Origin of the sequence: Methylobacterium sp. Leaf102, from assembly GCF_001422425.1 — a bacterium.
GTDB lineage: Bacteria > Pseudomonadota > Alphaproteobacteria > Rhizobiales > Beijerinckiaceae > Methylobacterium.
On sequence record NZ_LMMX01000001.1, the window covers coordinates 391,232 to 447,640 of the forward strand.

The window sequence follows — 56,409 nt, forward strand, 5'->3', positions numbered from 1 at the left end:
TGGGCATGCTGAGCTGCCTCAAGCGCGGCCTCGACTTCCTCGCCCGCGACTACGGCCACGATTATCCGACCCTGGCCGACCTGCCGCGCGAGGACCCGGCCGTCTACGCCATGCTGTCGAAGGCCGATTCCGTCGGCGTGTTCCAGGTCGAGAGCCGGGCGCAGATGTCGATGCTGCCGCGCCTGAAACCGGCCGAATTCTACGACCTCGTGGTGCAGGTCGCCATCGTCCGCCCCGGCCCGATCCAGGGCGACATGGTGCATCCGTATCTGCGCCGGCGGCAGAACCTGGAGCCGGTCGTCTACCCCTCGCCCCATCCGAGCCAAGGTCCGGCAAACGAACTCGAGAGCGTGCTCAAGCGAACCTACGGCGTCCCCCTGTTCCAGGAGCACGCCATGCAGATCGCCATCACGGCGGCGGGCTTCCTGCCGTCCGAGGCCGACGGCCTGCGCCGGGCCATGGCGACCTTCCGGCACAACGGCGAGATCGTGAACTTCCGCACCAAGTTCGTGGAGGGCATGGTGGCGCGCGGCTACCCGCGCGACTTCACCGAGCGCTGCTTCAAGCAGATCGAGGGGTTCTCCACCTACGGCTTTCCCGAGAGCCACGCGGCGAGCTTCGCGCTCCTCGTCTACGCCTCGGCCTGGATGAAGTGCCGGCACCCCGACGTCTTCCTCGCCGCGATCCTCAACGCCCAGCCCATGGGCTTCTACCAGCCGGCCCAACTCGTCCGCGACGCCCGCGCCCACGGGGTCGAGGTGCGCGGGGTCGACGTGAACGCGAGCGACTGGGACTGTACCCTGGAACCGGCTTCGGAGCTTCCACCCCCGGAGGTCCCCCGGCGGCTCGCCGTGCGGCTCGGCCTGCGCCAGATCAGCGGCGTGTCGGAGGCCGCCATGCGCCGTCTCGTGGCCCTTCGCGGCAACGGCTACGCCAGCATCGAGGGATTGCAGGCGGCCCTCGTCCTGCCGCGCAACGCCCTGGAACGCCTGGCCGAGGCCGATGTTTTTCGCTCCCTCGACCTCGACCGGCGCGCGGCCCTCTGGGCGGTGCGGACCCTGGAGGGCACCACCTCGAGAAAGGCAGCCGCCTGGACCGCGACGGACCGGCGCGCGCACCTGCTGGAAGCGCCGCTACCGCTGTTCGCCTTTCATGCCGATGACGGACTGTTTCGGGCCGAGCCCGCCTTGGCCCTGCCTGCCATGGCCGAATCCGAGCACGTGGCCGCAGATTACGTCACCACCGGGCTCTCGCTGAAGGGTCATCCGGTGGCGTTCTTCCGGGCGCGGCTCGCCCGGATCGGTGCGATTCCCGCCCGCGACCACCACGACGCGATGCGGGTGCCCAACAACGCCCGCGTCACCGTGGCGGGGCTCGTGCTCACCCGCCAGCGGCCCGGCACGGCTCATGGGACGGTTTTCCTCACCCTCGAGGACGAAACCGGCATCGCCAACGTCATCGTGTGGGCGAAGGTGTTCGAGGCTCATCGCGCCGTCGCCATGGGTGCACGCTTCCTCGCCGTGCGTGGCCGCATCCAGCGCCAGGGACTCGTGGTCCATCTCCTCGCCGAACGCTTCCGCGACCTCACCGCCGAACTCCGCAGCCTGCGCGAGGGCGGTTTCAAGCTTCCGCCCGAAACCACGGACTTCTCCGCGCCACCCGATCGGAGGGTGTACCGGAGTCGTGATTTTCACTGAACAAGTCTTATATCTAATTCTATATTCAAATATAAATCTGTACCGATGTTAAATTAAAAATTTCATTCTGAGTATAGATCTCGGATAGAACAGATGGATCTCTAAACTTGGAGCATCCTTCCGAATTAATCGGCTACAGCAGCCTGCCAGACGATCCGGTCCGGCGCCGAGGAGCCGTGATTCTCGCAAACCATACAAGGTGGCGCCGGGCATCTGACATGAACAAGGCGCCCCGCCAGCTCGCATGAAAGGGCGAGCGACGGGGTTGCCACATGGGAGAAAGAACCCGATCGTTAGTTCTTCGCGTCCGTTAGTTCTTCGCGTCGCCCTCCGGGCGATCCGACACCTTCCACTCCGCCATCGCCTCGCGAGCAGTCTTGTTCAGGATGACGATGTTCCCGTTCAGCGTACCGACCCAGGACGATGGAATCAGATGATGCTGTCCACCGGCGGCGGAATCGCTCTTCGTGAGCTTGATGTCCTTGCCGTCATACTTGTCCACGGTGCCGACATGCCCCTTGTCGGAGCCGACGACCTCCATGTGTTCGCGAACGACGCTGTTGGTTGTCTTGGTCGTTGAATCCTGAGCCTGCGCGAGCGGCGCGAGCGCGCAGGATGAGGCAACGATCAGGCAGGCCGTGGTGAGGGCGCGAAGCATGGAAAGATCCCGTTGGGAATGAGAGGTCGGGCGGTCAACGCAACCCTCGAAGTCGCCGTTCCTGTCCGTATCGCCGCATTCCCGGCCGCCCCCGTGAGGAAGGTACCTCGTCGTCACGTCTTCGTTCGGCTCCTGAGGAAGCCCTGGCGGCATGCCTTTCGAAACCTATCTGTGAAGGATCGAAGCCAATTCTGGCTCGAAACCAGGAGTCTCCCGTGCCAGATACCCCGGATGTCGATCGCACCGCACGTGATATGGCGGAGCGTGTTTTTGCAGCTTACGCCAAGCAGGCGAATGTGCGGATCCATCCTGGCGTCGAGCAGACCCTTCTCACGCGCTTGGCCGAAGCGCTTCGGCCCCTGATCGGCAGAGCGGCTGACCGCCTCGTCGACGCAGCCAATCGGGTGCTGGACGATATCGAGTTGACCGTACCGGACTTGCGTGGGCCCAGGATCGCATCGCTGAACCCGGTCGACAAAGCCGTCACAACGCGGGATGGTTCGGTACCCGTAATCTCGGGCGGTTGAAGAACTACGATGTCTCGTAGGCCGATCCATCCTGCGAACGGACCGGGGTATCGACGTAACGCCCCTGTTTCGGCACGGCGACCTGCGAAAAGTTGCTGGCGAGGGCATGAAGGGCATCCCGTAAGACCTGCCCCTCCAGGGGACGCCCGTGACCCGTGATGGCCCTTTGCGGTTCGAGGGCCGCCAGGATCTCGACCGAGCGCCGAGCAGCATCCCAATCGACCGTGAAGTACATGGGCGGACCGTGAAGCTCGGGCTCCTGGAACGCGACCGCGTAAGCCGATTCCTGGGCGGTCGTCACGAAGGCATCGGCCGCAATCAAGGTTGCGTCGGATTCGCGCCAGAGGGCAATCTGACCGACGGAGTGTCCCGGAACGTGAATCCAGCGCCAGCCCGGCATGGACGGCACGGAGCCATCCTCCGGCAAGCTGCGAAGCTGGGCGGAAACATTGACCGGCGTCCTTGGATAGAGGGGTGACAGACGGGACATGAGACCTCCACCGACGGTCGGATCGGGCGGAGGGTACGATGCGGAACCATCGAGATAGGGATGCTCGTGCGGATGAGCGAAAACCGGCACGTCCCAATCGCGTGCGAGATCCTCGACGACCCCGACATGATCGAAATGGCCATGGGTCAGCACGATCGCCGCCGGACGGGCGTTTGGGCCGAACCGCTCGGCCGCAACCTTCATGATGGCCGATTTGGAGCCACCGATCCCGGCGTCGATGAGGGTCCAGGCCCGATCACCCGCCCCGACGGGACCGTAGAAGATCACGTTCACGATCGCATGGCGTTGATAGGCGAGGTCCGACGTGATTTCGTGCGTGCCGTCGACTCCCAGTGGGGCATCGATCAGAGCATTCGCATCGACCTCGACCTGTTGCGCCATGAATACCTCCGCAGGTTTGGCACCGTCATCGGTACAGAAGCCAATCCGGTCGCTTGGGGGGAGGTTCCAAACCTGCTCGCCGCACAGGGACTGCAGTTGGATTGAAATCTACCGTAGCCGTTCTGAGGATTTCACGAAGGATGGAGGAAACCCGTAGGTTCTCGCCTTCCGACGTCCGGAGCTTGGTCGTGGATTGTCGAACGACTGTGCTGAGCCGCACGACACCGACATCCACGGAGGTAGCGGAACGAACGCGTTCTCGGCGCGAGCTTCAGACCCCGCCGATCGCGGGTCTCACCACGTGAGACAGAATGGAAAGACGGCGGAACGCGATCGAATGCATGTTCCGATGACGGAACTGCGCCATCGCGACGACGATGGGCCGTGAACAGAGTCGCCTGGATTTACGCTCGGGCACGAGCACGGACAACAATCCGACCGGATTTTCCCACCCCGGAAAACAGCGGCCCACTCAAATTATCGGGCATAATAAGTCTGATATTTATCGATTGATCGACCACACAACAGCGGCCAGTATCATCGATTGTATTGGTGGGTGCACAAGGGTTCGAACCTTGGACCCGCTGATTAAGAGTCAGCTGCTCTACCAACTGAGCTATGCACCCTCGCCTTGCGGCGGTCGCTGCGGCCCACCAAGTCCGCCGCGACGAGGTGGCTGATACCAAAGCCCCCCAGGGGTGTCCACCCCCTGGGGTCGATTTTCTAGATCCGGCCAAGGGGGCCTTACGAGGTCGTCATCGGAGACTGGGCGTGGAGGCGCACGGCCGAGGCCTCGAGCTTGTTCAGGGCCGAGAGGTAGGCGCGGGCCGAGGCCACCAAAGTGTCGGGATCGGCGCCCCGGGCCGTGACGCTGCGGTCGCCGCTCTTGAGACGCACGGAGACCTCCGCTTGGGCGTCGGTGCCCTCGGTGACGGCATCGACCTTGTAGAGTTCGAGGTCGGCCACGTGCGGCACCAGGGCCTGGATGGCGTTGAACACCGCGTCCACGGGGCCGTTGCCCTCGGCCTCCTCGGTGATCACCCGGTCGTCGATGGCGAGCTTCAGGGTGGCGCGCTGCGGCCCATGCGTGCCCGCGATCACCGAGAGGGAGACGAGGCGGATGCGGTCGTGGGCCGTGGCGAGATTCTCGTCGACCAGGGCCTCGATGTCCTCGTCGTAGACGTGCTTCTTGCGGTCGGCCAAGGCCTTGAAGCGCTCGAAGGCGTCCTGCAGGCGGTTGTCGCTCAGGGTGATGCCGAGTTCCTCCAGCTTCGAGCGGAAGGCGGCGCGGCCGGAGTGCTTCCCCATTACCAGGGAGGTCTTGGCCACGCCGACCGAGGCCGGCGTCATGATCTCGTAGGTCTCGGTGTGCTTGAGCATCCCGTCCTGATGGATGCCGCTCTCGTGGGCGAAGGCGTTCCGGCCGACGATGGCCTTGTTGTACTGAACGGGAAAGTTCGTCGCGTGGGAGACGAGCTTGGACGCCCGGGTCAGCATCGTGGTCTCGATGCCGGTCTCATAGGGCATCACGTCGCCGCGGGTGCGGATGGCCATCACGATCTCTTCCAGGGCCGCGTTGCCGGCGCGCTCACCGATGCCGTTGATCGTGCATTCCACCTGCCGGGCGCCGCCCTCGATGCCGGCCAGCGAGTTGGCAATGGCGAGGCCGAGGTCGTCGTGGCAATGCACCGAGAAGATCGCCTTATCGGAGTTCGGCACCCGCTCGCGCACGCTCCGGAACATGGTCCGGTACTCGTCGGGTGTCGCGTAGCCCACGGTGTCGGGCAGGTTGATGGTGGTGGCGCCCGAGCGGATCGCCGACTCGACGCAGCGGCACAGGTAGTCGATGGGCGTGCGGGTCGCGTCCATGGCCGACCATTCCACGTCCTCGACGAGGTCGCGGGCCTGGGCCACGGTCTTCAGGATGATCTCGACCACCTCGTCCTGGCTCTTGCGCATCTGGTGGGCGAGGTGGATCGGGGACGTCGAGACGAAGGTGTGGATGCGTCCGCGCCTGGCATGGCGGACGGCCTCGCCGGCGCGGGCGATGTCGGCGGGGATTGCCCGGGCGAGGCCCGCGATGGTGGCCCGCTTGGCCCGGCGGGCGATCTCGGCCACGGCCTCGAAATCACCATGCGAGGCGATGGGAAAGCCGGCCTCGATGATGTCGACGCCCATGGCATCGAGGAGGTCGGCCACGGCCAGCTTCTCGTCGAGGGTCATGGTCGCGCCGGGGCATTGCTCGCCGTCGCGCAGAGTCGTGTCGAAGATGAGAACGCGGTCTTTCTGCGTCGGTGTACTGGAACTGGCCATGGGATTGATCCTGTCACGGCGCGCGAAGCCCTGAGGACACGGCGCCTGGAAACGGCTCGCGCGTCGTGGCGGAGCCCGAATACGGGTAAGTACGCGTCCCCTGAGAGCCCAGGCGCATGCCCGGACGGCCCTCAGGGGCGGATAAGCAGCAGACCGAGGGTAAGAAGCGCGGGAACACGCGCACGGGACCGCATGGCCGCGTGCGCGGCGCCGGTGCGGCTGACCATGGAGCCGGCGCTGGCCAAGGCTCGTCTCTCCCGAGGGGCAACCGTGCTCGCTGGACGCGCCGGACGATTGCGAATGCGGTTTCCCTAGCCCTCGCCAAACGGATTGACAAGCAGCGGCGCATCGGAAGCGTCAGGCAGGGCGGAGATCGGTCTACGGAGCACCCCGAGCGAGTGGTCCGACAACAGTTCTCGGCCCCGAAGACGATCCCCGGTCATTGCCTTGTGGCGGCTCAAGCCTAGCTTTCAAACCGCGTGGAACCAATGAAACCGTTCCACGCGAGATGAACATCAAGAAAACCCGGATGGAAAACGCCGCCATGTCACGCCGCCTCACGATCACGCTCGCCCTGCCCGTCTGCGCGCTTCTCGCCGGCACTCTGCCGAGCTTCGCCCTCGACGTGACGAAGACCGTCGATGTCCAGACTGCTCCCGCCAAGGTGTGGTCGGTGATCGGCGACTTCTGCGGCATCGGCCAATGGCACCCCGCCATCGAGAAATGTGCCCTGTCCACGGACGGCGGCAAAACTCTGCGCACCCTCAGCCTGAAGGGCGGTGGCACCATCGTCGAGTCGCAGACCGCCCGCGACGACGCCAAGATGGCCTACACCTACGCCATCGTTTCGGGCCCCCTGCCCGTGAGCGATTACAGCTCGACCCTCTCCGTCGCCCCGAAGGCCAGCGGCGCCACGGTGACCTGGACGGGCAGCTTCAAGGCCAAGGGCGCTCCCGACGCCGTCGCCGTCGATGCCATCACGGGCATCTACGAGTCCGGACTGAAGGCCATCGCCGACAAGTCGAAGTAGCGGCTTCGCAGCGGCCCGAGGGCGTCGCCTTGCGGCATTCACAGGTGCGCCGTCGCGGAATCGTACCGCGACGGCGCGTGGGCCGCTCCTCCGATTGACCGGCCGTTTTCCCGGGGGCACAACCCAGGCGATTTCAAGCCGTGCCATTCAGGGCAAGCCGTGCCATTCGGGGGAAGCCGTCGTGATACTGCACCGCGCGAGTCGCGCATTCGCAACGCTCATCGCCGTCTCCCTCGTGGGTGCCTGCAAGCCCAGCGCTTCGGCGCCGCCCGTCGTGGCGGCGGCCCCCGCGGCCGTGCTCGCCCCTCCCCTCCCGCAGGGCAACGGGTGCGGGCCCGCCATCGCCCGCACCCAGGCCGTGGTCGACAGCGATGTCGCGACGGGCAACCTCAACGCGCCCGTGGGCGAGCGCTTCAGCGTCGACCTGCGCCGGGCGGCCGAGACGTGCCAGGGCGGCCAGGAGCGCGAAGCCCTCGGCCTGCTCGCGGCCGCCAAGGCACGCTACGGCTACCGGCAGGACGCGGCGAGATAGGCTCGCACGAAGCCAGGCATCCGGTCCGCGTCGAGGTCGGCGCGGGAGCGCACCGCGACGAAGCCCGCGAGTTCCGGCTCGGCCTCCGCCGCCCGGTGCGCTTCCATGCGGGCGATGAGGGCCGAGGCCTCCTCGGGGAAGTCCACCGGATGCAGGAACGCGTGCTGTCGCTCGCCGCTGACCAGCACCCAGTCTGCCGGCGCATCGGATGGGACGCGCAGGCCCGTCTCCTCCAAGAATTCCCGGGTCGCGCTCCCCGCGAGATCGACGTGGCGGCCCGCGCGCACGTCCGAGGGGTCGGGCGTCCCGCACGGAAAGTAGATCTGTCCGGCATTGGCGGAGTCGCGCCCCATGACGCCGAGCACGGCGGCGCCGTCGCGCGACCACGGCACGATGGCGGCGAACGCGTTGGTGACGGAGGGATCGGGTGATCCGCCGTCGCGAAAGGCCAGGAACTCCGAGAACGCCGCCTCGAACAGATCGATGGTGCATGCGCCGTCGGTGACGGTGCAGGCGCAGCCGAGGAGCACGGGCCCATCGAACAGGGCCGGCTTCGCCGCCTGTCGCTCGGCCCAGTGCGCCGCGATGGCGTCGGAATTGTCCCGGGCCCAGGCCCAGTCGTAGGGCACGAGGCGCGCATCGAGGCTTTCGAGGCGCGCGAAGGTGAAGCCGTCGGATTGGACGGGGCGTTCAGACATGGAGCGTTCCCTCCATGACGATCACCGCCGATCCACCGACTTCGATGGCCTGAAGCGCACCGGATTCGATGCCGAGCTGGACGTGGATCCGGCTCGGGCGGCCCATGGCGACGCCCTGATGCAGCACGAGATCATGGGTTCCGTCCCCCATGGCTTCGAACTGCATCATCACGCCGGCGAAGGCGGCCGCCGCCGAGCCCGTGGCCGGGTCCTCCGGCACGCCGAGGTGGGGGGCGAACATCCGGGCCTGGAACTGCCGGCCAGGCGCATCGGAGTCGGGCGTGTAGAGGTAGAGGGCCGCAGGGTCCCCGAGGGCGGCCGAGGCCGCCGGATCGAGCCGGGCACTGGCCAGATCCTCGGGCGACCCGACGGGCACGAACAGGAAGTCGGGGCCGAGCGAATGCCGGCTCGGGGCATGACGCCCGAAGCCGATGGCGGCGGGTGCGAGGCCGAGGGCCGCGGCCAGGGCGTCCGGCTCGGGGCCGTCGCCGACGAAGTCCGGCAGGACCGGCATGCGGAAGCGCCCCTGCCCGCGGCCTGTACCGGTTTCGACGAGGCACGACAGGGTGCCGATCCCCTCCTCCAGGCCGAAGGCCAGCGCGTCGGTCAGCGTGGCGCGTTCGTCCCGCAGGGCGAGGAGCACGGCGGCGCCGAGGGTCGGGTGGCCGGCGAAGGGCAACTCGGCCTTCGGGGTGAAGATGCGCAGGCGTGCCCGGTGGCGGGGATTGTCGGAGGGCAGCAGGAACACCGTCTCGGACAGGTTGAACTCGCCCGCGATGGCCTGCATGGCGGGGCCGTCGAGCCCGTCCGCGTCGAGCACCACCGCGAGGGGATTGCCGGCGAGCGCAGTGTCTGTGAACACGTCGAGCGTCACGAAGCGTCGGGCCATTTTTCCCTACCTCTCAAGGACTTGAAACCTAGACCGGCTCGACCGGAAACGTCTCGCTCGGCGCGACGAACTCGTCCTGCGCCGCCACGGTGAGGATCTCGCGCGAGCCCGCCTCCGCCGTGCGGCGCAGGAGGCCATAGATCGAGGCGCCGGCCATGCCGAGCGCCAGGGCGGCCGAACCCGTGCGGGCGTAGTGCACGAGGAACAGAGCCGCGATGGCGTCGCCCGCGCCGTTGACGTCGAGGTGGAGGCGCGGCGTGCGCAGGAGCCAGAACTGCCCGCCCTCCCCGGCCAGGAGGTCGATGGAGTTCGGCGGCGTCGCCTCGGTGGCGAGGGAGGTGACGAGCACCACCCGGGGGCCGAGGCCGTGGAGGACCGCCACCGCCGCCTTGACCTCATCGAGGGTGCGGGACGGCAGGCCGGAGAGATGGTCGAGCTCGAACTGGTTCGGCGTGGCGATGTCGGCGAGTCTAAGTGCCTGATCGCGCATGAATTCCGGGATTCCCGGGCGGACGTAGATGCCCCGGTTCGTGTCGCCCATCACGGGGTCGCAGGCGTAGAGGGCGCGGGGGTTGGCGGCGCGGACGGCGGCCACCGCATGCACGATACTGGTGCCGATATCGGCCGAGCCCATGTAGCCCGACAGCACGCCGTCGCAGGTGTGGAGCACGCCGCGCTCCGCGATGCCGGCGACGAGGTCCTCGATGGCCGGGCCGTCGAACACCCGGCCGCGCCAGGCGCCGTAGCCGGTGTGGTTGGAGAACTGGACCGTGTGGATCGCCCAGACCTCGACGCCGAGGCGCTGCATCGGAAACACCGCGGATGCGTTACCGACGTGGCCGTAGGCGACGTGAGACTGGATCGAGAGGATGTTCAAGCGGGCCGGTCCTCCATAAAGCCTTCCCTTAGCTCGTTTTTCACGACCTCGCACCCTCGGACGACCCATGGACTTCGACGCCATCAAGACCTCGACCCTCGCCTTCGTCGAGGCCCATCAGGGCTGGACGCCGCTCATCGTCGGGGTGCTGGCGTTCTGCGAGTCCCTAGCGTTCCTGTCGCTGCTGGTGCCCGCCACCGTGCTGCTGCTCGGCATCGGCGCGCTCATGGGGACGGTGGGGATTCCGTTCGTGCCGGTGATGCTGGCGGCGGCGCTCGGGGCGGCGCTAGGCGATTGGATTTCCTACGAATTCGGCCATTATTACAAGGAGGGGGCCAAGCAGATGTGGCCGCTCACGCGCTACCCCGCCCTGGTGGCGAAGAGCGAGGAATTCTGCCGCAAATGGGGGGCCGGGGGCGTCGCCATCGGGCGGTTCTTCGGGCCGGCGCGGGCGGTGGTGCCGCTGATCGCCGGCATCTTCGGGGTCAAACGCCTGCCGTTCCAGGTGGCGAACGTGCTGTCGGCCCTGGTCTGGGCCTTCGTGATGCTGGCGCCGGGCGCCGGATTGTTGAGCTATTTCAAGGGTTAAGCCGGTACGTGCTCAGGGGTCGCAGGTGACAAGCCGGGCGCGGACTGGTTCTTAGGGGCCAGTCCCGAATCGGAACATCCATGTCCGCTGCCCTGGCCCACGCGATCCTTCCCAACGGAGCCGTTCTCCCCGTCGACCGCCGCCAGTCGGCGACGGCACTCCAGGTGCAACGGGGCGTGCGTCGGCTGTATTCGGAGCTGGGGCACGTGACGATTCCGGAGTTCTCGCTGGCCAACGGTCGGCGCGCCGATGTTATCGCCCTGTGTCCGGCGGGGCGCTTGACGATCATCGAGATCAAATCGAGCGTCGCCGACTTCAAGGCGGATCGGAAATGGCCGGAGTACCGGGAGTATTGCGACCGGTTCTACTTCGCGATTCCCGAAACGCTCTCGACGACACTGACGCCGGACGAGGCCGGGCTCATCGTCGCCGACGCGTTCGGGGCCGCGATCCTGCGCGACCCGGAGGAGCACCCGCTCAGCGGGGCGCGGCGGAAGGCCGTGACCCTGCGGTTCGCCCACAACGCGGCGCGGATGCTGCATGCCCTGGCCGATCCGGGGGCGATCCGCGAGGGTGTCCTCTAGGGGTTTGCCGAGAGCGAAAACCCCAACGCGATCAACCGGCTAGGGCGATTTCGCCTTCCCGGACGGCGCGCTCGCCGGTGCCGGACTTGATGCGGTAGAACGGCTCGCCGGTCTGGTCCTCGGGGACGAGGCGGACGATCTCGAAGATGTCCCCCGTGTCGGTCTTGGCGTCGGCGTAGCCGAGGCGGGCGCGGCGCACGCGCTGGCCGAGCTTGAACTTATGGGACATGGGTGACTCCGTGGTGAGCCGGCGCGAAAGCGCGCGCCGCGCGTCGTCTCGTGGGGCGGTCCGCGCCGAAAAACCCGGCGCATGGGGTGCAGCGCGCGCCGTTCCATCCCCGGTGTGGAACGGTCGGCACGCGGCGCACACCCGGGCTGCGCCGGTGTTACTTCCGCGCCTTGGCCTTACGGGCCGCGTAACGGGCATCGCGCAGGGCTTTCTGCTCGAGGCGGGCGGCGGCGGCCTGCTCGACCTTCTCTTCGGCAGCACGGATGGCCTCGGCGGCGAGACGCTCGCGCTCGGCATCGGCTTCGGCGACGCGCTGGGCTTCCGCGGCGGCGCGGGCTTCGTCGCGGGCTCGGGTCCGGATCTCGCGGTCGCGGACGATCTGCTCGCGCTCGGCCTTGCGGGCCAAGACGGCGGGATCATCGGCGGGCGGGCGATCGCGGAAGCGCGCGAGGGCCGCCTGACGGGCCTCGTTGGCCGCCTTGAGGCGGTCGGTCATGGAATTTTCGTTGAATTGGCTCACACAGGATCCTGGATTTGCGCCGGCCGGGTGCCGGCAAAAGATTTGGTCTTCCACAACGTAAGAAGCCGCTCCCCGAATGGGGAGCGGCCCTTTGCGACGTCAGGCCGGGCTGGCTTGCACCGGGCTCACCCTGCGCCGTTCCACCGAGACGGAGAACTGGCGCGGAGCGGGCGTTCGGTGCGGCACCCCGGACCCGAAGTGGCTCACGCGGTCTGGAGGTTACCGGCGGACTGCTTGCCGCTGCGCTTGTCGGTCTCCATCTCGTAGGAAACCTTCTGGCCCTCGGCGAGGCCGCGCATGCCGGCGCGCTCGACGGCCGAGATGTGCACGAACACGTCGTTGCCGCCGTCATCCGGCTGGATGAACCCGAAACCCTTTTGCTCGTTGAACCACTTAACAGTACCGACAGCCATCGTATTCCTTCGCCCTTGCGGGCTTATATGTCAGAGGTCCACGCGATCGTGCGCGGCCACCTCCCGACCAACCCAATCGACAGACTTTGATCTCCCCGACCCGTCTCCGGATCGAGGCGCGACAAACTCTGGTTTTGAGCTGGTTTTGAGTTTGTACGCGCTTGTTCGGGATTTAGCAAATCTGATCCTTTTTCAGGAGGATCATGCTTCTACAAAATCAGGAGGCTCGGGCCGGCGAAGCAGAATTGTAAAAATCGTACGGCGCCACTCGTTCAACGAGCACTGCAGCATTTGCTCGGAGATGACTTTTCCGCTTCGCGTTGGATGGCACCGCACGCGATTGGCGAGACTGAACCGGGGCACCCCTACCCGACAAACAGGCCGACCCGACTCATGAGCAGATGAAGAATACAGATTTGCCAGCTCTCGTAAGCAGGCCAAGATCCCGGATTCGAACAGCCTGAGACGGCAATGGACAGCTTTCGACACTTTGCCGATCCTCGCTGGCACCACTTCTGAGCAGCTTGGTGGACGAAGACCTACAACCGGGTCGGGTGGATTTCAGCTGGTCCGCTTACCGGCAATTCAAGCGTTACAGCGGTCGTATACGCCCAACAGATGGGTGATCCGTTGCAGAATCACCTTGTTGGCAACGATAGAGGTTAAAAGCGTGCTGCGACACCACCCATGATCGTGCGCGGCGTACCCGGTGTAGCGTAGCGGTTTTGGAAGGCGCGGTCGTAGTAGTTCGTATCGAGTAGGTTGTCGACGTTGACATAGACCCGCACCTGTGGAGTGATCCAATAGTACGAGATCAGGCTTAAGACCGTGTAGTCCGGCAGACGAAAGGTCGATAGGGCGGTGCCGGCCACGCGCTGACCGACATAAGTCACGCCGCCACCAAGACCGAGTCCCCGCAACTCTGCCCCTTGGAACTCGTAGACGCTCTGCAGGGCGAGGGTGTTGGCAGGGATGTTGGCGATCCGCGTACCCACGGGCAGCGTGTTGTCGCGGCTCACGGCGGCATCCGCATGGGTGTAGGTGCCGATTACCCGCCAGCCGGGTGCCAGATACCCAGCGACGGTTAGGTCGAAGCCCCGGCTGCGCACCTCGCCCGCCGCCACGCTGAAGTTTGAATCGACTGCATCGGCCGTGAGGACGTTGGTGCGCCGGATGTCGAACAGAGCCGCCGTGGCGCTCAGTTGCCCGTCGAGCAGGCTGAGCTTGGCTCCGACCTCGTAGCCCTCGCCTTGTTGGAAAGCGAAGGGGCGTCCCGAGCGATCCGTGCCGGTATTCGGCAGGAAGGAACGGCCGTAGCTGCCGTAGACCGAGACCTCATCGGTGAGATCGTAGGTGAGGCCGAAGCGCGGGGTCGCGACAGTGTCCTGCAGGCTCGTGGTGCGGCCGGTGCGGTAGTCGGTGGAAACGAGGCTTAGGTTCTCCACGCGCACGCCCAGAAGGGCATGGAGGCGTGGGGTGAGGTCGATCTGGTCTTGAACGTAGCCACCGAAGCTCTCGGTGTTCTGCAGAAAGTTCGTGATCGAGGCGAGAGGCGGCCGGGCGGATTGCCCGTAGCGGGGCGCGAAAAGGTCGAGGGTGAAGGGGAAGAGGTTCGCGTTCGAGCGGTTGAAGATCTCGCGATAGTTGTACGTGTCGTACTCGAAGCCCATCAGCAGAGTATGGCGAAAGGGGCCGGTCTCGAACTTGCCCGCGAGGTTGAGCTGCAGGTCGAGGTCCGACCAGCTCAAGTCGCGATGCTCGAAGGTTCGGCGCAAGGTACGCCCATCACTGAGGACATTCATGGCGCCCACGCCGTCGCCGACGAGGCTCCCACCCAGCGCCTGGACGCCGGCAGTGACCACCCAGTCCTGATCGAGCTTGTGCTCGATGCGCAGCTGGCCGAGGGCGTTGTCGTTGCGCACCGGCGGGATGCCAGGCTCGCCGATGAAGCGGTTGCGTGGCAGGGCGCGGATGTTGCCATTGATTGGTACGACGCCCCGGTCGAAGGTCGCGGCCGTGCTGACGAACTCGCCCTCCAAAGTGATCGTGGTGTCAGCGGTGGGCTTCCAGGCGATGACGGGAGCGAGGTAGAAGCGGTCGCTGTGTACGAAGTCGCGGAAACTACCGTTGTCCTCAACGGCGCCTGTAACGCGAGCGAGCACCCGGCCTTCTTCGTCGAGGGCGCCAGTGGCATCGAAGGTGCTGCGCTTCTGGTTGAAGCTGCCGAACTGCGTGCCGATCGCGAGGGCGCGCTCGGCCAAAGGCTGCTTGGTCACGATGTTGAAGGTGCCGCCGGGATCGCCGCGTCCGTATAGGAAGGCGGACGGGCCCTTTAGCACCTCGATCCGCTCAATGGAGACCACGTCCGGCGAGGGCGGGTAGCCCCGGTTGATCGGGAAGCCATTGCGGTAGTACTCACCCGTGCTGAAGCCACGGATGGTAAACTCCGTCAGGCCAAGGCCCGCGAAGTTGTTGGCCCGGCCGACGCCGGCAAGATCGAGGGCGGTGTCGACCCGCGTCGCGGCGGCGTCCTGCAAAACCCGATCCGGCACAATGACGACCGTCTGGGGCACCTCCCGTATCGGCGTGTCAGTGCGGGTCGCGCTGACGCTGTCCCGTGCAAGATAGCCATCGACCTTGCGTGCTATTCCGCCCGCGGGCCCTCCGGTGCCGGCCACCGAAAGCTCGTCGAGCTGCACCTCTTGTGAAGCATCTGCGGCAAGCTGGGCTACTGCTGAAGTGGGCCCAAAACTGACCAACGAACCCGATTGCGCGACAAGCACGAAGGCAGCGGACGCGGCCAGCGTCGTGCTTCTTTTAGTCATTTTTCTCGGCACTCTCACGGACGCCAACCAGCTTAGGTTAATTGTGCCCGTTACGATTTAGAAACATACGCGGTCAAGCTCACTAGGCGCCGATCACAGAGGAATAGTTTAGAGGAATTCAAATATGCCTGAGCTTGGGCCTAGAAGCGTTATAATCTATTTCATCTTGCAGGGGTCGTGTTGCGCAAGTGCTACAGCGAAAAAATCGCTTTATGACTCGGAAGCTATAATCGTCATGCGTTTTTTTAAAAAACATCCCGTCGGCGCAGCTAAAACCAACAGCGCAACCGCCGGAAGCTCTGACGGATGGATGGTTGCTGTCAAGAAGTACTCATAGATGGCCGTATGACCGACAAGGATTGGAGACGGAACGTCCGCTACACAGCAAGGGGTTAACTTCCGCTCGCCACCTGCAACAGCCCCTCCTGCGGATAGGCCGATCGTTGCTGCCCTACCGTTCCAGCGCCAAAGACACCTTCACCACCCCCGCATCCTCCGCATCCGGCCGTGCGGAGAACCCCAACTGCTTGCACACCGCCAGCATCGGACGGTTCTCCCTGAGAACCGTCCCCTCAACCCGCGAAATCCCTTCGGCTTTCGCCCAATCGATCATCAAACTCATCAGCGCATGCCCCAAACCGGTGCCCTTGCGGTCGCCGCGGATGAGGATGGCGTATTCGCCGCTGTCGTGGTTGGCGTCGGCGTGGAGGCGGACGGCGCCCAGCATGGTGCCGGCGGCGTCGATGGCCACGAAGGCGATGGCGCGGGAATAGTCGAGCTGGGTCAGCTTCGCCAGGAAGGCGTGGTTGAAGTCGCGCACGGGGGCGAAGAAGCGCAGGCGCAGGTCCTCGGCGCTCACCGACTGGAAGAAGGTGAGGAACAGGGCCTCGTCCTCGGGCCGCACGGGGCGCACGGCGATGGCCTCGCCCTTGAGGGTGAGGCGGCGCTCCCACTCCACCGGATAGGGGCGGATGGCGAAGCGCGGATGCGCGGCGCCGCGGCCGGGGGGCGCCGGGGCCACCATCACGCGGGCGTCCAGCGCCAGGGCGCCGGTCGCGTCGGCCAACAGGGGGTTGATGTCGAGCTCGCGCACCTCCGGGCAATCGGCGGCGAGCTGGGCGAGCTTCACCAGCACCAGGGCGACGGCGTGGCGGTCCACCGCCGGCACGTCGCGGTAGGCCGCCAACCGTCGGGCGACGCGGGTGCGGTCGATGAGTTCGGAGGCGAGGCGCAGATCCAGGGGCGGCAGGGCGAGCGCCCGGTCGTCGATGACCTCGACGGCGGTACCGCCCCGGCCGAACACCACCACGGGGCCGAAGGTCGGGTCCTCGGCGAGGCCGGCGATGAGTTCGCGCTGCTGGCCGCGTCTTATCATGGGCTGCACGGCGAACCCGGTGATGCGGGCCTCGGGGCGCAAGCGCCGCGCGCGCCGGAGGATGTCGGCGGCCGCCGCCCGGACATCCGCCTCGCTCGTGAGATCGAGGCGGACCCCGCCGACATCGGATTTGTGGACGATGTCGGGGGAGACCACCTTGAGGGCCACGGTGCCGCCCGCCGCGATGATCTCCCAGGCGGCGGTGGCGGCGGCGTCCGCGTCGGGGGCGAGCGTCAGGGGTACGCTGGCGATGCGGTAGGCGGCGAGCAGGGCGGCGACGTCGACGGGGTCGAGCCAGGTCTGGCCGCCCGCCACCGCGCGGGCGACGATGGCGCGGGCGGCGTCCACATCGGGCGAGAAATCGCGCGGCAGGGAATCCGGCGTGCGCATGAGGTCGCCTTGCGCCTCGCGGTAGCGCACGAGGTTGAGGAACCCGTCGACGGCGTCGGCCTCCGTGGCGAAGCCCGGGATGTTCGCGGCCGCCAGCACCGCGGCGGCCTCGGGGTCGTCGCCGATGAGGGCGACGAAGACCGGCTTCTTGCGCTGGCCGCCCGCCCCCTGACTACTCCTGCGCACCCGCGCGACGGTCTCGGCGAGCGCCGTCGCGGTGGCGGCGCTGCCCGAGCGGGCGGTGGGCACGTGCACCGCCAGCACCGCATCGTGGCCGGGCGCCGTGAGCAGGGGCTCGAGGGCGGCGGCGTAGGCCTCGGGTCCGGCGGCGATGCCGAGTTCGACGGGGTTGCCAGCCGCGAGCGTCCCGCCCCGGTCGGCGAGGCGGTCGGCGGCGAGCGCGGCGATACCGCGGCCGTTGCCCAGGATGGCGAGGCGGTGGCCGGGGAACGGGCGCTGGCGCCCGAGGGTCTCCACGGCGGCGAACACCGCATCGAGACTGTCGACGCTGAGGAGGCCGGCGCGGCGGAACGCGGCCTCGTAGACTGCGTCGGGCCGGGCGAGCGCGCCCGTGTGGGTGACGACGTGGCGGGTCGGCGCCCGGTGGCGCCCGGCACGCAGAACCACAACGGGCTTGGCGCGGGCGGCGGCGCGGGCCGCCGACATGAATTTCCGCGCATCGGGAATCGTGTCGAGGGAGAGCAGGATCGCGCGGGTGTGGAAGCAGGCGGCGAGGTGGTCGAGGCAATCGGCGATGTCGATGTCGCAGGCGGTGCCGAGCGACAGCACCGCCGAGAACCCGACGTCGCGGCGCGCCGCCCAGGCGACGATGCCGGCCGCCACCGTGCCGGATTGCGAGACGAGGGCGAGGTCGCCGGCCTTCGGCGCCTGCGCCAGCAGGCTGGCGTCGAGGTGTTCGCGGGGCACGGCGAGGCCGATGCTGCCGGGGCCGAGCAGGCGCAGGCCGTGGAGCCGCGCCTCGGCGCGCACGGCCGCGCACAGGTCGAGGGGCACGTCGGGCGTGAGGATGAGGGCGGCGGCGGCGCCCCGGCGTCCGGCGGCCCCGACCCAGGCGACGAGTTCGCCCGCCGGGGCGGTGACCACCACGAGGTCGGGAGCCTGGGCGGTTTCACATATGTTATGAATGCAGATCAGGCATTCCCCAGAGAGGGGGCTCTGCGGATTGACGGCCCAGATCGGCCTCTTGCTCCCGGCACGGGCGAGGTTCTCCAGAACGGCGGCGCCGAGGGCCGCACCAAGCCCGGCGAGGCCCACCACCGCGATGCTGCGGGGCGCCAGCAGGGCGTCGAAGCGGTAGGTACTCATCGAGTGGTACTCATGGAGTGGTACTCATGAATCACCTCAGTTTCGTGGGCCGCCGAGCGACCCGACGGATTTCGGCCGGCCGATCGCCCCGCGCGCATCCCGCGTCCGATCCCGGCTCGGATCACCGCCCCCGGACCCAACCCCTGGAGACGTTTCGATGCAAGAGACACCTTCGCAAGTGACACCTTCGCAAGTGACGCCTTCCGACGACGGCCGAATTCCTACTCCGGACAACGCTCGCGCCGCCCAGCCGGACGGGATGAAGCCGGACCGGATGGAGCCGGACCGGATTGAAGCGGCCCGCGGCGTCGTCGCGGCCATGCGCGACCTGCTCACCCTCGGGCTGAGCCAGGGCACCTCCGGCAACGTCTCCGTGCGGCACGGCGACGGCTTCCTCGTCAGCCCCTCCGGCGTCCCGGCCGAGGCGCTGACCCCGGAGAGCATCGTGCCGATGACCTTCGCGGGCACCCACGACCACCGCCTCGCCCCGTCCTCGGAATGGCGCTTCCATCGCGATATCCTGGCCCGGCGGCCGGACGTCCACGCCGTGGTGCACGCCCACCCGGATTACTGCACCGCCTTCGCCCTGTGCGGACGCACGATTCCGGCGGTGCATTACATGATCGCGGCGGTGGGCGGGCCGACGATCCGGTGCGCCCCCTACGCCCCCTACGGCACCGACGCACTCTCCGCCCTCGCCCTCGAAGCCCTGGAGGGACGCGGCGGCTGCCTGCTCGCCAACCACGGCATGATCGCCACGGGGCCGGACCTCGCCAAGGCCCTGTGGCTCGCCGTGGAGATGGAGGCCCTGTGCCGGCAATACGCCATCGCCCTGCAGGTGGGGGCGCCCGTGATCCTGCCCGACGACGAGATCGCCCGGACGGTGGAGCGCTTCAAGACCTACGGCCTGCGGGCGCAGGACGGGCCGGCCCCGCGCTGACCCGGCCCGGGCGGCGGTCTCGCGCTCCGCCCGTCCGGACCCGGCCGAGATCGGGGGCGAACCCACGGTTTCGGTGGTTCGGGGGCCCGAGCGGTCTGTTTTGGTAAAAAACGTACAGACTTGTTCGATCTTCGAGTGCTGATCGGCCGAATCGACGACGAACCGGCACCAACTGAAATGAATACAATTTGGTACCCAAGCAGCCGTCTTGGATTTTTTCGAACCCAGTTACGGTTGTTGAACACCGTTCCATAGTCGCGGTTCGCTTAGGTAGTTAAAGTTCGCATTACCAGCGAACATTCCTATGCCTCTTGCGCTTCGACTTACGGCGTCATAGTAGCTTCCTAGTCACGGATTTTTGATTGCTCACGTGACCACGGCGCTAAAGATTGCCTGGTCGCCGAAAATTCCGGGCACTGTATCAATGGGGGTGGATGATGAAGGTGGATGACGAGACAATGCCGGATTACATCGAACTCGCGGCGGACATCGTTTCCGCGTTTGTGAGCAACAATTCGGTGCCGGCCGTCGAGCTCCCGAGCCTCATCGCGTCCGTTCACGCGACCCTCGGGCGCCTCACGGCCCCCGCTGCGGAAGAGAAGAGCGAGCCGCTCACCCCCGCCGTCTCGGTCAAGCGCTCGATCACGCCCGATTATCTCGTCTGCCTGGAAGACGGGAAGAAGTTCAAGTCGCTCAAGCGCCACCTGCGCACGCGCTACGACATGACGCCGGACCAGTACCGCGCCAAGTGGAACCTTCCGAGCGACTATCCAATGGTGGCGCCGAACTATGCGGCCGCCCGTTCGGAACTGGCGAAGAACATGGGCCTGGGCCAGCAGCGTCGCAAGCAGATCGCCGCCGCCGCCGAAGCCAAGCCCGCCGACGTCAAGTCGACCGAAGCCAAGGCCACGGAGGCCAAGCCCGCCGTGGCCCGCGGCCGTCGTCCGAAGGTCGCCGCGGACGCGTGAGCCCCGACGGCGTCGGACCGGGCCATCCGCCCCGTTCGACGCCGCTCAAGTATCCCCGGCAGGGCAAAGCATCGCCGGCAGGGCATCCGGCGAAACCTTGCGCGACCGCGTGGCGTGACGCGCCGGTCCGGTGCGAATTCGATCCGGGCCGAGGGCTTGTCCCAGGCGAACCGGGGCCGGCCCCGTGTTATCCACTCCAAAACGTCGGCGCCCAGGGGGCGTTAGAGATCGCGCAACGGGCGCGTGCCAGGGTTCTCCGGCGCGGCCGTGAGCCCGGCCCCGATGGCCCGGCGGCCCGTATCGGGAACCCTCCATGCCGGGCCGCTCGCGCCTCGTCGCACGCTTGTTCTGGACCAGCCTCGCCGGGGGCGCCGCCGCGTTCGTCTACGGCGCACCGGCCCTGGTTGCCACGGGCCTCTGCCTCGCGGCCATCGGGCTGCACCGCCTCGACCGCCCCCGGCGCATCCGCCGCCTCATCCGAAACCTTGCCCGACAGCACGCCGCGACGCTGGCTCTACGCAGGCGCCAGGAGTGCTTCGTCGATGCCTACGGCAATCGGATCGATGACGGATGGGTACGCGAACGCGAATACTTCGCCGAACGGACGATTCTACCCGCCCTCGATGCGAGGGGCTACGGCGAGGAGGGCGACGCCCTCTGGGAGACGATCCTGGCCACCATCGAGCGCGCCGCCGCGGCGTATCCGCTGCCCGACGAGGCCGATGCGCCGGAGGAGGGCATCGCCTACGAGCGCTTCTGCGCCGAGCGCCTGCGGGAGGCCGGCTGGAACGCACGGGCGACCCAGGCCAGCGGCGACCAGGGCGCCGACATCGTCGCGGAGCGCGCGGGCGTACGCCTCGTCGTCCAGTGCAAGCGCTACGGCAAGCCGGTGGGCAACGGCGCCGTGCAGGAGATCGCCGCCGCCCTGCGCTACTGGTCGGGCGACATGGCGGCGGTGGTGTCGAATGCCGGCTTCACCCCGGCCGCGCGCAAGCTCGCGGCGGCGACGAACGTCGTGCTGCTCCACCACGACCAGCTGTCGGAGCTGACGCCGGTGCGCGAGGTGGGCCGACGCAAACCCGGACCGGGCAAGATCGGACCGAGCAAGGTCGGCCCGGGCGGGGTGCGCTCAAGCCTCGCCGAGCGGTAGCCAGGAATTGCCGTCGCGGGCGAGCAAAGCCGTGGCCTCATCCGGCCCGTCGCTGCCGGCGGCGTAGAACGCCACGGGCGAGGCCCGCCACGCCGCCAGCAGGGGTTCGACGGCCGTCCAGGCGGCCTCGATCCCGTCGGCGCGCTGGAACAGGGTCGCGTCCCCGGTCATGCAATCGTACAGCAAGGTCTCGTAGCCGACGCTCGGGGTCTCGTGGAAGAAATCGCCGTAATCGAAGGTGGCGACCACCCGGCCGAGGCGCATCTCGGGGCCCGGCCGCTTGGCGTTGAGGCCGAGGCTCATGCCCTGCTCAGGATCGATGCGCAGGCGCAGGATATCGGGCACCATCCCGGAGGTCGTAGAGAACGGCGAGTGCGCCGGACTCTTGAAGTGCACGGCGATCTCGGTGGCCCGGTCGGTCATGCGCTTGCCCGTGCGCAGGTAGAACGGCACGCCGGTCCAGCGCGGGGTATCGATGGTGAGCTTCAGGGCGACGTAGGTTTCGGTGCCGGACTCCGCCGCCACGTTCGGCTCGTCGCGGTAGCCGATCACGGCTTTGCCGAGTTCGGTGCCGGCCGTGTATTGGCCCCGCACGGCGTCCTCGGGCGGGATCGGCCGGATGGCTTCGAGGAGCCGGCTCTTGGCGTCGCGGACGGCCTCGGCCGCGAGGCTGTCGGGCGCCTCCATGGCGACCATGCACAGCAGCTGGAACAGGTGGTTCGGCACCATGTCCCGCAGGGCACCGGTGGGCTCGTAGAACGCACCGCGCTCCTCCACCCCGATGGTCTCCGCGGCGGTGATCTCGATGGCGGCGACGTGTTCGGCGCGCCAGACCGGCTCCAGCAGGCCGTTGGCGAAGCGCAGGGCCAGGATGCTCTGCACGGTCTCCTTACCGAGGAAATGGTCGATGCGGAAGAACTGGGTCTCGTCGCCCTGGGCCAGCAGCGTCGCGTTCAGGGCCTTAGCCGACGCCAGATCGCTGCCGAACGGCTTTTCCACCACCACCCGGCGGAAGGCGCCATCCGCCTGTTTCAGGAGCCCGGCCGCCCCGAGCTGCTCGACGATGGGACCGAAGAACCGGGCCGAGACCGCGAGGTAGAACACCACGTTGCCGGTGAGCACCCCGGCGAGATCCCGGAAGGTCCCGGCCTCGGCGAAATCGCCGTGCCGGAAATGCAGGCGGTCGCGCACGAAGCCCCAGGCGGTCTCGTCGATGTGGTCGGGGTGGAACTCGGACGTCCTGTCGGTGGTGAAGGATTGCATGGTCTGCGAGAGGCTCTCGCGCCAGCCCTCGTCGGTGTTGCTGTTGTGGTCGACGCCGATGATCTTGAAGCCGTCGTCGAGCAGCTTGCCGGCCGAGAGATTGTACAGGGCCGGCATCAGCAGGCGCTTGGTGAGGTCGCCCGAGGCGCCGAAGATGACGAGGGTGCAGGGCGGCGCGGTCGGGCTGTCGCTCGGCGGCGGCGTGTCGTGTGCGGCGTCGGTGCTCATCGTCCCAATCTCCGGTGCCCCGCACGCGGCCCACCGCGCGGGATCGCACGTCAACTTGCCGCGGTGCAGCACGTTCCGGGGCCAGGGGTGCGCCGGGTCACGCGGCGGACGAAGCGTGGAAGACCGTATCGACCGAAATACGGATTTTCTTAGCCATCTTCTTTCACCGGAAGAAAGCGGATCTATGCCCCAGTGCGGCGAGGTATCGATGGACTCGGGCGCGGAGCCGGTTGGAAACATGGCCGTCAACGAACACGCACGAGGGACCGCCGGTCCCCTCGAACGGCGCGGCAACGCCCGGCGGCGCCTCCTGGCGCAGGTCGGCCTCGTCGTGGTCATGATCACGATCGTGCTCTCGGGCTTCTTCTACACCAACGCGCACCAGCAGGCGCTCATCGACCTGCGGGAAGGCGGACGGCAGATGCGCATCGCGCAGGAAGCCCTGATGGATGCGGAGGCCTACGTTCTCAATCGGGCGATCGGCGAACGGGATGGCGAGTACGGCGAGTACAGCCGTGCCTTCGAGGCACTCCACAGCCGGCGCGATTCCCACCTCGCGCGGCTCGACCGCTTCCTCAAGGCGCCGGACGGAACCGGATTGTCGGCGGACGCCACCCTGAAATCCCTCGAGGCGATCTGGACCGACGCCCTCGAACGCGTGCGCGCCGGGAAGCTGGACGAAGCCCAGGGCCTCCTCGGGGACCGCAGGAGCGCCGCCCTGATGGGGAAGATGCGCCATGCCTTCGAGAGCTTCCTGGCGGATTGGAACTCCCACTTCGCCGACCACGAGACGCGGATCGAGATCGGCAAGAGCGTGGTGCTCCTGTCCCAGCTCGTGATCGCCGGCATGATGATCTTCGCCTTCCGCTCCGGCGCGCGGGAGGCGCAGGCCCGGGCGGCGGCGATCCAGGCGATGGACGCCTCGCGCACGCAGGTCGGGCACCTGTTCGAGATGACGGACATGCTCCAGAGCGCGACCGACCACCACGACGCCAATGCGGTCCTGCGGGCCACGGCCGGCGAACTCATCGGAGGGTTCGGCGGCGCGCTCTACGTGTTCAACAATTCCCGCGACCGTCTCATCCTGTCGACCTCCTGGGCCTGCGAGGCCGGAGAGCCCCTGCCCGAATCGATCACCATCAACCAGTGCTGGGCGATGAAGCGCGGGAAGCCGCACATCAACCGCAGTGGCGCCAGGGCGCTGTGTTGCGAGCATCATGCCTCCGGCTTCGCGGCCCTCGAAATCCCCATGGTCGCGCGGGGCGAGAATCTCGGCCTGCTCCAGATCTTCGCCGAGGGCTCGGACGCGGAGCAGCGCCTCGCCGCCATCCTGCCGCTCAGTTCGGCCCTCGGGGACGCCATGTCGTTGGCGCTCTCGAACATCGCGCTGCGGGAAAAGCTGCGCAATCAGGCCCTGCGCGACCCGCTGACCGGCCTCTACAACCGGCGCTACATGGAGGACAGCCTCGACCGCTACGTCCGCCTCGCCGAACGCGAGGGCCGGAAGGTCTCGGTGATCATGATCGACCTCGACCACTTCAAGCGCCTCAACGACGAGCACGGCCACGCCACGGGCGACGCCGTGCTGCGCGAGGCCGCGGCCGCCATCGTCGGCGCCCTGCGGGAGACCGACGTGGCGTGCCGCTACGGCGGCGAGGAAATGATCGTGTTCCTGCCGGATTGCGACCTGCCGGATGCGGCCCTGAAGGCAGAGCAGATCCGCGCCCGGATCGAGGATCTGTCGGGCGCGCACGGGGCGAAGATCTCCGCCTCCCTCGGAGTCTCCTCCGTGCCGAGCACGTCCAGCAACAGTGCCGACCTCGTCAAGGCCGCCGACACGGCCCTGTACCGCGCCAAGCACAACGGCCGGAACCAGGTGGCGCTCGCCCCGGTCCGCGCGGGCTGGCGCGACGGGACCGAGAACGCGTCGGATCAGGCGGCCCACCTTCGCGTCGCCGCCGAGTAGGCCTGGGGCGGACGGTTTCGCATCACCGGCTGACCGAAGGCGCGCGCGACGGACGATCGGCGCCGCCGCCTCATACCAGTCGATCGCTTCGCGATTACGGATTGGGGCTTCGCTCAGGTGCCGCGCGGGCTGCCTGAGACCGTGCCGGTATCGATCATCCGGAAACCGTATCAGTCCAGCGGCTCGATCAAGCCGTCGCGGATCGTCACGCGCCGGTCCATGCGGGCGGCGAGCTCCATGTTGTGGGTGGCCACCAGGGCGGCGAGGCCGGACGCACGCACGAGCGAGACGAGGATGCCGAAGACGTGCGCGGCGGTGTGCGGGTCGAGGTTGCCGGTCGGCTCGTCGGCGAGGAGCAGGCGCGGCCCGTTGGCGACCGCGCGGGCGATGGCGACGCGCTGCTGCTCGCCGCCGGAGAGTTCGGCCGGGCGATGGATCAGGCGATCCTTGAGGCCGAGAAAGCTGAGGAGTTCGGTGGCCCGGGCCTTGGCCTCCTTGCCCGACAGGCCGCGGATGAGCTGGGGCATCACCACGTTCTCCAGGGCGGAGAACTCGGGCAGGAGATGGTGGAACTGATAGACGAAGCCCATCTCCTCCCGGCGGATGCGGGTGCGCTCGGAATCCGCCATGGCGGCGGTGGGCCGGCCGCCGAGGAAGACTTCGCCGGCATCGGGCCGCTCGAGCAGGCCGGCGATATGCAGCAGGGTCGATTTGCCGGCGCCCGAGGGGGCGACCAGCGCGACGAGTTCGCCGGGCCAAATCGCGAAATCGGCGCCGCGCAGGATATCGAGGGCCCCGGCCCCTTGGGTGTAGCGCCGCTCCACCTTGGCGAAGAACAGGGCCGGGACCGGCTGCACGCCGGACGCATCGGCTGTCGTGGTCATGGGAATCCTAAAGCTTTCGCTCAGCCGTAGCGCAGGGCCTGCACCGGATCGAGCCGGGCGGCGCGCCAAGAGGGATACAGGGTCGCGACGAGCGACAGGACGATGGAGGTGACGACCACCACGGTGATCTCGCTCGAATTCATCTCCGCCGGAATCTCGGCGAGGAACCGCACGGTGGGGTCCCAGGCGGAGGGAAACAGCACGCGCTGGATCGGCTTGATGTTGAGGGTGATGAGGATGCCGAGGCCGAGGCCGCTGAGGGTTCCGACCACGCCGATCAACGCCCCATTGATGAGGAACACCCGCATCACCGTACCGGGCGTGGCCCCCATGGTGCGCAGGATGGCGATGTCGCTCGACTTGTCGCGCACGAGGAGGATCAGCCCCGAGACGATGTTCAGGGTCGCCACCACCACGATGAGGCTGAGGATGAGGAACATCACGTTCCGCTCCACCTCCAGCGCCCCGAAGAAGGTGCGGTTGCGCTGGCGCCAGTCGGTGAGGAGCACCGGACGCTCTGCCGCCATCTCGAGGTCGGGCCGCATGGCCGCCACCCCGTCGGCGTTGTCGAGGTACACCTCGATGAGACTGACGTCGTTGTCGCGGTTGAAGAAGGCCTGCGATTCGGCGAGCGGCATGAAGACGAAGGTGGCGTCGAACTCGGTCATGCCGATCTCGAAGATCGCCTTGACCACGTAGGACTTGGTGCGCGGCGCCGTGCCGAACGGCGTCGTCGCGCCCTTGGGCGTCGACAGGGTGATGTTGTCGCCCGCCTGCAGCCCGAGAGCCTCGGCCAGACGCCGGCCGATGGCGACGCCGGTGCCGTCCTCGAATCCCGCCAGGGTGCCGCCCCGGATGTTCTTGGCGATGGAGCCGATCTTGTCGAGGTCGTCCGCCCGGATGCCGCGCACGAGGACGCCGCTGCCCCCATACGGCGAGGAGGCGAAGGCCTGCCCCTCGACGAGGGGGATCGCGGCGCGCACCCCCGCGACCTTCGCCAGACGGTCGGAGAGGTCCTCGAAATCGGTGAAGAGGCGATCGATCGGCGTGACGAAGACGTGCCCGTTGATGCCGACGATCTTCGACAGCAATTCCGTCCGGAAGCCGTTCATCACCGACAGAACGATGATGAGCGTCGCGACGCCGAGGGCGATGCCCAGCACCGAGAAGAACGCCACCACGGACACGCCGCCGCCGCGCCGCCGCGCGCGCAGGTAGCGCCCGGCGAGGATCCACTCGAACCCGGCGAACGGTGGCGTGCTGCCGCGCCGGAACAGGGCGCCGGCTCCCTTCAGCCGGTCCATCAACGCCGCTGCCATGGCGGGGTCAGACCCGCTTCAGGCGGGAGAGGAGATCGATGGGCGCGATGGTCTCGCGCTCGCCGCCGGCCCGACGCTTGATCTCGACCTTGCCCTCGGCGAGACCGCGCGGCCCGACGATGACCTGCCAGGGCAGGCCGATGAGGTCGGCCGTGGCGAACTTGGCGCCCGGACGCTCGTCGCGGTCGTCGTAGAGCACCGTGAGGCCGGCGGCCTCCAGGGTGCCCTGGATCTCCGTGCAGGCCGCGTCGGTGGCCGCGTCACCGGTCTTGAGGTTGATGAGCGCCACGTCGAACGGTGCCACGGAATCCGGCCAGACGATGCCGGCCTCGTCGTGGGAGGCCTCGATGATGGCGGCCACGAGCCGGCTCGGGCCGATGCCATAGGAACCCATATGAACCGGGCGCTCGACCCCGTCGGGACCGGTGACCCTGGCGCCCATGGGCTCGGAATACTTGGTGCCGAAGTAGAAGATGTGCCCGACCTCGATGCCGCGCGCGGCCATCTGGTTGTCCTGCGACACCTCCGCGAAGGCAGCCGGCTCGTGCATCTCGCTGGTGGCGGCGTAGTGCGAGGTCCAGCGGTCGACGGTGCCCTGGAGGCCGGCGACATCCTCGAAGTCCGTGGTGACCGGCGGAGTCTCGAAGTCGAGGTACTGGCGGTCGCAGAACACCTCGCTCTCGCCCGTCTGCGCCAGGATGATGAACTCGTGGCTGAGGTCGCCGCCGATGGGGCCGGTATCGGCCCGCATGGGGATCGCCTTCAGCCCGAGGCCCGCGAAGGTGCGCAGGTACGCCACGAACATGCGGTTGTAGGCGTGGCGCGCCGCCGCCTGGTCGATATCGAACGAGTAGGCATCCTTCATCAGGAACTCGCGCGAACGCATGGTGCCGAAGCGGGGCCGCACCTCGTCGCGGAACTTCCACGAGATCTGGTAGAGATTCTTCGGCAGGTCCTTGTAGGATTTCACGCTCCCGCGAAAAATCTCGGTGACGACCTCCTCGGCGGTGGGGCCGAACAGCATCTCGCGGTCGTGACGGTCGGAGATGCGAAGCATCTCCTTGCCGTAGGCCTCGTAGCGCCCGGATTCCTTCCAGAGGTCCGCCGACTGGATGGACGGCATCAGGAGCTCGATGGCGCCCGCCCGGTCCTGCTCTTCGCGGATCACGGCGCAGACGCGGTTGAGCACCCGCAGGCCCAGCGGCAGCCAGGCGTAGATGCCCGCGGATTCCTGGCGCACGAGGCCGGCCCGCAGCATCAGCCGGTGCGAGACGATCTCGGCCTCCTTGGGCGTCTCGCGCAAGGTGGGGAGGAAATAGCGGGAGAGACGCATGGAAGGCCCTGGACCAGCGTGCCCCGATGTCAGGCACGCCGGGGCACACAACACATTGCACCGGGAAAATACAAGCGCAGCCGGGCGACACCGCAGGCCGCTGTGATCCCCGCCGGTGGCCGCCTCGGTGCGGCGGATAACAGTTTGGTGCGTTTCCGGTAGAAAAACGCCGAACTCCATCCCCGGAGACGTGACAATGGGAATTCTTATTCCTATAAGCGCCCGGTGCTGGTCGCAAAGCCCTCGAGTGGCCGCGACGTGCCCGAGTCTTGGGAGGAAAAATCAGCCGCCACGCCGTCAAGATGCGTGAGATAAATAGGCTGCGCCATCGACCGTCTTTTCAAAAGCAAGGCTCAGGCCTTGCTTTTTTTATGCCCGCCTTCCGGACGCGCCGCCGATGCGACTACAGCCCGGCCAGCTCGAAGACCGGGATCGCGATCAGGAACACCACGCTGGCGAGCAGTGTGGTCCAGAGCGCCTTCTCGCGCAGGCGCGGGGAGGCTGGAGCGCCGGGATCCTGGCCCGGCACGACCCGGGCCGGATCGGTCTCCGCCTGGTTTCGGATCGGCAGGATCGCGAACAACAGCGTCCACCACACGACGAAGTAGAGTGCGAAGGCGCCGATCACCGTCAGCTTGAACTGGCTCACCGCCACGACGACCACGAGGCCGACGACCAGCAGCATGGCCGCCAGCGTCCGCAAGGTCGACGCGGCGACGGCGTTGAGAACGGCGCCCATGCGGGTCAGACCTGCTCCAGCTCGACGAGGGTCCCGAGGAAGTCCTTGGGGTGGAGAAACAGCACCGGCTTGCCATGGGCGCCGATCTTGGGCTCGCCGGTGCCGAGCACGCGGGCGCCCTGTGCCTTGAGCTTGTCGCGGGCCGCCAGGATGTCGTCGACCTCGTAGCAGACGTGGTGGACGCCGCCGTTCGGATTGCGCTCCACGAAGCCCTCGATGGGCGAGCCCTCGCCCAGGGGGGCCATGAGCTCGACCTTGCTGTTGGGCAAGTCGACGAACACGACGGTGACGCCGTGCTCGGGCTGCGGCAGAGGCTCGGTGACCGTGGCGCCGAGGGTATCCCGATAGACGGCGCAGGCGGCATCGAGATCGCGCACGGCGATGGCGACGTGGTTGAGGCGTCCGATCATGTTTGCTCCCTCCGTGATGAATCCGCTGGCGCGCGCCCCTCTCTCCGCGCGGGGAGAGAGGGGCGTGAGGCTCAGACTTCGACCACCTGGACGTGGCAGGCGGGCTTCTTGCCCCAGACTTCGTTGACGCCCGAGCGGATCGCCCGGTCGACGGCCTTCTCGACGGCCTCGGCGTCCTTACGCTTGGCCTTCGACAGACCGCCGAGGGTTCGGGAGACGCACTCGATCACCACGTCCAGCATGGGCTGACCGGTCCGGCCGCGATTGGGCAGGCCGATGATGTCGATGGCGGGTTCGCCCAGGACTTCGCCCTGTTCGTCGATGGCGATGGCGACGGAGACGAGGCCGGCCTGCGCCAGCTTGCGCCGCTCGGGAATCGCCCGGTCCTTGGCGTCGATGAGGATGTTGCCATCCTTGAACAGACGGCCGGCCTTGACGTGATCGACGATCTCCGGCGTGCCGGGCGCGAGGCGCACGACGCTGCCGTTGCGGGCCTTGACGATGTTCGGCACGCCCTGGGCCCGTGCGAATCGCGCGTGCTCGTCGAGGTGCAGGGCCTCCCCGTGGACGGGGATCGCCGTCTGCGGCCGGGTCCAGGCGTACATCTCGGCCATCTCGTCGCGCCGGGGATGGCCCGAGACATGGACGAGCTTGGTCCGGTCGGTGACCACCTCGATACCGGCGTTGATGAGATCGTTGATGATCGCACCCACGGCCCGCTCGTTGCCCGGGATCGCACGGGAGGAGAAGATCACCCGATCGCCGGCGGCCAGGGTCACGTCGGGATGGTCGTCGCGCGAGACACGGGCCAGGGCCGCGCGCTCTTCGCCCTGCGAACCCGTGAGCAGGCACACCACCTTGTCGCGTGGGAGATACCCATAGGCGTCGGCCGAGCGGAACTCGGGCAGGCCGTCGAGGAAGCCGCATTCGCGGGCGACGCCGATGACCCGATCCATGGCACGACCGACGGCCACGACCTCGCGGCCGCAGGCCTGAGCGGCCTCGGCGACGGCCCGCATCCGGGCAACGTTGGACGCGAAGGTTGTCACCGCGACGCGGTGGGGTGCCTCGGAGATCAGCTCGCGCAGGGTGGCGGCGACCTCGGCCTCGCTCGGGGAGCGCCCCTCGCGCACCACGTTGGTCGAATCGCTGATCATGGCGAGGATGCCCTCGTCGCCCAAAGCCCGGAACGTCGCCTCGGAGGTGACGTCGCCGAGGATCGGGGTCGGGTCGAGCTTCCAGTCGCCGGTGTGGAGCAGCAGGCCGTGGGGCGTGCGGATGGCCACCGCGTTCGACTCGGGGATCGAGTGCGAGACCGGGATGTACTCGATGTCGAAGGGGCCGAGCTGAACCCGGCGTCCGGCCTGGATCTCCTTGAGCACCACCTTGGGCGCGCCCGGCTCGCTGAGGCGGCGGGCTTCCAGAAGGTTCTTGGCGAAGCGTGTGGCGTAGACCGGCGCCTTGAGCTTGGGCCACAGCTCACCGATGGCGCCGATATGGTCCTCGTGCGCGTGGGTGATGAAGATCCCAAGGAGATCGTCCTTGCGCTCCTCGATGAAGCTCAGGTCCGGGAACATCAGGTCGATGCCGGGAAAGCCCTCTTCCCCGGCAAAGCCCATGCCGCAATCGACCATGATCCATTTGCGGCGCTTAGCCGGCCCGAAGCCGTACAACGCCGCGTTCATGCCGATCTCGCCCACGCCGCCGAGCGGCACGAAGACGAGTTCGTCTTGCCCTGTCGTCATTTTCACTTGAACCTCAAGCCGCCGTCGCGGCCGTACCCAGATGCACCTCGCCCGCCGTCACGGTCCGTCGCGTTCCATCCTCCGATCGGACAACGAGCCGCCCGGCCCCGTCGATCGTCTCGAAAATTCCGTCCACGCGGGTGTCGCCGGTCCGAACGGTCACCCTCGCGCCGAGTCCGGCAGCGTCGGCGATCCAGCGTTCGCGGATTTCTGAGAATCCCCGGCCACGATCCCATACTCGCGCGGCGTCGACGATCCCATCCGTCAGTTCGACGAACAGATCCTCGGCGCGCGTGGCGTGCCGCATCTGCCTGAGGCACGTAGCCGGATAAGGCAAGCCCTCCGGTGCCGCAGCGACGTTGACGCCGAACCCCATCACCACGCAGCGGCGCCCGCCGGGCAGCGTCTCAGCCTCGAGGAGGAGGCCGGCGAGCTTGGCCCCGGAGGCCAGGATGTCGTTGGGCCATTTCAAGGCGATGCTGCCAACGCCCGCTTCGCGAAAGGCTGCCATCAGCCCGACGCCGGCGACGAAACCCAGGGTCGGCACCACAGCTGGATCGACGTCCTGCACCGGCCAGAGCACGCTGGCAGTGAGGTTGCCGGGCAAGGAGGCCCAGTTGTTTCCGCGCCGGCCACGCCCTGCGGTCTGGCGATGGGCGACCACCCAGAGGGGGCCGGCCTCGCCGTCGCGCGCCCGCGCCAAGGCCTCGGTGTTGGTGGAGCCGAGGCAGTCGTGAACGTGCAGCCGGTGTCCGTCCGCCCGCGCCAGGGCTCCGAGGTGGTAGCCGCTCAAGGCTCGCGCCTCAGGACCCGGCGAACAGCGACTTCGCGGCCGCCCCCGCGGCCCCCACGAGGGGCGCCGGCAGCAGCACGAACAGGATCACCACGGCGCTGGAGAGGCCGAGCACGATGCGCAGGCCGGGCGCCATGGGATCGTAGGGTGCCAACGGCTCATCGAAGTACATCACCTTGACGAGGCGGAGATAATAGAAAGCGCCGACCACGCTGGTGACGACGCCGATGATGGCGAGCGCCACGAGGTTGGCCTCGATGGCCGCGGCGAAGACGTAGAACTTCGCAAAGAACCCGGCGAGCGGCGGAATCCCCGCGAGGGAGAACATCATCGCGGCGAGACAGAAGGCCAGAACCGGGTGGGTGCGCGACAGGCCGGACAGGTCGTCCACGGTCTCGAACATCTGACCGCCGCGGCGCAGGGACAGGATCACGGCGAAGGCGCCCAGCGTCATGGCGAGGTAGATGATCATGTAGATCACCACGCCGCTGATGCCCGCCTGCGAACTCGCCGCCAGGCCGACGAGGGCGTAGCCGACGTTGCCGATGGAGGAATACGCCATCAGCCGCTTGATGGAGCGCTGTCCGATGGCGGCGAACGAACCGAGCGCCATGGAGGCGATGGCGACGAACACGATGATCTGCTGCCAGACCGCCGTCACGTCCGGGAAGGCGCCGATGAAGATCCGCACGGTCATGGCCATGGCGGCCATCTTCGGGGCCGAGGCGAAGAACGCGGTGACGGGCGTCGGCGAGCCCTCGTAGACGTCCGGCGTCCACATGTGGAACGGCACGGCCGCGAGCTTGAACGCGACGCCGGCGGCCACGAACACGATGCCGAGCACGAGGCCGAAGCCGACGGTGGTGTCGTTCAGGGCCGCGACGATGCCGGGGAACGAAACCGTGCCGGTGAAGCCGTAGACCAGGGACGCGCCGTAGAGCAGCATGCCCGACGAGAGCGCGCCGAGGACGAAGTACTTCAGGCCGGCTTCGGTGGATTTCAGGTTGTCGCGGTGGAAGGCCGCGATGACGTAGGCCGCGAGCGACTGCAGTTCGAGGCCGAGATAGAGCGAGATCAGGTCGTTGGCCGACGCCATGACCATCATGCCGAGGGTGCAGAGCACGATGAGGATCGGAAACTCGAACCGATCGATGCGCTCGCGCTGGAAGTAGTCGCGCGACAGCAGGATCGAGGCGGCGGAGCCCAGCAGGATCAGGGCCTTCATCACCTTCGAGAAGCCGTCGACGATGAACGAGCCGTTGAGGGTCGTCACCTTGGTGCCCGGCTGGGACATGACCACGAACAGGGCCAGGACCAGCAGCAGCAGGGCGCCGACATTGACACCCTCGGCCGAGCGCTCGCCCCGGAACGACCCGTAGAGGACGAGGACGAGGACGCCGACGCCGAGGATCAATTCCGGCAGGGCGGGCCAGAGCGCGGGCAGGACGGATTGGGCGACGGTCATCGGATCGAAGCTTTCAGCGCGCGACGGGCGGGAGGGCGGCCGCCGTCTGCGTGTTCGAGAGCGCGGTCTTCATGCTCTGCATCAAGGCCTCCGTCGACGGGGCGAAGGTGTCGAGGATCGGGGCCGGATGGACCCCGTAATAGATCGTCAGGGCGACGAGCGGCGCGATGATGATCTTCTCGCGCAGATCGAGATCGAAAATCCCCTGGAGGTTGGGCTTCTCGAGCTTGCCGTAGATCACCCGGGCGTAGAGCCACAGGGCGTAGCCCGCCGACAGGATGATGCCGAACACCGAGAAGAACGCCACGGTGGGGTTGGCCTTGAAGGCGCCCATCATGGCGAGGAACTCTCCGACGAAGCCCGAGGTGCCGGGGAGGCCCACGTTGGCCATGGTGAACACCATCATGGCCGCGGCGTAGAGGGGCATGCGCTTCACGAGGCCGCCATAGGCGGCGATCTCGCGGGTGTGCATCCGGTCGTAGACCACGCCGACGCAGAGAAAGAGCGCGCCCGAGACGATGCCGTGGGAGATCATCAGGAACAGGGCGCCCTGGATACCCTGCTCGTTGAGGGTGAACAGCCCGAGGGTGACGAAGCCCATATGCGCCACGGACGAGTAGGCGATGAGCTTCTTGATGTCCGTCTGCATCATCGCGATCAGCGACGTGAAGATGATCGCGATCACCGACAGGGCGAACACCATCGGGGCGAAAGCGAGGGACGCGTCGGGAAACATCGGCAGGGAGATGCGGATGAACCCGTAGCCGCCCATCTTGAGCAGGATGCCCGCCAGGATCACCGATCCGGCGGTGGGCGCCTCCACGTGGGCGTCGGGCAGCCAGGTGTGGACCGGCCACATGGGCATCTTCACCGCGAAGGAGGCGAAGAAGGCGAGCCAGAGCCAGGTCTGCATCCCCGTGGGGAAGCGGGTGTGCAGCAGGGTCGGGATGTCGGTGGTGCCGGCGTGCCAGTACATCGCCATGATGGCGAGCAGCATCAGCACGGACCCGAGCAGGGTGTAGAGGAAGAACTTGAAGCTGGCGTAGATGCGCCGCTTACCGCCCCAGATGCCGATAATGAGGAACATCGGGATCAGGCCTGCCTCGAAGAACAGATAGAACAGCACCAGATCGAGGGCCTGGAACACGCCGATCATCGTCGTCTCGAGGACGAGGAAGGCGACGTAGTACTCCTTCACGCGCTTATCGATGGAGAGCCACGAGGCGCCGATGCAGAACGGCATCAGGAACGTGGTCAGCAGGATCAGCGGCATCGAGAAGCCATCGACGCCGAGCTTGAACCGGATCGACTCGGTCAGCCACGCATGGGTCTCGATGAGCTGGAAGCTCGACGTCGTGGCGTCGAACCGGCTCCAGGCCACCAGGGACAGGAGGAAGGTGAGGAGCGTGGTGGCGAGGGCCGCCCAGCGGGCGTTGCGCTTCGAGGCCTCCGTGTCGTCCCCAAGGGTGAGGATGAAAGCCGCGCCGCACAGGGGCACGATCAGGAGGCCGGAGAGGATTCCGAGGCCGAACATCTAGCGGGCGCTCCCGTGCTTCTTCGCGACCATCAATGTGCGACCTTGGGCAGGCCGGTGAGCATGTACCAGCTGATGAAGCCGGCGACACCGACGAGCATGACGAAGGCGTAGTGGTAGACGTAGCCGGTCTGGAGCCGGACGACGCCGCGGGTGACGTCCATCACGCGGGTGGCGATCCCGTCGGGACCCATGCCGTCGATGACCCGGCCGTCGCCTTCCTTCCAGAGGAACTTGCCGAAATCCTTGGCCGGTCGAACGAAGATCCGATCGTAGAGCTCGTCGAAGTACCACTTGTTGAGCAGGAACCGGTACAGGCTCGGCTGCTGGGCGGCGAGCTGGCCGGGCAGTTCGGGCCGGCGGATGTACATCCAGAACGCCAGGACGAAACCGATGAGCATCATGATGGCTGGCGAGTAGGCCACCAGGGCCGGCACCGAGTGGATGTCGTGCATGATGTGGTTGTCGGGACCGTGGCCGAGGGAATGCCCCCAGAACTTGTCCATGCCTTCGCCGATGAAGCGGTTCTTGAAGATCAGGCCGGCGAACAGCGCTCCGAAGGCAAGGATGCCGAGCGGGATCGTCATCACCAGCGGGCTCTCATGCGGCGTGTGCGCATGGTCGTGGTGCTCGATGGCGCTGTGCGAGGCGGGCTCCACGTCGTGGCCCTTGTCGTCGTGGGCGACACCCTCGTGGTGGCCCGGCACCCCGTCGGCCTGAGCGGATGTCCCCGCATGCGCCACCGCGTGATGATCGCCGTGATGCGCGGCTCCGTGTCCGGCCCAACGCGCCGGTCCCTCGAAGGTCATGAAGAACAGGCGCCAGGAATAGAACGAGGTCATCAGGGCGGCGATGACGGTGGCGAAGAACGCCAGGGTGTGACCCGGCCGGGTCGAGGCGTAGGCCGCCTCGATGATGGCATCCTTGGAATAGTACCCGGCGGTGAACGGGAAGCCGATGAGCGCCAGCGTCCCGATGGTCATCATCGCGGTGGTGAACGGGATGTAGCGGCGGAGATTCCCCATATTCCGCATGTCCTGCTCGTGGTGCATCGCGTGGATGACCGAGCCGGCGCCGAGGAACAGTAGCGCCTTGAAGAAGGCGTGGGTGAAGAGGTGGAACACGGCGGCCGAGTAGGCGCCGACGCCGAGCGCCACGAACATGTAGCCGAGCTGCGAGCAGGTCGAGTACGCGATCACCCGCTTGATGTCGTTCTGCACGAGGCCGACCGTGGCGGCGAAGAACGCCGTGATACCGCCGATCACCGTGACGACCACGAGGGCGTTCGGGGCCAGCTCGAAGATCGGCGACAGGCGCGCGACCATGAACACGCCGGCCGTCACCATGGTGGCGGCGTGGATGAGGGCGGAGACCGGCGTCGGCCCCTCCATGGCGTCGGGCAGCCAGGTGTGGAGCAGGAACTGCGCCGACTTGCCCATGGCCCCCATGAAAAGCAGCAGGCAGGCGAGCGTCCAGGCACTCCAGTCGTAGCCGAGGAAGTGGAAGGTCGCGTCCTTGATCTCGGGCGCGCGGGCGAAGATGCCCTCGAAGGCGACGGAGCCCGTGAGGACGAATACGAGGAAGATGCCGAGCGAGAAGCCGAAATCGCCGACGCGGTTGACGATGAAGGCCTTCATGGCGGCGGCGTTGGCCGAGGGCTTCTCGTACCAGAACCCGATCAGCAGGTAGGAGGCGAGGCCAACGCCTTCCCAGCCGAAGAACATCTGCACGAGGTTGTCGGCCGTCACCAGCATGAGCATGGCGAAGGTGAAGAGCGACAGGTAGGCGAAGAAGCGCGGCCGGTGCGGATCCTCGGCCATGTAGCCGATGGAGTAGAGGTGGACGAGGGTCGAGACCGAGGTGACCACCACCAGCATGACGGCCGTGAGGGTGTCGATCCGGAAGGCCCAGTCGACCACGAGGTCACCCGCGGTGAACCACGTCGCGACCTGAACCCGCGTGGCGTGTTCCGTCCCCGGGATCTCGAGAAACACACCCCAGGAGAGCAATGCCGAGAAAGCGAGAAGCCCGGTGGTGATGGCTTCGCACACTTTGGGGCCGAGCTGACGGCCGAACAGACCGGCCAGCAGGGCGCCGATGAGCGGGAAGAAGACGATCGCGTGATACATCGCTGGCTTGTCCGGCCTCCTGGGTCGTGGCTAGTCCCGCGCTACGCGCGGAGTCTCGCGAACGAGCCCTGTCTTCGTGTCACCGCCCGCGGCCCGCTTGAGCCCCGTTCGATCGGGTCTGGATCTGGTCGGCGTACTCAACCCTTCATCATGTTCACGTCCTCGACCGCGATGGAGCCGCGGTTGCGGAAGAACACGACGAGGATGGCGAGTCCGATGGCTGCCTCGGCCGCCGCCACGGTGAGCACGAACAGGGCGAAGACCTGGCCGGTGATGTCGTTCAGATGGGTCGAGAACGCCACGAGGTTGATGTTCACCGCGAGGAGGATGAGCTCCACGGACATCAGGATGACGATGACGTTCTTGCGGTTGATGAAGATCCCGAGCACCCCGAGGGTGAACAGGATCGCCGCGACGGTGAGGTAGTGGCTCAGGCCGATCATCGGATGGGTCTCCCGGAATCCGCCATCAGACTTCCACGCCCTGGCGCGAGGGCACCTTGCGGGTCTCCACCGCATCGGCCTGCGTGCGGGCGTTCTGCACGGAGATGTTCTGGCGCTTGACGCCGGGCCGGTCGCGCAGGGTGAGCACGATGGCACCGATCATCGCCGTCAGGAGGATCATGCCGGCGAGCTGGAAGTAGAAGACGTAATCGGTGTAGAGCACCCGACCGAGGGCCTGGGTGTTGGTGACGCCCTCGGTGCTGGCGAGCGGCCCCAGGGGCGCCTGCAGCAGATCGGGATCGATGCTCCAGGAGCCGACGACGAGGATCAGCTCGATCAGGAAGATCGCCCCGATGAGCGCGCCGATGGGCAGGTAGCGCTGAAAGCCCTGTCGCAGCTGGGCGAAGTCCACGTCGAGCATCATCACGACGAACAGGAACAGCACCGCGACGGCACCGACATAAACCACGACGAGGATCATCGCGAGGAACTCGGCGCCCATCATGACGAAGAGGCCGGCGGCGTTCACGAAGGCGAGGATGAGGTACAGCACCGAGGCGACGGGATTGCGCGAGGCGATCACCATGAAGCCCGAAGCGACGGTCACGCCGGCGAACAGGTAGAAGAAGGCTGCGGCTGCACTCATGCGATTGTGGAGATCAGCCGTCCCGAGGACAGCCCCTTCTGCCGTTGATTCGTCCATGGCCCGTGCAAGCCGCTCGCAGGGCCAGGACAGGCCGCCCGTCTATAGAACCCGGCCCTGCGGTGCACAACCGCGGAGCCGCCGGCTTTACCGGTAAGGCGCGTCCACGGCGAGGTTGCGCGCGATCTCGCGCTCCCAGCGGTCGCCGTTCAGGAGGAGCTTGTCCTTGTCGTAGAGCAGCTCCTCGCGGGTCTCCACGGAGAATTCGAGGTTCGGCCCCTCGACAATGGCATCCACCGGGCACGCCTCCTGACACATGCCGCAATAGATGCACTTCACCATGTCGATGTCGTAGCGCGTGGTGCGGCGGGTGCCGTCGTTGCGGCGCGGGCCGGCCTCGATGGTGATGGCCTGGGCCGGACAGATCGCCTCGCACAGCTTGCAGGCAATGCAGCGCTCCTCGCCGTTGGGATACCGGCGCAGGGCGTGCTCGCCCCGGAAGCGCGGCCCCCGGTGCCCCATCTCGAAGGGGTAGTTGATGGTGGCCTTCGGCTTGAAGAAGTAGCGCATGGCGAGGGCGAACCCCGTCACGAACTCCCTGAGCAGAAGGCCCTTGGCGACCTGATCGAGCTTCATGGCTCGGATCTCCCATTGGATGATGTCAGGCGCCCGGCGCGAGGCCGGTCAGCTTGAGCACGAAGGCGACGACGACGACCGAGACGAGCGAGAGGGGAAGGAACACCTTCCACCCGAGCCGCATGAGCTGATCGTAGCGGTAGCGGGGCACCATGGCCTTCACCATGGCGATCATGAAGAACAGGAAGCTGGCCTTCAGGGCGAACCAGATCAGGCCCGGCACCCAGGTGAAGGGCGCGAACGGGATCGGCGAGAGCCAACCGCCGAGGAACAGCACCGTGCCGAGCGCGCACATGGTCATGATCGCCACGTACTCGCCGAGCATGAACAGCAGGTACGGCGTCGAGGAATACTCGACCATGTAGCCGGCCACGAGCTCGGATTCGGCCTCCGGCAGATCGAAGGGCGGGCGGTTGGTCTCGGCCAAAGCCGAGATGAAGAACACGATGAACATCGGGAACAGCCACAGCCAGTACCAGCCGAGGATGCCGAGCGACGTGTCCTGCGCCATGACGATGCGCGAGAGGTTGAGCGAGCCGGCGCAGAGCAGCACGCAGATGATGACGAAGCCGAGAGACACCTCGTAGGAGATCATCTGCGCCGCCGAGCGCAGCGCACCCAGGAATGCGTATTTCGAGTTCGAGGCCCAGCCGCCCATGAGGACGCCGTAGACGCCGAGCGACGAGATGGCGAAGATGTAGGTGATGCCGACATTGAGGTCGGCCAGCGCCCAGCCCTCGGCCAAGGGAATCACCGCCCAGGCGGCGAGCGCCAGAGTCGCGAACACCAGCGGCGCCAGCAGGAACAGGCCCTTGTTGGCGCCGGCCGGAATGACCGGCTCCTTCAGGACGAACTTGAGTAGATCGGCGAAGGACTGGAACAGGCCCCATGGGCCGACCACGTTGGGGCCGCGCCGCAACTGCACCGCCGCCCAGATCTTGCGGTCGGCGAGCAGCGCGTAGGCGATGAAGACGAGGAGCAGCGCCAGGAGCACGAAGCTCTTGAAGGCCATGAGCAGAACGGCGCCGAGGATTTCCCAGAAGGTCATCGGAGAAAATCCTATTCGGCGGCTTCGAGGCCGCGCACGCGGGCGAGGCTCGAACATTCGGCGAGCACCCGCGAGGCGCGGGCGATCGCGTTGGTGAGGTAGAAGTCCGGTACCGCCGGCGCGAAAGCCGCGCGGTCGAGCGTACCGCCGAGGCCGGCCAGGGCGTCGACCGCCGCCACGGCGTCGCTCGGCGCCACCGTATCGAGGGCGGCGAGATGCGGATACGCCCCGTAGAGCGTCCGGCGCAGGGCACCCAGCGAATCGAACGGCAGGCGCTGGCCGAGCACGTCGGACAGTGCCCTCAGGATCGCCCAATCCTCGCGCGCGTCGCCGGGCGGGAAGCCGGCGCGGTTGGTCATCTGCACACGGCCTTCGAGGTTGACGTAGGTCGCGCTCTTCTCGGTGTAGGCCGCCCCCGGCAGAACCACATCGGCGCGGGTGGCGCCGCGGTCGCCGTGGGTGCCCTGGTAGACCACGAAGGCACCGGGGCCGACCTCGACCTCGTCGGCGCCGAGGTTGAACAGTACGTCGAGGGCACCGCCCTGAATCATTGCCGCGAGGTCGAGCCCGCCCTCCCCCGGCACGAAGCCGAGATCAAGGGCGCCGACGCGGGCGGCGGCCGTATGAAGCACGCCGAAGCCGTTCCAGTCCGGCGTCACGGCGCCGATGTCCTTGGCGAGCGCCGCAGCGGCGGCAAGGATCGCCGCGCCGTCCGGCCGCGACAGGGCGCCCATGCCGACGACGACCAGGGGCCGGTTCGCGGCCTTCAGCACCTCGGCGAAACTGTGCCGTCCGGAGGCGACCTCCGCCAGGGTCTCCGGCCCGGCGCCCAGATAGGTGTGCGGATAGGTCAGGTCCACCGCCTCGCCGATGAGGCCGACGGCGAGCGGCGCCATGCGCCAGCGCTTGCGGATGCGGACGTTGAGGAGCGAGGCCTCCAGGCGCGGATTGGTGCCGACCAGCAGGATGGCATCCGCCTCCTCGATACCCGGGATCGTGGTGCCGAGGGTGTAGGACGCCCGCCCCCAGGCCGGATCGAGCGTCTCGCCGGCCTGACGGCAGTCGAGATTGGCGACGCCGAGGGCGGTCATCAGGCTCTTGAGCGCGAAGATCTCCTCGACGCCCGCGAGATCGCCCACGATGGCGCCGATGCGCTTGGCGTCCGTACCCTTCACCCTAGCGGCAATGGCCGCGAAGGCCTCGCCCCAGGAAGCCGGACGCAGGCGGCCGTTCTCACGGACGTAGGGCCGGTCGAGACGCTGCATGCGCAGGCCGTCGACGGCATGGCGGGTCTTGTCCGAGATCCACTCTTCGTTGACCGCCTCGTTGATGCGCGGCTCGATCTGCATGACCTCGCGGCCCTTGGCGTCGACGCGGATGGCGCAGCCCACCGCGTCCATCACGTCGACGGACTCGGTCTTCGACAGCTCCCAGGGGCGAACTTCGTAGCTCTGCGGCTTGTGGACCAGCGCGCCCACCGGGCATAGGTCGGCGACGTTGCCCTGCAGCTCGGAGCCCATGGCGGATTCGAGGTAGCTCGTGATCTCCATGTCCTCGCCGCGCCCGATGGCGCCGAGATCCGGCACACCGGCGACTTCGGCGAGGAAGCGGACGCAGCGGGTGCAGTGGATGCAGCGGTTCATGGCCGTGCGGACCAGCGGACCGATGTACTTCTCTTCCACCGCGCGTTTGTTCTCGCCGTAGCGGGTCGAATCTACGCCGTAGGCCATCGCCTGATCCTGCAGGTCGCAATGGCCGCCCTGGTCACAGATCGGACAATCGAGGGGGTGGTTGATGAGGAGGAACTCCATCACCCCCTCGCGGGCCTTCTTGGTCGTGCCCGACCGCGTCAGCACCTCAGGCGGCTCGCCGTTGGGTCCGGGCCGGCAATCCTTCACCGCGTAGGCGCAGGAGGCCACGGGCTTCGGCGCACCCTTGAGCTCGACGAGACACATCCGGCAATTGCCCGCGATGGACAGCCGCTCGTGGAAGCAGAAGCGCGGAATCTGCGCACCCGCGACCTCGCACGCCTGGAGCAGCGTGTAATCGGCCGGGACGTCGACCTCGATGCCGTCGACACGTACCTTAGTCACTGCGACCCCCAACCCTCAAGCTGCCTGAAGTACCTTCGGAAGAAACTGAATATTGATTCCTCATGATGAACGCCCAGAACTCGAAATCGTGCTCTCAAGCTCTTGAAATGGTACAGCGTCAGGAACGCACTTGGTGCTATAAGATTTCAAAAACTGAAATTTTGAGGACAGAACATCACCATACTGACGTACATATGCATTTAGGACTACGTCTCGATCAATAACCAGCGGACTACTATTTTTGACCGAAAAACTTACGCAATATACGTCCGTATCCTTGCTTCCAAAAAAACCTTCATCCGCGAGCGGTCCAAATATCTTAGCATTCTCAATTTTATTCGATCCAATCAAACCGCTTGACGTGCGAAAATCTTCCGAGAGCCGTTTTGCAATAAATCTTCTGACTTCTCCCGTTGATGCCGACAGCCTACTAACGGCTGAGATCCCCTTTTGAGCGATAGGGTTCCCCGGCTTTTCGACACGCGTGACACTCGAAGAGCCACATGCGCCGAGAGAAATGATTAGGCCTGCAACTAAGAAATTTGCAGCGAATGAGTATCGCATACTAGTCATCAAAATTACTCCGCCGCCATGGGCACCGGATCCGAATGCGGATTGGCGCTGTAGCGGTCGATGCGCTTCTCGATCTCCGGCCGGAAATGCCGGATCAGACCCTGGATCGGCCAAGCGGCAGCATCGCCGAGCGCGCAGATGGTGTGTCCCTCGATCTGCTTCGTGACGTCGAGGAGCATGTCGATCTCGCGGCGCTGGGCCCGGCCCTCGGCCATGCGCAGCATCACGCGCCACATCCAGCCGGTGCCCTCGCGGCAGGGCGTGCACTGGCCGCAGGACTCGTGCTTGTAGAAATACGCGATGCGCGCGATAGCCGAAACGATGTCGGTGGACTTGTCGAGCACGATGACCGCCGCCGTGCCGAGGCCGGAGCCGAGGTTCTTCAGGGTGTCGAAGTCCATCTTGGCGTCGATGATCTGCTCGGCCGGTACCAGGGGCACCGAGGAGCCGCCGGGAATCGAGCACAGCAGGTTGTCCCAGCCGCCGCGCATGCCGCCGCAATGCTTATCGATGAGTTCGCGGAAGGTGATCCCGAGTTCTTCCTCGACGTTGCAGGGCTTGTTGACGTGGCCCGAGACGCAGAACAGCTTGGTGCCGGTGTTGTTCTTGCCGCCGAGTCCAGCGAACCACGCCCCGCCCCGACGCAGAATGGTGCCGGCCACCGCGATGGACTCGACGTTGTTCACCGTCGTCGGGCAGCCGTAGAGGCCCATATTGGCCGGGAACGGCGGCTTCAGGCGCGGCATGCCCTTCTTGCCTTCTAGGCTCTCGAGCAGCGCCGTCTCTTCGCCGCAGATGTAGGCGCCCGCACCGTGGTGGACGTAGATGTCGAACGGGTAGCCGTGGACGTTGTCCTTGCCGACGAGCCGTGCCGCGTAGGCCTCGTCGACGGCCTTCTGCAGGGCATGTTTCTCGGCGACGTATTCGCCACGGATGTAGATGTAGCAGGCATGCGCCGCCATCGCGAACGAGGCCAGCAGGCAACCCTCGATGAGAAGATGCGGATCGTGCCGCATGATCTCCCGGTCCTTGCAGGTGCCGGGCTCCGACTCGTCGGCGTTGACGACGAGGTAGTGCGGGCGCCCATCCGACTTCTTCGGCATGAACGACCACTTGAGGCCGGTGGGGAAGCCGGCGCCGCCGCGCCCGCGCAGGCCCGACTGCTTCATCTCCTCGATGATCCAGTCGCGGCCCATCTCGAGCAGGAACTTGGTGCCGTCCCAGGCGCCCCGCTTTTTGGCCTCGTCGAGACCCGGCGAATGCAGGCCGTAGAGGTTGGTGAAGATGCGATCCTGATCGGAGAGCATGCTAGTTCCCCTCGCTCTTCGGAGCCGGACGCTTGTCCCCGGATGTCTCGGCCGGAGCCGTCTTCGGCCCGTCCGTGCTCACGCCTTCGCTCGCCCCCGACGCCTCGGGCTGGGGTGGCGGCTCATCCCGCGGCAAGTCGGACTGCCTGCCGGCCTCGGCGCCGGCCGCCTCGGCTCGTGCCATGGACTCGGCCGGCGTCGGTGCCGGTTTACCCGGCCGGGCCGTGGATTCGGCGGGGTCGGCCGCCTCGGCCTCGTCGCCGGACTTCACCGGCTTCTCCCCGGACGCCGAGCGCTGGGCCGGCGCATCGGTGGACCGGCCCTCGACGGCGCGTCCGGCATCCGGACGGGCGGGCTTCGGATCGGCGGCGGCGCGCTGCTCGGAGGAAGCCGCCTCGGCCTTGCCCGAGGGCTCGCTGCTCTCCTCGGCCTTCTTGTCCTCGAAGCGCTGACGCCAGGCGCCGACCCGCGAGCCGTCGAACAGGGTCGCGTCCACGAGGGTATCGGCCCCACCCTTGGGCTCGGACGAGGTCCGTCCGACCTGCGAGCCGATCTTCACGGGGCGGCCAGCGGCAAGGTCGTCCATGAGCGCGCCTAGGAGGTCGGGCGTCAGGTCCTCGTAGTAATCCTGGTTGATCTGCGCCATCGGCGCGTTGCAGCAGGCTCCCAGGCACTCGACCTCGAGCCAGGAGAAGTTGCCGTCGGCGCTGACATGGCCCGGCGCGCCGAGGCGGGCCTGGAGGTAATCCTTCAACTCGCGCGCCCCACAGGAATCGCACGGCACGGTCCCGCAGAGCTGGATCCAGAACCGGCCCACCGGCTCCAGGGCGAACATCGTGTAGAAGGTCGCGACTTCGAGCACGCGGATATGCGGCATGCCGAGTTCATCGGCCACCGACTCGATGGCGGCGCGCGGCAACCAGCCGCCATTCTGCTCCTGCGCCTTCCACAGCAGCGGGATCACCGCCGAAGCCTGACGGCCCTCGGGGTACTTCTCGATTTGGCCCTTGGCCCATTCGGCGTTCTCCGACGAGAACGCGAAGCTTTGGGGCTGCTCGGCGGCGGGGGCGAGTCTGCGGTTAGCCATCAGTTCGAAACCTTGCGTCCCATCACCGGTCCACCTCGCCGAACACGATGTCGAGCGTGCCGAGCACGCAGGATACGTCGGCCAGCATGTGGCCGCGGCACATCCAGTCCATGGCCTGGAGATGGGCGAAGCCCGGAGCGCGGATCTTGCAGCGGTAGGGCTTGTTGGTGCCGTCGGCGACGAGATAGACGCCGAACTCGCCCTTGGGCGCTTCGACGGCCGCGTAGACTTCGCCGGCCGGGACGTGGAAGCCCTCGGTGTAGAGCTTGAAGTGGTGGATCAGCGCTTCCATCGAGCGCTTCATCTCGCGGCGGGGTGGCGGCGCGAACTTTCCGTCGGTCGCCGCGATGGGGCCCTGCCCGTCGGGCTCGCGCAGCTTCACGCAGCATTGCCGCATGATCTTCGCCGATTCGCGCATCTCCTCCATGCGGATGACCTGGCGATCGTAGGTGTCGCCGTTCTTCCCCACGGGGATGTCGAACTCCATCTCCTCGTAGCACTCGTAGGGCTGCGACTTGCGCAGGTCCCACGGGATGCCCGAGCCGCGCACCATCACGCCCGAGAAGCCCCAGGCCATGGCCTCGTCCACGGTGACGATGCCGATGTCGACGTTGCGCTGCTTGAAGATGCGGTTGCCCATGACGAGGTTGTCGAGGTCGTCGACCACCTGAAGGAACGGATCGATGAACGCTTCGATGTCGTCGATGAGGGCGGGCGGCAGGTCCTGGTGGACGCCGCCGGCCCGGAAGTAGTTGGCGTGGAGGCGAGCGCCCGACGCGCGCTCGTAGAAGATCATCAGCTTCTCGCGCTCCTCGAACCCCCAGAGCGGCGGCGTGAGGGCGCCGACGTCCATCGCCTGCGTGGTGACGTTGAGGAGGTGAGAGAGGATGCGGCCGATCTCGCAGAACAGCACCCGGATGAGTTGCGCCCGGCGCGGCACCTCAAGCCCGAGCAGCTTCTCGATGCCGAGGCAGAAGGCGTGCTCCTGGTTCATGGGCGAGACGTAGTCGAGCCGGTCGAAATACGGCGTCGCCTGCAGGTAGGTCTTGTGCTCGATGAGCTTCTCGGTGCCGCGATGCAGCAGGCCGATATGCGGATCGACACGCTCCACGATCTCGCCGTCGAGTTCGAGCACGAGGCGCAGCACGCCGTGCGCCGCCGGGTGCTGCGGCCCGAAATTGATCGCGAAATTGCGGATGTTGTGCTCGGTCATGGCCTCGCTCCGCCGCTCAAGCCGATTTCTTCTCGTCGCCCGGGAGCACGTACTCGGTGCCCTCCCACGGCGAGAGGAAGTCGAAGTTCCGGAATTCCTGCGTCAGCTTCACCGGCTCGTAGACCACGCGGGCCTCGTCCTGGTCGTAGCGGACCTCGACGAAGCCCGTGAGCGGGAAGTCCTTGCGCAGGGGGTGCCCCTCGAACCCATAATCGGTCAGCAGCCGGCGTAGATCCGGGTGGCCCGAGAACAGGATGCCGTAGAGGTCGTAGGTCTCCCGCTCGAACCAATTGGCCGCCGGGAACACGTCGATGACGGATGGGACCGAGGTCTGCTCGTCGGTCTGCACCTTGACTCGGATGCGGGCGTTATGGCGCAGGGACAGCAGGTGGTAGACCACGTCGAACCGCTTGGCGCGGCTCGGATAATCCGCGCCGCAGATGTCGATGAAGCAACGGAAGGCGCAGGCGGGATCGTCGCGCAGGTAGGTCAGCGCGTAGACGATGTCGCTCGCCTGCACCTCGAGGGTCAGTTCGCCGAACGCGATGGTCCGGGCGACCACGGCCGGGCCGAGGGCGGCGCCGACATGGTCGCTGAGCGCCTGAAGCGCATCCGCGCCCGAAGCGGCGGCGGTGTGCGCGCGGATGGTGATGCCGTTGCTCATCAGCCCCTCAGCGCTCGATGGTGCCGGTGCGGCGGATCTTCTTCTGCAGAAGCAGCACACCGTAGAGAAGCGCCTCGGCGGTCGGCGGACAGCCCGGCACGTAGATGTCGACGGGCACTACACGGTCGCAACCGCGCACCACCGAGTACGAATAGTGGTAATATCCCCCACCGTTGGCGCACGACCCCATGGAGATGACGTAGCGCGGCTCGGGCATCTGGTCGTAGACCTTGCGCAGAGCGGGAGCCATCTTGTTGGTGAGCGTGCCGGCGACGATCATCACGTCGGACTGGCGCGGAGAGCCGCGCGGGGCGAAGCCGAAGCGCTCGCAATCGTAGCGCGGCATCGACATCTGCATCATCTCGACGGCGCAGCAGGCGAGCCCGAACGTCATCCACATCAGCGAGCCCGTCCGGGCCCAGTTGATGAGGTCGTCCGTCGAGGTGATGAGGAAGCCGCGGTCGGCGAGTTCGCTACTGATCGACAGGAATGTCGGATCGTCCGCGCCGATGGGGCGCCCGGTGTTGGGATCGATGATCCCCTTGGGAGCCGGTGCGATCGCCGGGGCGCGGGAGAGGTCGGGGCTGAAGGCCATCGGTTTCTCGGGATCAGGCTTCGGACGGTTCGGCGACGCGACGACGATTCGTGGGCGCTAGTCCCACTCAAGGGCGCCCTTGCGCCACTCGTAGACGAAGCCGACGGTCAGAACGCCGAGGAAGGCCATCATCGACCACATGCCGAACCATCCGAGTTCACCGAAGGTGATCGCCCACGGGAACAGGAATGCGACTTCGAGATCGAAGATGATGAACAGGATGGCCACAAGGTAGAAGCGCACATCGAACTTCATGCGCGCATCGTCGAAAGCGTTGAAGCCGCACTCGTAGGCCGAGAGCTTCTCCGGATCGGGACTGTTGTAGGCGACGAGGAAGGGCGCCACGAGCAGGGCCGCCGCGATGAACAGCGACACGCCGATGAAGACGATGAGGGGCAGGTAATCCGCCATCAGGCCGGTCATGCGGGACCTCTCGTGTGCGCCGAAGGCCGTACTGCCCCGGGAGCGTCCCGCCGGATGGAATTGCTCCAATGCCAGACTGCGCTGGCCGGAGGCTTAGACGACCCCCGGAGGTGAAACAAGGGCGGCTCGCATTGCACAAATTCGCACATGTCATTGAGTTAGGACTACGGGACGAACCGGCAACATGACCGATCCGCACAGCCCCCCGCGCCCGGGATTGCGGGGACATCCATGCGGCATCGCAAAACAGCGATGGCGCCGGGGCTCCCGGAGGAACCATAACCTTGGCCGTGGGTTTCATTCATGTCCCACTCAGGCCGGATCGCGTTAGGTCGGCGCATATTCGACCTCACAGGAGACGCTTCGTGCGCATTGCCCAGATTGCTCCGCTCTCGGAGGCGGTCCCCCCGAAGTTCTACGGCGGCACCGAGCGCGTCGTATCCTGGATCACGGAAGAGCTCGTCCGTCAGGGTCACGACGTGACGCTGTTCGCCAGTGGTGATTCGGAGACCTCGGCCAAGCTCGCGGCGTGCACGCCGGAAGGCCTGCGCCTCCTTGGCTACCGCGACCACACGGCGAGCCATCTCGCCATGCTGCATCACGTCCACAAGCGCGCCCACGAGTTCGATGTGCTGCACTTCCACATCGACCTCCTGCAATATCCGATGTTCGAGGATCTGAACCACAAGTGCATCACCACGATGCACGGCCGCCTCGACGTGCCGGACTTCATGCCGGTCTACCGTACCTTCACGGGCATGCCCCTGGTGTCGATCTCCGACAATCAGCGCGAGCCGATGCCGAAGAACGTGAACTGGGCGTCCACCATCCACCATGGCCTGCCGGCCCAGAACTGCCCGTTCTACCCCGAGGCCAAGGGCGGTTATCTCGCCTTTCTCGGTCGCATTTCCCCCGAGAAGCGCCCCGACCGCGCCATCGAGATGGCGATCCGCTCCGGCGTGAAACTGAAGATCGCCGCGAAGGTCGACAAGGCCGACCAGGATTATTGGGACGAGGTCATCGAGCCGATGATCCACCACCCGCTCGTTGAGTTCATCGGTGAGATCAACGAGGAACAGAAGAAGGATTTTCTCGGCAACGCCCTGGCCCTGGCCTTCCCCATCGACTGGCCGGAGCCTTTCGGCCTGGTGATGATCGAAGCGATGTCGGCCGGCACCCCGGTCATCGCGTTCCGCAACGGCTCCGTGCCGGAGGTGATCGCCGACGGTATCTCGGGCGTGCTGTGCGACTCGATGGACGATGCCGTTGCGGCCGTCGACACGGTCAAGACCATGAGCCGAGCCGGCGTGCGCCGCCACTTCGAGACCCAGTTCACCGCCGAGTGCATGGTCCGCAAGTACGTCGCCGCCTACGAGAGCCTGCTCGCCCATCAGGCCGACGTGATCAAGATGCCCCACGCGGCGGCCTTTTCTCCCCGCTACGGCGATCTCAACGGCTCGTCCCTGCCGTCGATCTCGGTGGCCGCCATGCCGGCCTGAGGCGGCCCCGGCATCGGGCTTGCAGAGCCTTTTTCCGGGTTGGCGTCGTACGATTGCCGCACTAACTCTCCCCTCTGAGGGCCGCCCGCGTCGCATACCGCGACGGGCGGCCTTTCGATTCCAGACCCATCGCGATCAGACGATTCGCGAATCCTCACCCATCCGGAGACGCTCGGGCATGGCGGCTGACAGTTTCACGGCGACTCCCGAACAGGCACCCGGCACGACGGACGGGCCGCTGAACCATGGTTTTCAGGATGCCGACGCGGTCCTGCCCCAGTACCATATCGAGGCCCACACCTCCCTGGTCGAGCGCCCGCTGCGCTCCCTGAAGTACGGCGAGGCCTTCGCGGTGCTGGACAGCTACGGCGACATCGGCGTGCTGCCCGGTCCCGAGGGCCTGTACTTCCAGGACACGCGCTACCTCTCGCGCTTGCACTTCACCATCGAGGATCAGCGCCCCCTGCTCCTGTCCTCGGTGATGCAGGACGACAACGGCGCGCTCAGCGTCGACATGACGACGCCCGACATCCGCCTCGACGCCCACGACGAGACCACGATCCCGCGCGAGCTCATCGCCATCGAGCGCACCAAGTTTCTGTTCAAGGGCGCGTGCTACGATCGGATCGGTTTGCGCAACTACGATTCGCGCCACTGGACCCTGAAGATCGGCGTGAGCTTCGACGCGGATTTCCGTGATCTCTTCGAAGTCCGCGGCATGGACCGCCCGGTGCGGGGCAAGCGCAGCGTTCAGGTGGCGAGCGAGTCGGAAGTGCAGTTCCGCTATGCCGGCCTCGACGAGGTGGTGCGGACCACGAGCCTGCATTTCGGCCCGAAACCGAAGCACATCGAGCCGGGAAAGGTCACCTTCGAGGTTTCCCTGCCCCCGGGTGGACGCGCCTCGCTCTTCATCCGCACGGTGTTCGAATCGCACCGGGCCTACACCAGTGCACCGGCCGCCGAGAAGGTGGGCGAGGATGCCGCGGCAGGCCTGTCGCACGCCGCCGGCTCGTCGGCCACGGCCCGCCACCCCAAGGGCCTGGCAGAGGGCGTGATCTTCGCCCGTGCGTATCGCGATTCGCGCCGCGACCTGCGGCAGCTCACGGCCGGCATCACCACGATCATCTCGTCGAACGACCAGTTCAACGAGGCCGCCTGCCGCGCCACCGCCGATCTCTACATGCTGGCCAGCCGCACGCCGGAGGGGATCTACCCCTTCGCCGGCATCCCCTGGTACTCCACGGTGTTCGGCCGCGACGGCATCATCACGGCGATGATGGCCCTGTGGATCGATCCGAACTTCGGCAAGGGCGTCCTGCGCTACCTCGCCTCGACCCAGGCCAAGGCCATCGATCCCGCCGCCGACGCCCAGCCCGGCAAGGTGCTGCACGAGACCCGGCGCGGCGAGATGGCGATGCTCGGGGAGGTGCCGTTCCGGCACTATTACGGCACCATCGACGGCACGCCGCTGTTCGTGATGCTGGCCTCGGAATACTACGCCGTCACCGGCGACCGGGAGACCATCGAGCGGATCTGGCCGGCCCTCGAACTCGCCCTCGACTGGATGAACCAGTACGGCGACCGCGACGGCGACGGCTTCGTCGAATACGCCCGCGACACCGACAAGGGCCTCGAGAACCAGGGCTGGAAGGACAGCCACGATTCGATCTTCCACACGGACGGGAACCTCGCCAAGGGTCCCATCGCCCTGTGCGAGGTCCAGGGCTACGTCTATGCCGCCAAGAACGGCATGGCGACGCTCGCCACCCTGCTCGGCCACGATGCCCTGGCCCAGCGCCTGACGGCCGAAGCCGCCAAGCTGCGGGCGGATTTCGACAAGGCGTTCTGGTGCGAGGCGATCGGCACCTACGCCCTCGCGCTCGATGGCGAGAAGCGCCAATGCGCCGTGCGGTCCTCGAATGCCGGGCACGCCCTCTTCACCGGCATCGCCCTGCCGGAGCGCGCCGCGAGTGTCGCCGCCAACCTCCTGTCGAAGGATGGGTTCAATGGCTGGGGTGTGCGGACCATCGCGCGCGGCGAGGCGCGCTACAATCCGATGTCGTACCACAATGGCTCGATCTGGCCGCACGACAACGCCCTCGTGGCCATGGGGCTCGCCCGCTACGACCTGAAGCCGGAAGCCTCGCGGATCTTCGAGGGCATGTTCGACACCGCCCTCTACCAGGACCAGAAGCGTCTGCCGGAGCTGTTCTGTGGCTTTATGCGCAGGCACCAGCGCGGGCCGGTCTCCTACCCGGTGGCGTGCTCGCCCCAGGCCTGGGCGGCGGCGGCCCCCTTCGCGTTCCTCGCCGCCTGCATCGGCCTCGAACTCCAGCACGATCGCAACCGCATCCGCCTGAAGAACCCGACCCTGCCGGCCTTCCTCGACGGGGTGTCGATCTTCAACCTGAAGCTCGGCACCTCGCGGGTGGACCTGCGCTTCCAGCGCTACGGCGGCGACGTGACGGTGAATGTGCTGCGGCGGACGGGCGACGCGCAGGTCTCGGTGGTGAAGTAGGGACACTCATCCCCCTTCCCCTCGCGGGGAGGGGGACCCCTGCGTCCGAACGGGCAACACCACGAAAAACGCCGCCTTCCCCGGGGGAAAGCGGCGCGGATCGTCGAATCCGAACGGGCCTCGCGCGTCAGCGCGGCGCCAGGATCATGATCATCTGGCGGCCCTCGAGCATCGGCTCGCTCTCCACCTTGGCGATCTCCTGGGTCTCGTTCTTCACCCGCTCGAGCAGGCGCAGGCCGATGTCCTGGTGCGCCATCTCGCGGCCGCGGAAGCGCAGGGTCACCTTGACCTTGTCGCCTTCCTCGAAGAACCGAACCACGGCCTTCATCTTGGTGTCGTAGTCGTGCTTGTCGATGCCGGGCCGCAGCTTGATCTCCTTGACCTCGACCGTCTTCTGCTTCTTGCGGGCCTCGTTCTGCTTCTTCTGCTCGTTGAAGCGGAAGCGGCCGTAATCGAGGAGCTTACAGACGGGAGGAACGGAGTTGGGCGCGATCTCGACGAGGTCGAGGCCGGCTTCCTCGGCCAACGCGAGGGCGTCGAAGAAGGCGACCACACCCCGGTTCTGACCGGTGTCGTCGATGAGCTGCACTTCGCGAACGCCGCGGATGTCCCGGTTGGCGCGCGGCCCGTCCTTCTGCGGGGCCGGCATAGCTCTCATAGGTCTACGAATGGCTTCAATCTCCTGATGAAACGACGAAACGGCAGCCTGCGAACCCCAACCCCATGGGGTCGATCCTGGCCACCAATCGCTCCGGATTCCGGTCCGACACCTTGGCTGAACTTTTCTTCAAGTCAACTCGGGCGGCCGGGTTTGGTTCACGCCCCGGTTGATCCGGGACGATCACGGGCAATTGGCGAGGAGGTCGGCATAGACGTCGAGGGTGTCGCCGACCATGCCCTCGAGGGAGAAGTGCGCCTCCACGTGCGCCCGGCCGCGTCGGGTCATGGCGTCCCGCGCCGAGGCGCCCATGGACAACGCCTCGGCCAGGGCATCGGCCAGGGCCGAGGCGTTGCCCGGTGCCACCCGCCAGCCCGTGCGCTGGCCGGCCGGGACTTCCGGTGGCGCCAGGACGGTCTCCGGTACGGCGCCGAGATCCGAGACCACGACGGGCGTGCCCAGCGCCTGAGCTTCCACGGCCGAGCGGCCGAACGCCTCGGGCTCGACGGAGGGAACCGCCACGACGGAAGCGGCGCGGAACGCCGCCGGCATGTCCGTGCAGTGCCCGACCCGGTGGACGATGCCCTGCAGGCCGCGCGCGGCGATGAGGGCATCGAGCTCGCGCTCGTAGGCGACACGCCCCTGGGGGTCGCCCGCGAGCACGATGGCGACATCCGCGACGCCGCGGTCGCGCATGAGGGCGGCCGCCTCGATGAGCACGCGCTGGCCCTTCCAGGCCGTGAGGCGCGCGGCGAGCAGCACCACGCGCTCGTGCGGCGCCACGCCCCAGGCCCGGCGCAGGGCTTCGACCCGGGCCGGCGCCACGGCGCCCGGCGTGAACAGCGCGAGATCCGTCCCCCGGTGGATCACCCGGACGCGGTCGCCCGCCTGATCCGGATGAAGCGTGCGGATCAGGTCGGCGGTGTAGTGCGAGTTGGCGATGACGACGTCGCCGCGCGCCATCACCGAATTGTACAGCACCTTCACCCCGGTGCGGCCGGAATAGCTGCCGTGGTAGGTCGTGACGAAGGGCAGTTTCAGGCGACGTGCCGCGCCGAGTGCGACCCAGGCCGGCGCCCGCGATCGGGCATGGATGATCTGAACGCCCTCGCGCCGACACAGCCGAGCGAGGCGCCCGATGTTCAGCGCCATGGCGACGGGGTTCTTCGCGGCGGCCGGAAACGGCAGCCAGATGCCGCCCTTGGCCTGCAACTCTCCCACCAGCCGGCCGCCCTCCGTGGCGACGAGGGCGCGCGCACCCGCAGCCGCGAGGGCCGCGGCCACGTCCACTGTGGTGCGCTCGGCCCCGCCCGCATCGAGGGCCGGGATGATCTGCAGGATGGTTCTGCCCGAGAGCGGCGCACCCTCCCCCGGGAAGGTGCCGCCGCGCGGATCGCCATTCATGACGCGGCTCCGCAGGCCGGCCCGATGACGGGACCTGAGGGTTCGGGGCGGGGGCGGAAACGTCCGTCGCAGGCTTCGGTCATGGGCGTCAGCATGGGCGGCGTGCTTTACGGCCCGGTAAACGAAAGGCAAATGCAGAGCACGCAACACGATGGTTCTTGGATAACGGGGATAAGCCGATGACGCAGCCGAACGACGAGGTGCCGACTTTCCTCGATGTCGGAAGCGGGGACGCGGCACGACGCATCGCCGTGCTCCATCGGCCCGGAGAGGGACCGCCCGTGGTGTGGCTCGGAGGCTTCCGCTCCGACATGCGGGCCACCAAGGCCGAAGCGCTCGATGGATGGGCGCGGCGAACGGGACGCGCCCTGGTGCGGTTCGATTATACGGGTCATGGCGAATCGGAGGGCGATTTCGCGTCCTGCACCATCTCGACCTGGGTCGAGGATGCGGTCGCGGTGATCTCCGCCTGCGCGCCGCAGCGGCCGCTTCTCGTCGGCTCGTCCATGGGTGGCTGGCTCGCTTGTCTCGCCGCCCGGGAACGGGCCGCGCGAGGCGAGGACGCCCCCTCGGGACTGGTGCTCATCGCCCCGGCCCTGGATTTCACCGAAGACCTGATGTGGAAGCGGTTCACGCCGGAAATCCGTGCCACCATCGAGCGGGACGGTTTCTGGGCGCGACCGAGCGCATACGACCCAGTCCCGGTGCCGATCACCCGTGCCCTCATCGAGGACGGGCGCCGGCACGCAATGCTCGGGGGAGAATTCGACCCGGGCTGCCCGGTTCGTATCCTGCAGGGCATGGACGACCCGGATGTCCCCTGGTCCCATGCCCTGCGCATCGTCGAGCGCCTGCCTCGGGCCGACACGGTGCTGACCCTCGTGGCAGATGGCGACCACCGCCTGTCGCGCCCCCAGGATCTCGCCCGGCTCCTGGCGGCGGTGACGGAGATCTACCCGAACAAAGAAATCAGTGCAGACTGACGGTGTGGAGATCGTTGGCCATGGCATTGGCCACCACGGCGTCACGGGAATCGGCGAGCAGGATCGGCGCCCCGCTGGCCGAGAGCAGGGCGAAGAGGTCGAGGCCGGGGGTCAACTCCGGCGCCTGCGGAAACAGGCGCGTGACCTCGTCGGAACTCATGGCGCGGACGTAGGCGATGTGACCCTCGCCCAGGGCAGCGAGGTCGGCGGCGTTGAACTCCGCCGGATCGAGATCTGCGCCGGTGATGGGATTCTGGCTGAATGCGGTCATGGTCGGCTCTCCTTCTGGCAGAGCGGGGTCGGGTCTGGCCCGACCCGGATGAAAAACGGGCGTCCCGTCAGACGTCGTCGCGGGATGCGATGGCGATCTTGCGCACGACCCGGTCCGGCTCGGGTCGGGTCAGGTCGATGGACAGCAGACCGTTGGACAGGTCGGCCCCCATCACCTCCATGCCGTCCGCCAGCAGGAAGGCTCGCTGGAACTGGCGCGCGGCGATGCCGCGATGGAGGAACTGACGCGATTTCTCGTCGATCTGCCGGCCGCGGACCACGAGCTGGTTCTCTTCCAGCATCACGTCGAGCTGATCGCGCGTGAAGCCCGCGACCGCGAGGGTGATGCGAAGCCGCTCGGGCTCCCGGTCGCTGCGGGCCACCCGCTCGATGTTGTAGGGCGGATATCCATCGTTGGCGGCCTTCGACACCCTGTCGAGGGCCTGTTCGATCTCATCGAAACCGAGGAGGAACGGATGTCCGAACGGGGAAGGCCGCGTGGTCACGGATGGATGTCCTTCAAGCGAAGCCCCGGGGACGATGGAGGAGGCACTTCGTGGAGAGGCACGTCTGCGGTGTTCGGGAAGCCCGCCTGCGGCAGCACCCCCCGCCGACGATCGTTCGCCGGTGAACCCGATATGGAGGCGGCACCAAGCCTCATCAAGGGCAGCCCCATCAAGGGCTTGGCTCCGAACATCCAGGACGGTCCCTTGCGCGGGCCTTCCCGTCGAGCTCGCCGATCGAACCCGACCACGATCGTCCTACGAGCTGACCGAGAGAAGACCCGGCGATGTTCGCCGGGCAAATCAGGAAACTACAACCAGGATCAATCGGCAATTTTGCAGCGTGGCCCTGTATTCGGTCAGGTAACAGTTTGGAATTACTCTGATATTCCGCACTGCGCTTGATCTGGCACCGCGAATTCGGATATTGCCACGGCCAATCGACCGACGGATTGCGGGGCTCTTGGCCGTGCCGCGCCGGTTCGCGTTCCCTTTGGGAAGCGACGACTTGAGCGGCGCCGACCGATCACCGGGTCATGATTGCCGACCATGACGTTCCCGGCGGAAACACGCTGCGAATCGCGGGTCATCCCAAGGTTTAAGTCCGGCGCGGCGGTGC

General features: G+C 67.1%; 50 protein-coding genes and 1 tRNA gene (1 of these 51 running past the window's edge). 13 read left to right on the forward strand and 38 right to left on the reverse strand.

Annotation, left to right across the window (positions count from 1 at the left end):
* A protein-coding gene (locus tag ASF27_RS01845) for an error-prone DNA polymerase (RefSeq protein WP_056357338.1) crosses the window boundary here: on the forward strand, nucleotides 1–1,697 show its 3' portion. 1,621 nt of this gene lie to the left of the window's left edge; the window shows 1,697 of its 3,318 coding nt (coding positions 1,622–3,318); its start codon lies off the left edge, out of view; its stop codon occupies nucleotides 1,695–1,697.
* Between the two features lie 310 nt (nucleotides 1,698–2,007).
* On the opposite strand, the gene ASF27_RS21360 is transcribed toward ASF27_RS01845, so the two are convergent.
* The gene (locus tag ASF27_RS21360; protein ID WP_056357843.1) at nucleotides 2,008–2,238 is read right to left on the reverse strand and encodes a DUF2171 domain-containing protein; all 231 of its coding nucleotides are present in this window, start codon (nucleotides 2,236–2,238) and stop codon (nucleotides 2,008–2,010) included.
* Between the two features lie 332 nt (nucleotides 2,239–2,570).
* Here ASF27_RS21360 and ASF27_RS01855 point away from each other — a divergent pair, with 332 nt between their 5' ends.
* The gene (locus tag ASF27_RS01855) at nucleotides 2,571–2,882 is read left to right on the forward strand and encodes a hypothetical protein (protein ID WP_244474234.1); all 312 of its coding nucleotides are present in this window, start codon (nucleotides 2,571–2,573) and stop codon (nucleotides 2,880–2,882) included.
* Between the two features lie 4 nt (nucleotides 2,883–2,886).
* Here ASF27_RS01855 and ASF27_RS01860 read toward each other — a convergent pair whose 3' ends face one another.
* The 3 genes from ASF27_RS01860 to ASF27_RS01870 form a co-directional block, all read right to left on the reverse strand.
* Nucleotides 2,887–3,774 (reverse strand): MBL fold metallo-hydrolase, encoded by an 888-nt coding sequence (locus tag ASF27_RS01860; RefSeq protein ID WP_056263552.1) that lies wholly within the window; start codon nucleotides 3,772–3,774, stop codon nucleotides 2,887–2,889.
* A gap of 550 nt (nucleotides 3,775–4,324) precedes the next feature.
* Nucleotides 4,325–4,400 (reverse strand) — tRNA-Lys (locus tag ASF27_RS01865).
* A gap of 118 nt (nucleotides 4,401–4,518) precedes the next feature.
* Nucleotides 4,519–6,087 carry a 2-isopropylmalate synthase gene (locus ASF27_RS01870; RefSeq protein WP_056166650.1) on the reverse strand — a complete coding sequence of 523 codons (1,569 nt, stop codon included), beginning with the start codon at nucleotides 6,085–6,087 and terminating at the stop codon, nucleotides 4,519–4,521.
* A 544-nt stretch (nucleotides 6,088–6,631) separates the two neighbouring features.
* Between ASF27_RS01870 and ASF27_RS01875 the strand changes: the two genes are divergently transcribed.
* Nucleotides 6,632–7,117 (forward strand): SRPBCC family protein, encoded by a 486-nt coding sequence (locus ASF27_RS01875; RefSeq protein WP_056166980.1) that lies wholly within the window; start codon nucleotides 6,632–6,634, stop codon nucleotides 7,115–7,117.
* A gap of 184 nt (nucleotides 7,118–7,301) precedes the next feature.
* Complete coding sequence (locus tag ASF27_RS01880) at nucleotides 7,302–7,649, forward strand: hypothetical protein (protein ID WP_056303161.1); 348 nt, start codon at nucleotides 7,302–7,304, stop codon at nucleotides 7,647–7,649.
* On the opposite strand, the gene ASF27_RS01885 is transcribed toward ASF27_RS01880, so the two are convergent.
* Genes ASF27_RS01885 through pdxY form a run of 3 tightly spaced genes read right to left on the reverse strand, consistent with a single transcriptional unit; the run spans nucleotide 7,625 to nucleotide 10,113 of the window.
* Complete coding sequence (locus tag ASF27_RS01885; protein ID WP_056357341.1) at nucleotides 7,625–8,347, reverse strand: NUDIX hydrolase; 723 nt, start codon at nucleotides 8,345–8,347, stop codon at nucleotides 7,625–7,627. The two genes, ASF27_RS01880 and ASF27_RS01885, sit on opposite strands and share 25 nt — an antisense overlap.
* A complete protein-coding gene (locus ASF27_RS01890) occupies nucleotides 8,340–9,236 on the reverse strand; it encodes a PhzF family phenazine biosynthesis protein (protein ID WP_056357344.1) in 897 nt (298 codons plus the stop codon). Before ASF27_RS01890 ends, ASF27_RS01885 begins: the two co-directional genes overlap by 8 nt.
* Nucleotides 9,237–9,264: 28 nt before the next feature.
* Entirely contained in the window at nucleotides 9,265–10,113 is an 849-nt protein-coding gene (pdxY, locus tag ASF27_RS01895) for a pyridoxal kinase PdxY (RefSeq protein ID WP_056166639.1), read from the reverse strand.
* A 67-nt stretch (nucleotides 10,114–10,180) separates the two neighbouring features.
* On the opposite strand from pdxY, the gene ASF27_RS01900 reads away from it, so the two are divergent.
* Both ASF27_RS01900 and ASF27_RS01905 read left to right on the forward strand, forming a co-directional pair.
* A complete protein-coding gene (locus ASF27_RS01900; RefSeq protein WP_056357349.1) occupies nucleotides 10,181–10,702 on the forward strand; it encodes a DedA family protein in 522 nt (173 codons plus the stop codon).
* 80 nt (nucleotides 10,703–10,782) lie between these two features.
* Nucleotides 10,783–11,286 carry an MmcB family DNA repair protein gene (locus tag ASF27_RS01905; RefSeq protein WP_056263541.1) on the forward strand — a complete coding sequence of 168 codons (504 nt, stop codon included), beginning with the start codon at nucleotides 10,783–10,785 and terminating at the stop codon, nucleotides 11,284–11,286.
* 31 nt (nucleotides 11,287–11,317) lie between these two features.
* On the opposite strand, the gene ASF27_RS01910 is transcribed toward ASF27_RS01905, so the two are convergent.
* From ASF27_RS01910 to ASF27_RS01930, 5 genes are all read right to left on the reverse strand, one after another.
* On the reverse strand, nucleotides 11,318–11,515 hold the full coding sequence (locus ASF27_RS01910; protein ID WP_056166631.1) for a hypothetical protein: 198 nt from the start codon (nucleotides 11,513–11,515) through the stop codon (nucleotides 11,318–11,320).
* Between the two features lie 157 nt (nucleotides 11,516–11,672).
* The gene (locus tag ASF27_RS01915; RefSeq protein WP_274533775.1) at nucleotides 11,673–12,035 is read right to left on the reverse strand and encodes a DUF6481 family protein; all 363 of its coding nucleotides are present in this window, start codon (nucleotides 12,033–12,035) and stop codon (nucleotides 11,673–11,675) included.
* Nucleotides 12,036–12,238: 203 nt separating this feature from the next.
* Nucleotides 12,239–12,448 (reverse strand): cold-shock protein, encoded by a 210-nt coding sequence (locus tag ASF27_RS01920; RefSeq protein WP_056088410.1) that lies wholly within the window; start codon nucleotides 12,446–12,448, stop codon nucleotides 12,239–12,241.
* Between the two features lie 662 nt (nucleotides 12,449–13,110).
* On the reverse strand, nucleotides 13,111–15,273 hold the full coding sequence (locus ASF27_RS01925; RefSeq protein WP_200918673.1) for a TonB-dependent siderophore receptor: 2,163 nt from the start codon (nucleotides 15,271–15,273) through the stop codon (nucleotides 13,111–13,113).
* 451 nt (nucleotides 15,274–15,724) lie between these two features.
* Nucleotides 15,725–18,364, reverse strand: a complete 2,640-nt coding sequence (locus ASF27_RS01930) for a GNAT family N-acetyltransferase (protein WP_056357355.1) — start codon at nucleotides 18,362–18,364, stop codon at nucleotides 15,725–15,727.
* A 259-nt stretch (nucleotides 18,365–18,623) separates the two neighbouring features.
* Between ASF27_RS01930 and ASF27_RS01935 the strand changes: the two genes are divergently transcribed.
* The 3 genes from ASF27_RS01935 (at nucleotide 18,624) to ASF27_RS01945 (ending at nucleotide 21,422) form a co-directional block, all read left to right on the forward strand.
* The gene (locus ASF27_RS01935; RefSeq protein WP_244480898.1) at nucleotides 18,624–19,304 is read left to right on the forward strand and encodes a class II aldolase/adducin family protein; all 681 of its coding nucleotides are present in this window, start codon (nucleotides 18,624–18,626) and stop codon (nucleotides 19,302–19,304) included.
* Between the two features lie 437 nt (nucleotides 19,305–19,741).
* Complete coding sequence (locus tag ASF27_RS01940) at nucleotides 19,742–20,272, forward strand: MucR family transcriptional regulator (RefSeq protein WP_056166975.1); 531 nt, start codon at nucleotides 19,742–19,744, stop codon at nucleotides 20,270–20,272.
* Nucleotides 20,273–20,585: 313 nt separating this feature from the next.
* Nucleotides 20,586–21,422: a restriction endonuclease gene (locus ASF27_RS01945; protein WP_082478744.1), complete on the forward strand. Its 837-nt coding sequence runs from the start codon at nucleotides 20,586–20,588 to the stop codon at nucleotides 21,420–21,422.
* Here the strand turns inward: ASF27_RS01945 and zwf are convergent.
* Nucleotides 21,402–22,913 (reverse strand): glucose-6-phosphate dehydrogenase, encoded by a 1,512-nt coding sequence (gene zwf, locus ASF27_RS01950; protein ID WP_056357361.1) that lies wholly within the window; start codon nucleotides 22,911–22,913, stop codon nucleotides 21,402–21,404. The two genes, ASF27_RS01945 and zwf, sit on opposite strands and share 21 nt — an antisense overlap.
* 238 nt (nucleotides 22,914–23,151) lie before the next feature.
* Between zwf and ASF27_RS01955 the strand changes: the two genes are divergently transcribed.
* Nucleotides 23,152–24,879: a GGDEF domain-containing protein gene (locus ASF27_RS01955; protein WP_056357363.1), complete on the forward strand. Its 1,728-nt coding sequence runs from the start codon at nucleotides 23,152–23,154 to the stop codon at nucleotides 24,877–24,879.
* Between the two features lie 170 nt (nucleotides 24,880–25,049).
* Here ASF27_RS01955 and ASF27_RS01960 read toward each other — a convergent pair whose 3' ends face one another.
* The 21 genes from ASF27_RS01960 to ASF27_RS02060 form a co-directional block, all read right to left on the reverse strand.
* Nucleotides 25,050–25,763 (reverse strand): ABC transporter ATP-binding protein, encoded by a 714-nt coding sequence (locus ASF27_RS01960; RefSeq protein WP_056166610.1) that lies wholly within the window; start codon nucleotides 25,761–25,763, stop codon nucleotides 25,050–25,052.
* Between the two features lie 20 nt (nucleotides 25,764–25,783).
* Entirely contained in the window at nucleotides 25,784–27,082 is a 1,299-nt protein-coding gene (locus ASF27_RS01965; RefSeq protein WP_056166606.1) for a lipoprotein-releasing ABC transporter permease subunit, read from the reverse strand.
* Nucleotides 27,083–27,089: 7 nt separating this feature from the next.
* Nucleotides 27,090–28,415 (reverse strand): proline--tRNA ligase, encoded by a 1,326-nt coding sequence (proS, locus tag ASF27_RS01970; protein ID WP_056166593.1) that lies wholly within the window; start codon nucleotides 28,413–28,415, stop codon nucleotides 27,090–27,092.
* A 403-nt stretch (nucleotides 28,416–28,818) separates the two neighbouring features.
* Nucleotides 28,819–29,154: a DUF1467 family protein gene (locus ASF27_RS01975; protein WP_156368825.1), complete on the reverse strand. Its 336-nt coding sequence runs from the start codon at nucleotides 29,152–29,154 to the stop codon at nucleotides 28,819–28,821.
* A 5-nt stretch (nucleotides 29,155–29,159) separates the two neighbouring features.
* Nucleotides 29,160–29,564 carry a methylmalonyl-CoA epimerase gene (gene mce, locus ASF27_RS01980; RefSeq protein ID WP_056357365.1) on the reverse strand — a complete coding sequence of 135 codons (405 nt, stop codon included), beginning with the start codon at nucleotides 29,562–29,564 and terminating at the stop codon, nucleotides 29,160–29,162.
* 71 nt (nucleotides 29,565–29,635) lie between these two features.
* Nucleotides 29,636–31,309: a ribonuclease J gene (locus ASF27_RS01985; RefSeq protein ID WP_056263531.1), complete on the reverse strand. Its 1,674-nt coding sequence runs from the start codon at nucleotides 31,307–31,309 to the stop codon at nucleotides 29,636–29,638.
* 13 nt (nucleotides 31,310–31,322) lie between these two features.
* Nucleotides 31,323–32,102, reverse strand: coding sequence for a biotin--[acetyl-CoA-carboxylase] ligase (locus ASF27_RS01990; protein ID WP_056357368.1), 780 nt, complete (start codon nucleotides 32,100–32,102; stop codon nucleotides 31,323–31,325).
* 10 nt (nucleotides 32,103–32,112) lie between these two features.
* A complete protein-coding gene (gene nuoN, locus ASF27_RS01995) occupies nucleotides 32,113–33,567 on the reverse strand; it encodes an NADH-quinone oxidoreductase subunit NuoN (protein WP_056302958.1) in 1,455 nt (484 codons plus the stop codon).
* 13 nt (nucleotides 33,568–33,580) lie between these two features.
* Nucleotides 33,581–35,101, reverse strand: a complete 1,521-nt coding sequence (locus ASF27_RS02000; protein WP_056357373.1) for an NADH-quinone oxidoreductase subunit M — start codon at nucleotides 35,099–35,101, stop codon at nucleotides 33,581–33,583.
* A 32-nt stretch (nucleotides 35,102–35,133) separates the two neighbouring features.
* Nucleotides 35,134–37,230 carry an NADH-quinone oxidoreductase subunit L gene (gene nuoL, locus ASF27_RS02005; RefSeq protein ID WP_056357376.1) on the reverse strand — a complete coding sequence of 699 codons (2,097 nt, stop codon included), beginning with the start codon at nucleotides 37,228–37,230 and terminating at the stop codon, nucleotides 35,134–35,136.
* A gap of 137 nt (nucleotides 37,231–37,367) precedes the next feature.
* Nucleotides 37,368–37,673, reverse strand: coding sequence for an NADH-quinone oxidoreductase subunit NuoK (nuoK, locus tag ASF27_RS02010; protein ID WP_056089088.1), 306 nt, complete (start codon nucleotides 37,671–37,673; stop codon nucleotides 37,368–37,370).
* 25 nt (nucleotides 37,674–37,698) lie between these two features.
* Nucleotides 37,699–38,319: an NADH-quinone oxidoreductase subunit J gene (locus tag ASF27_RS02015; RefSeq protein WP_056166570.1), complete on the reverse strand. Its 621-nt coding sequence runs from the start codon at nucleotides 38,317–38,319 to the stop codon at nucleotides 37,699–37,701.
* Nucleotides 38,320–38,463: 144 nt separating this feature from the next.
* Complete coding sequence (nuoI, locus tag ASF27_RS02020; protein WP_056166568.1) at nucleotides 38,464–38,952, reverse strand: NADH-quinone oxidoreductase subunit NuoI; 489 nt, start codon at nucleotides 38,950–38,952, stop codon at nucleotides 38,464–38,466.
* Between the two features lie 25 nt (nucleotides 38,953–38,977).
* On the reverse strand, nucleotides 38,978–40,000 hold the full coding sequence (gene nuoH, locus ASF27_RS02025; RefSeq protein WP_056263526.1) for an NADH-quinone oxidoreductase subunit NuoH: 1,023 nt from the start codon (nucleotides 39,998–40,000) through the stop codon (nucleotides 38,978–38,980).
* A gap of 11 nt (nucleotides 40,001–40,011) precedes the next feature.
* On the reverse strand, nucleotides 40,012–42,093 hold the full coding sequence (gene nuoG, locus ASF27_RS02030; RefSeq protein ID WP_056357379.1) for an NADH-quinone oxidoreductase subunit NuoG: 2,082 nt from the start codon (nucleotides 42,091–42,093) through the stop codon (nucleotides 40,012–40,014).
* A gap of 578 nt (nucleotides 42,094–42,671) precedes the next feature.
* On the reverse strand, nucleotides 42,672–43,973 hold the full coding sequence (nuoF, locus tag ASF27_RS02035; protein WP_056357382.1) for an NADH-quinone oxidoreductase subunit NuoF: 1,302 nt from the start codon (nucleotides 43,971–43,973) through the stop codon (nucleotides 42,672–42,674).
* A gap of 1 nt (nucleotide 43,974) precedes the next feature.
* Nucleotides 43,975–45,060: an NADH-quinone oxidoreductase subunit NuoE gene (gene nuoE, locus ASF27_RS02040; RefSeq protein ID WP_056357386.1), complete on the reverse strand. Its 1,086-nt coding sequence runs from the start codon at nucleotides 45,058–45,060 to the stop codon at nucleotides 43,975–43,977.
* A gap of 22 nt (nucleotides 45,061–45,082) precedes the next feature.
* A complete protein-coding gene (locus tag ASF27_RS02045) occupies nucleotides 45,083–46,273 on the reverse strand; it encodes an NADH-quinone oxidoreductase subunit D (protein WP_056357390.1) in 1,191 nt (396 codons plus the stop codon).
* A gap of 16 nt (nucleotides 46,274–46,289) precedes the next feature.
* Nucleotides 46,290–46,937, reverse strand: coding sequence for an NADH-quinone oxidoreductase subunit C (locus ASF27_RS02050; RefSeq protein WP_056166550.1), 648 nt, complete (start codon nucleotides 46,935–46,937; stop codon nucleotides 46,290–46,292).
* Between the two features lie 7 nt (nucleotides 46,938–46,944).
* Nucleotides 46,945–47,532, reverse strand: a complete 588-nt coding sequence (locus ASF27_RS02055; RefSeq protein WP_056166548.1) for an NADH-quinone oxidoreductase subunit B — start codon at nucleotides 47,530–47,532, stop codon at nucleotides 46,945–46,947.
* A gap of 57 nt (nucleotides 47,533–47,589) precedes the next feature.
* Entirely contained in the window at nucleotides 47,590–47,955 is a 366-nt protein-coding gene (locus tag ASF27_RS02060) for an NADH-quinone oxidoreductase subunit A (protein WP_056089121.1), read from the reverse strand.
* Nucleotides 47,956–48,320: 365 nt separating this feature from the next.
* Here ASF27_RS02060 and ASF27_RS02065 point away from each other — a divergent pair, with 365 nt between their 5' ends.
* A complete protein-coding gene (locus tag ASF27_RS02065; protein ID WP_056166546.1) occupies nucleotides 48,321–49,454 on the forward strand; it encodes a glycosyltransferase family 4 protein in 1,134 nt (377 codons plus the stop codon).
* Between the two features lie 178 nt (nucleotides 49,455–49,632).
* Entirely contained in the window at nucleotides 49,633–51,972 is a 2,340-nt protein-coding gene (locus ASF27_RS02070; RefSeq protein ID WP_056263516.1) for a glycogen debranching N-terminal domain-containing protein, read from the forward strand.
* 127 nt (nucleotides 51,973–52,099) lie between these two features.
* On the opposite strand, the gene infC is transcribed toward ASF27_RS02070, so the two are convergent.
* Complete coding sequence (infC, locus tag ASF27_RS02075; protein WP_238223988.1) at nucleotides 52,100–52,621, reverse strand: translation initiation factor IF-3; 522 nt, start codon at nucleotides 52,619–52,621, stop codon at nucleotides 52,100–52,102.
* A gap of 192 nt (nucleotides 52,622–52,813) precedes the next feature.
* Entirely contained in the window at nucleotides 52,814–54,034 is a 1,221-nt protein-coding gene (locus ASF27_RS02080) for a glycosyltransferase family 4 protein (RefSeq protein ID WP_056357393.1), read from the reverse strand.
* A 179-nt stretch (nucleotides 54,035–54,213) separates the two neighbouring features.
* Between ASF27_RS02080 and ASF27_RS02085 the strand changes: the two genes are divergently transcribed.
* Nucleotides 54,214–55,017 carry an alpha/beta hydrolase gene (locus ASF27_RS02085; protein ID WP_056357397.1) on the forward strand — a complete coding sequence of 268 codons (804 nt, stop codon included), beginning with the start codon at nucleotides 54,214–54,216 and terminating at the stop codon, nucleotides 55,015–55,017.
* Here the strand turns inward: ASF27_RS02085 and ASF27_RS02090 are convergent.
* Together ASF27_RS02090 and ASF27_RS02095 are read right to left on the reverse strand one after the other, a co-directional pair.
* Nucleotides 55,004–55,288 (reverse strand): DUF1150 domain-containing protein, encoded by a 285-nt coding sequence (locus ASF27_RS02090; protein WP_056089138.1) that lies wholly within the window; start codon nucleotides 55,286–55,288, stop codon nucleotides 55,004–55,006. The genes ASF27_RS02085 and ASF27_RS02090 overlap by 14 nt on opposite strands.
* Before the next feature lie 67 nt (nucleotides 55,289–55,355).
* Nucleotides 55,356–55,793 carry an Hsp20 family protein gene (locus tag ASF27_RS02095; RefSeq protein WP_056166536.1) on the reverse strand — a complete coding sequence of 146 codons (438 nt, stop codon included), beginning with the start codon at nucleotides 55,791–55,793 and terminating at the stop codon, nucleotides 55,356–55,358.
* Between the last annotated feature and the right edge of the window lie 616 nt (nucleotides 55,794–56,409).

What these genes read in the sequence shown, in the direction of transcription:
- ASF27_RS21360 (WP_056357843.1), bottom strand. Translation starts at nt 2,238, where the DNA reads ATGGAGGTCGTCGGCTCCGACAAGGGGCATGTCGGCACCGTGGACAAG.
- ASF27_RS01860 (WP_056263552.1), bottom strand. Translation starts at nt 3,774, where the DNA reads ATGGCGCAACAGGTCGAGGTCGATGCGAATGCTCTGATCGATGCCCCA.
- ASF27_RS01870 (WP_056166650.1), bottom strand. Translation starts at nt 6,087, where the DNA reads ATGGCCAGTTCCAGTACACCGACGCAGAAAGACCGCGTTCTCATCTTC.
- ASF27_RS01875 (WP_056166980.1), top strand. Translation starts at nt 6,632, where the DNA reads ATGTCACGCCGCCTCACGATCACGCTCGCCCTGCCCGTCTGCGCGCTT.
- ASF27_RS01885 (WP_056357341.1), bottom strand. Translation starts at nt 8,347, where the DNA reads ATGTCTGAACGCCCCGTCCAATCCGACGGCTTCACCTTCGCGCGCCTC.
- ASF27_RS01890 (WP_056357344.1), bottom strand. Translation starts at nt 9,236, where the DNA reads ATGGCCCGACGCTTCGTGACGCTCGACGTGTTCACAGACACTGCGCTC.
- ASF27_RS01900 (WP_056357349.1), top strand. Translation starts at nt 10,181, where the DNA reads ATGGACTTCGACGCCATCAAGACCTCGACCCTCGCCTTCGTCGAGGCC.
- ASF27_RS01905 (WP_056263541.1), top strand. Translation starts at nt 10,783, where the DNA reads ATGTCCGCTGCCCTGGCCCACGCGATCCTTCCCAACGGAGCCGTTCTC.
- ASF27_RS01910 (WP_056166631.1), bottom strand. Translation starts at nt 11,515, where the DNA reads ATGTCCCATAAGTTCAAGCTCGGCCAGCGCGTGCGCCGCGCCCGCCTC.
- ASF27_RS01920 (WP_056088410.1), bottom strand. Translation starts at nt 12,448, where the DNA reads ATGGCTGTCGGTACTGTTAAGTGGTTCAACGAGCAAAAGGGTTTCGGG.
- ASF27_RS01925 (WP_200918673.1), bottom strand. Translation starts at nt 15,273, where the DNA reads ATGACTAAAAGAAGCACGACGCTGGCCGCGTCCGCTGCCTTCGTGCTT.
- ASF27_RS01930 (WP_056357355.1), bottom strand. Translation starts at nt 18,364, where the DNA reads ATGAGTACCTACCGCTTCGACGCCCTGCTGGCGCCCCGCAGCATCGCG.
- ASF27_RS01935 (WP_244480898.1), top strand. Translation starts at nt 18,624, where the DNA reads ATGAAGCCGGACCGGATGGAGCCGGACCGGATTGAAGCGGCCCGCGGC.
- ASF27_RS01940 (WP_056166975.1), top strand. Translation starts at nt 19,742, where the DNA reads ATGAAGGTGGATGACGAGACAATGCCGGATTACATCGAACTCGCGGCG.
- ASF27_RS01945 (WP_082478744.1), top strand. Translation starts at nt 20,586, where the DNA reads ATGCCGGGCCGCTCGCGCCTCGTCGCACGCTTGTTCTGGACCAGCCTC.
- zwf (WP_056357361.1), bottom strand. Translation starts at nt 22,913, where the DNA reads ATGAGCACCGACGCCGCACACGACACGCCGCCGCCGAGCGACAGCCCG.
- ASF27_RS01955 (WP_056357363.1), top strand. Translation starts at nt 23,152, where the DNA reads ATGGCCGTCAACGAACACGCACGAGGGACCGCCGGTCCCCTCGAACGG.
- ASF27_RS01960 (WP_056166610.1), bottom strand. Translation starts at nt 25,763, where the DNA reads ATGACCACGACAGCCGATGCGTCCGGCGTGCAGCCGGTCCCGGCCCTG.
- ASF27_RS01965 (WP_056166606.1), bottom strand. Translation starts at nt 27,082, where the DNA reads ATGGCAGCGGCGTTGATGGACCGGCTGAAGGGAGCCGGCGCCCTGTTC.
- proS (WP_056166593.1), bottom strand. Translation starts at nt 28,415, where the DNA reads ATGCGTCTCTCCCGCTATTTCCTCCCCACCTTGCGCGAGACGCCCAAG.
- ASF27_RS01975 (WP_156368825.1), bottom strand. Translation starts at nt 29,154, where the DNA reads ATGGGCGCCGTTCTCAACGCCGTCGCCGCGTCGACCTTGCGGACGCTG.
- mce (WP_056357365.1), bottom strand. Translation starts at nt 29,564, where the DNA reads ATGATCGGACGCCTCAACCACGTCGCCATCGCCGTGCGCGATCTCGAT.
- ASF27_RS01985 (WP_056263531.1), bottom strand. Translation starts at nt 31,309, where the DNA reads ATGACGACAGGGCAAGACGAACTCGTCTTCGTGCCGCTCGGCGGCGTG.
- nuoN (WP_056302958.1), bottom strand. Translation starts at nt 33,567, where the DNA reads ATGACCGTCGCCCAATCCGTCCTGCCCGCGCTCTGGCCCGCCCTGCCG.
- ASF27_RS02000 (WP_056357373.1), bottom strand. Translation starts at nt 35,101, where the DNA reads ATGTTCGGCCTCGGAATCCTCTCCGGCCTCCTGATCGTGCCCCTGTGC.
- nuoL (WP_056357376.1), bottom strand. Translation starts at nt 37,230, where the DNA reads ATGTATCACGCGATCGTCTTCTTCCCGCTCATCGGCGCCCTGCTGGCC.
- nuoK (WP_056089088.1), bottom strand. Translation starts at nt 37,673, where the DNA reads ATGATCGGCCTGAGCCACTACCTCACCGTCGCGGCGATCCTGTTCACC.
- ASF27_RS02015 (WP_056166570.1), bottom strand. Translation starts at nt 38,319, where the DNA reads ATGAGTGCAGCCGCAGCCTTCTTCTACCTGTTCGCCGGCGTGACCGTC.
- nuoI (WP_056166568.1), bottom strand. Translation starts at nt 38,952, where the DNA reads ATGAAGCTCGATCAGGTCGCCAAGGGCCTTCTGCTCAGGGAGTTCGTG.
- nuoH (WP_056263526.1), bottom strand. Translation starts at nt 40,000, where the DNA reads ATGACCTTCTGGGAAATCCTCGGCGCCGTTCTGCTCATGGCCTTCAAG.
- nuoF (WP_056357382.1), bottom strand. Translation starts at nt 43,973, where the DNA reads ATGCTCTCCGATCAGGATCGCATCTTCACCAACCTCTACGGCCTGCAT.
- nuoE (WP_056357386.1), bottom strand. Translation starts at nt 45,060, where the DNA reads ATGGCTAACCGCAGACTCGCCCCCGCCGCCGAGCAGCCCCAAAGCTTC.
- ASF27_RS02045 (WP_056357390.1), bottom strand. Translation starts at nt 46,273, where the DNA reads ATGACCGAGCACAACATCCGCAATTTCGCGATCAATTTCGGGCCGCAG.
- ASF27_RS02050 (WP_056166550.1), bottom strand. Translation starts at nt 46,937, where the DNA reads ATGAGCAACGGCATCACCATCCGCGCGCACACCGCCGCCGCTTCGGGC.
- ASF27_RS02055 (WP_056166548.1), bottom strand. Translation starts at nt 47,532, where the DNA reads ATGGCCTTCAGCCCCGACCTCTCCCGCGCCCCGGCGATCGCACCGGCT.
- ASF27_RS02060 (WP_056089121.1), bottom strand. Translation starts at nt 47,955, where the DNA reads ATGACCGGCCTGATGGCGGATTACCTGCCCCTCATCGTCTTCATCGGC.
- ASF27_RS02070 (WP_056263516.1), top strand. Translation starts at nt 49,633, where the DNA reads ATGGCGGCTGACAGTTTCACGGCGACTCCCGAACAGGCACCCGGCACG.
- infC (WP_238223988.1), bottom strand. Translation starts at nt 52,621, where the DNA reads ATGCCGGCCCCGCAGAAGGACGGGCCGCGCGCCAACCGGGACATCCGC.
- ASF27_RS02080 (WP_056357393.1), bottom strand. Translation starts at nt 54,034, where the DNA reads ATGAATGGCGATCCGCGCGGCGGCACCTTCCCGGGGGAGGGTGCGCCG.
- ASF27_RS02085 (WP_056357397.1), top strand. Translation starts at nt 54,214, where the DNA reads ATGACGCAGCCGAACGACGAGGTGCCGACTTTCCTCGATGTCGGAAGC.
- ASF27_RS02090 (WP_056089138.1), bottom strand. Translation starts at nt 55,288, where the DNA reads ATGACCGCATTCAGCCAGAATCCCATCACCGGCGCAGATCTCGATCCG.